We start from the raw sequence: 57,671 nt of genomic DNA on the forward strand, positions 1-57,671 counted from the left end.
TTGATGACTGCACACTGGCAATAGCCAGCGATGTACCGTTAACGCTTCTCAGGCCTTGTCTGGATCTGAACCAGCCACCACAGGTAGCAATATTTATCCGGGATTGGCTGCGCCAAAAGAAAGGTATCGGAACAATTGAGGCGGAGTAGCAGAGATGATTACCCGGAAGATTAACGCGGCCGCCCGGGTTGCGGACATAAAAAAACCCCCGGCGCTAACCGGGGGTTCTCTGTTTGATGCCTGGCAGTTCCCTACTCTCGCATGGGGAGACCCCACACTACCATCGGCGCTACGGCGTTTCACTTCTGAGTTCGGCATGGGGTCAGGTGGGACCACCGCGCTCTCGCCGCCAGGCAAATTCTTTCGACGTCTATTCAACGTCCTGATTCTTCATGCCGCCGTGTATCGCTACACCACGCCATCCAATCCTCGAACAAGCCAAATTCTACTTTTAGTCTCTCACCAAAACACCTTCGGTGTTGTAAGGTTAAGCCTCTCGGGTCATTAGTACTGGTTAGCTCAACGTATCGCTACGCTTACACACCCAGCCTATCAACGTCTTCGTCTTAAACGTCCCTTCAGGGGCCTCAAGGGCCCAGGGAAGACTCATCTCGGGGCAAGTTTCCCGCTTAGATGCTTTCAGCGGTTATCTCTTCCGCACGTAGCTACCGGGCAGTGCCATTGGCATGACAACCCGAACACCAGCGGTGCGTTCACTCCGGTCCTCTCGTACTAGGAGCAACCCCCCTCAATCTTCCAACGCCCACGGCAGATAGGGACCGAACTGTCTCACGACGTTCTAAACCCAGCTCGCGTACCACTTTAAATGGCGAACAGCCATACCCTTGGGACCTACTTCAGCCCCAGGATGTGATGAGCCGACATCGAGGTGCCAAACACCGCCGTCGATATGAACTCTTGGGCGGTATCAGCCTGTTATCCCCGGAGTACCTTTTATCCGTTGAGCGATGGCCCTTCCATTCAGAACCACCGGATCACTAAGACCTGCTTTCGCACCTGCTCGAGCCGTCACTCTCGCAGTCAAGCTAGCTTATGCCTTTGCACTAACCTCCTGATGTCCGACCAGGATTAGCTAACCTTCGTGCTCCTCCGTTACTCTTTGGGAGGAGACCGCCCCAGTCAAACTACCCACCAGACACTGTCCCCAGCCCGGATTACGGGCCCAGGTTAGAACATCAAACATTAAAGGGTGGTATTTCAAGGTTGGCTCCATGCAGACTGGCGTCCACACTTCAAAGCCTCCCACCTATCCTACACATCAAGGCTCAAGGTTCAGTGTCAAGCTATAGTAAAGGTTCACGGGGTCTTTCCGTCTTGCCGCGGGTACACTGCATCTTCACAGCGAGTTCAATTTCACTGAGTCTCGGGTGGAGACAGCCTGGCCATCATTACGCCATTCGTGCAGGTCGGAACTTACCCGACAAGGAATTTCGCTACCTTAGGACCGTTATAGTTACGGCCGCCGTTTACCGGGGCTTCGATCAAGAGCTTCTCCTTACGGATAACCCCATCAATTAACCTTCCGGCACCGGGCAGGCGTCACACCGTATACGTCCACTTTCGTGTTTGCACAGTGCTGTGTTTTTATTAAACAGTTGCAGCCAGCTGGTATCTGCGACTCTCGTCAGCTCCATCCGCAAGGGACTTCACCCACAAGAGCGTGCCTTCTCCCGAAGTTACGGCACCATTTTGCCTAGTTCCTTCACCCGAGTTCTCTCAAGCGCCTGAGTATTCTCTACCTGACCACCTGTGTCGGTTTGGGGTACGATTTAATGTTACCTGATGCTTAGAGGCTTTTCCTGGAAGCAGGGCATCTGTCACTTCAGCACCGTAGTGCCTCGTCATCACGCCTCAGTGTTAACAGCAGACCGGATTTGCCTGGTCCACCCACCTTCACGCTTAAACCGGGACAACCGTCGCCCGGATGACATAGCCTTCTCCGTCCCCCCTTCGCAGTAACACCAAGTACAGGAATATTAACCTGTTTCCCATCGACTACGCTTTTCAGCCTCGCCTTAGGGGTCGACTCACCCTGCCCCGATTAACGTTGGACAGGAACCCTTGGTCTTCCGGCGTGCGGGTTTTTCACCCGCATTATCGTTACTTATGTCAGCATTCGCACTTCTGATACCTCCAGCAGCCCTCACAGGCCACCTTCACAGGCTTACAGAACGCTCCCCTACCCAACAACACATTGTGTCGCTGCCGCAGCTTCGGTGCATGGTTTTAGCCCCGTTACATCTTCCGCGCAGGCCGACTCGACCAGTGAGCTATTACGCTTTCTTTAAATGATGGCTGCTTCTAAGCCAACATCCTGGCTGTCTGGGCCTTCCCACATCGTTTCCCACTTAACCATGACTTTGGGACCTTAGCTGGCGGTCTGGGTTGTTTCCCTCTTCACGACGGACGTTAGCACCCGCCGTGTGTCTCCCGTGATAACATTCTTCGGTATTCGCAGTTTGCATCGGGTTGGTAAGCCGGGATGGCCCCCTAGCCGAAACAGTGCTCTACCCCCGAAGATGAGTTCACGAGGCGCTACCTAAATAGCTTTCGGGGAGAACCAGCTATCTCCCGGTTTGATTGGCCTTTCACCCCCAGCCACAAGTCATCCGCTAATTTTTCAACATTAGTCGGTTCGGTCCTCCAGTTAGTGTTACCCAACCTTCAACCTGCCCATGGCTAGATCACCGGGTTTCGGGTCTATACCCTGCAACTAGACGCCCAGTTAAGACTCGGTTTCCCTGCGGCTCCCCTATTCGGTTAACCTTGCTACAGAATATAAGTCGCTGACCCATTATACAAAAGGTACGCAGTCACACCTAAAAGGTGCTCCCACTGCTTGTACGTACACGGTTTCAGGTTCTATTTCACTCCCCTCGCCGGGGTTCTTTTCGCCTTTCCCTCACGGTACTGGTTCACTATCGGTCAGTCAGGAGTATTTAGCCTTGGAGGATGGTCCCCCCATGTTCAGACAGGATACCACGTGTCCCGCCCTACTCGTCGAACTCACGACCTGTGCATCTTCGTGTACGGGACTGTCACCCTGTACCGTGCGCCTTTCCAGACGCTTCCACTGACACACAAGCCGATTCAGGTTCTGGGCTCCTCCCCGTTCGCTCGCCGCTACTGGGGGAATCTCGGTTGATTTCTTTTCCTCGGGGTACTGAGATGTTTCAGTTCCCCCGGTTCGCCTCACACACCTATGGATTCAGTGTGTGATAGTGTGACGAATCACACTGGGTTTCCCCATTCGGGTATCGTCGGGTATAACGGTTCATATCACCTTGCCGACGCTTTTCGCAGATTAGCACGCCCTTCATCGCCTCTGACTGCCTAGGCATCCACCGTGTACGCTTAGTCGCTTAACCTCACAACCCGAAAGTGTCTCGGGATATGAGTATTTTGAGAGACTCCAACAACACATGAATTCTCACTCACATGCTGTCGTTTCAAATTATTCAGCTTGTTCCGGATTGTTAAAGAGCAGATAACATAAACCTGACTATCTCTAATCAGTTTTAGGTTAGCGTTGACCGTGCCTTTCACACACTGTCAGTCATTGGCGTCCCCTAGGGGATTCGAACCCCTGTTACCGCCGTGAAAGGGCGGTGTCCTGGGCCTCTAGACGAAGGGGACATCACTTGTCAGCTTCGCAAGACGCTTTTGACTCTTTCTTATCATCAGACAATCTGTGTGGACACCACGCAGGCACTTCTACTCGGTAAGGAGGTGATCCAACCGCAGGTTCCCCTACGGTTACCTTGTTACGACTTCACCCCAGTCATGAATCACAAAGTGGTAAGCGCCCTCCCGAAGGTTAAGCTACCTACTTCTTTTGCAACCCACTCCCATGGTGTGACGGGCGGTGTGTACAAGGCCCGGGAACGTATTCACCGTAGCATTCTGATCTACGATTACTAGCGATTCCGACTTCATGGAGTCGAGTTGCAGACTCCAATCCGGACTACGACGTACTTTATGAGGTCCGCTTGCTCTCGCGAGGTCGCTTCTCTTTGTATACGCCATTGTAGCACGTGTGTAGCCCTACTCGTAAGGGCCATGATGACTTGACGTCATCCCCACCTTCCTCCGGTTTATCACCGGCAGTCTCCCTTGAGTTCCCACCATTACGTGCTGGCAACAAAGGATAAGGGTTGCGCTCGTTGCGGGACTTAACCCAACATTTCACAACACGAGCTGACGACAGCCATGCAGCACCTGTCTCAGAGCTCCCGAAGGCACACCCGCATCTCTGCAGGCTTCTCTGGATGTCAAGAGTAGGTAAGGTTCTTCGCGTTGCATCGAATTAAACCACATGCTCCACCGCTTGTGCGGGCCCCCGTCAATTCATTTGAGTTTTAACCTTGCGGCCGTACTCCCCAGGCGGTCGATTTAACGCGTTAGCTCCGGAAGCCACGGTTCAAGACCACAACCTCCAAATCGACATCGTTTACAGCGTGGACTACCAGGGTATCTAATCCTGTTTGCTCCCCACGCTTTCGCACCTGAGCGTCAGTCTTCGTCCAGGGGGCCGCCTTCGCCACCGGTATTCCTCCAGATCTCTACGCATTTCACCGCTACACCTGGAATTCTACCCCCCTCTACGAGACTCTAGCCTGTCAGTTTTGAATGCAGTTCCCAGGTTAAGCCCGGGGATTTCACATCCAACTTAACAGACCGCCTGCGTGCGCTTTACGCCCAGTCATTCCGATTAACGCTTGCACCCTCCGTATTACCGCGGCTGCTGGCACGGAGTTAGCCGGTGCTTCTTCTGCGGGTAACGTCAATGAACAGGGTTATTAACCCTGCTCCCTTCCTCCCCGCTGAAAGTGCTTTACAACCCGAAGGCCTTCTTCACACACGCGGCATGGCTGCATCAGGCTTGCGCCCATTGTGCAATATTCCCCACTGCTGCCTCCCGTAGGAGTCTGGACCGTGTCTCAGTTCCAGTGTGGCTGGTCATCCTCTCAGACCAGCTAGGGATCGTCGCCTAGGTGAGCCTTTACCTCACCTACTAGCTAATCCCATCTGGGCACATCCGATGGCAAGAGGCCCGAAGGTCCCCCTCTTTGGTCTTGCGACGTTATGCGGTATTAGCTACCGTTTCCAGTAGTTATCCCCCTCCATCAGGCAGTTTCCCAGACATTACTCACCCGTCCGCCGCTCGTCACCCAGGGAGCAAGCTCCCTTGTGCTACCGCCCGACTTGCATGTGTTAGGCCTGCCGCCAGCGTTCAATCTGAGCCATGATCAAACTCTTCAATTTAAAGTTTGATGTGTTTTCCGAAGAAAACGGTGCTCAAAGAATTTACTGTTTATTCGTAATGAATTAACTGTTGTCACTCTTCAAGACTTTCACTAATTTTTTAGTGAAGCGTCCTGCGAGTGCCCACACAGATTGTCTGATTGATTGTTAAAGAGCAGTGCGACCGGCCTGAGCCTGCTATCGCGAGGTGGCGTATACTACGCTTTCCTCATGAAGTGTCAACGATTATTTTCGTTTCCGCTTCCTGACACCGCGCTGCGTTGCCGCTGTTGCCGTGTCAGTGGAGGCGCATTATAGGGAGTTATTCCGGCCTGACAAGCGATAAATACAAAATAATTATCAATTGGATGGTTTTCAGGCAAACCGAGTGGGAATTGGCCAATATGCCGCTTTTTTGCGGCATAAATGCTGGAAAGAAGGAGTAAAGGTCAGTTACGCGTGGATTTTGCCGACAGAACTACGAACGATTAACTCGGGTGTCAGTACCAGAACATTATGTTCTGCATCCGGGTGCTCTAACCGGTGGAGCAGCGTATCAATGGCCAGTTCACCAAGCTCGCCTTTAGGCTGATGTATCGTCGTCAAAGGCGGCGACAGATAACGAGCCAGTTCAATGTCGTCGTAGCCCACCACGGCCATATCGTCAGGAATGGATAGCCCCGCCTCATATAAAGCGCGATAAACGCCTACCGCCATCGCATCATTACTGGTAAAGACAGCATCCGGGCGCTCCGGTAGCGCCAGTAACTGCTGCATGGCGCGAAAACCAGCTTCAAACTCGAAGTCTCCGATCACCTCGAAACCTGCAGGAATCGACAACCCCGACTGATGCATAGCTTTGCGGTAACCTTCCAAACGATTGTGTGCGGTGGTTTTATCTTGCGGACCTGCAATACAGGCGATTTTGCGATAACCCTGAGAAATCAGGTAGTGAGTCGCCATTTCGCCGCCTTGCAGTGAATTATCTTTGATGATGTCGCTGCTGCCTTCAAACGGTGACCAGTCCATCATCACCACAGGAATGGAAGGATAGCGGCGAATAATATCCGGTGAAGGCAGATGACTCTCCGTACACATCAGTAACAGCCCATCCACCCGCTTTTGCAGCAACGTCTCCAGACTGCGGCTCAGACGGTGGTGATCGCCTTCGGTGTTGCAAAGAATAAGGCTGTAGCCACGTTCGTAACAACAACGTTCCACACCACGCACCACTTCAGCATAAAACGGGTTACTACTTGCCGTCAGCAACATACCAATGGTACGGGTTTGGTTGATCTTGAGACTACGCGCCAGCGCGGACGGCGCGTAGTTCAGTTGCTCCACCGCTTTCATTACCCGGTCGCGAATGGCATCGCTGACATAGCGGTTATCGTTGATGACATGAGAAACCGTTGATGTGGATACCCCAGCCAGACGGGCCACGTCTTTCATTGTCGCCAAGGATTACTCCTGTGCATTCAGGAAGGCATCAATCTCTTCACGCCAGGGAACAGAAGGCTGAGCGCCATGGCGAGTCACCGCGATAGCTGCCGCCGCATGAGCAAACTTAACCGCCGCTTCCATAGGGCGTGACTCCAGCAAAGCCGTCACCAACGCGCCATTGAAGGTATCACCCGCCGCAATGGTATCAACCGCTTTGACCCGGAAACCGGGAATACGCTGACCTTGCCCTTGTTCGCTTAACCAGACTCCGCGGCTGCCAAGGGTAATCAGTACTGTTGAGATACCTTTATCATGCAGGACCTGTGCGGCACGTTGTGCATCTTCTTCGGTTTCTACGCTCACCCCAGTCAGGATCTGCGCTTCCGTCTCATTCGGCGTGATCATATCCACCAATGACAATAATTCGTCAGGCAGAGAACAGGCTGGAGCCGGGTTGAGGATAACTTTAGTCCCACTGTCATGCGCCAGGCGAGCAGCCGCTATCACTGTTTCCAGCGGCGATTCCAGTTGCATCAACAGCGCGGAGGCATCAGTAATTTTCTGCTGATAGCGATGCAGGTAATCAGGCGTTACGGCCGCATTGGCCCCCGCATGAATGCCGATCATGTTTTCAGCTTCACCGTTAACGAAAATCAATGCTACCCCGGTAGTCTGGCCGGGAATGGCTTCAACGGCGGAAACATCAATTCGGTCATTGATGAGTTGCTGGCGAATACGTTCGCCGATATCGTCAGCGCCGACACAAGCGATAAATTCGATATCTGCGCCACTACGCCCGGCAGCCACCGCCTGGTTCGCGCCTTTACCGCCAAATGCCACACCATATTGTTTACCGATCACCGTTTCGCCCGGGCGGGGAAACTGAGCCAGATTCAAAATATGATCCGCATTGATACTTCCCAAGACTACCAGCTTGCCTGATTTCATTAACATGAACCCCGATGTTGATTACGCGCCACCCACCAGGGGTGGCGCCGTACTGCACGTGCGGTATTACGTTTTGATGATGTTATTGCTTAGTAACCAGTTTCAGGTCGACAGGGATGATCGCCTGTACTTTTTCGCCTTTCAGCACCTTGTCAGCCGTTTCCACGCCGATGACACCGATCTGATCAGGACGCTGAGCCACGGTAGCCGCCATCTTGCCGCTTTCTACCGCTTTCAAGCCATCAGCAGTACCATCGAAACCAACGACCATCACATTGTCACGACCCGCTGTCTGCAGGGCACGCAGAGCACCCAACGCCATTTCGTCATTCTGGGCGAATACCGCCTGGACATCCGGGTGAGCGGTCAGCAGGTTTTGCATCACATTCAGACCTTTGGTACGGTCGAAATCCGCAGGCTGGCTTGCCAGCATGTTGAATTTGTTCTTCTCGGCAGACTTCATGAAGCCAGCGCCGCGTTCACGAGCGGCAGACGTACCCGCCAGACCTTCCAGTTGAATAACTTTGGCACCTTCACCCAGTTTTTTAGCGATGAAATCGCCGGCAACTTTACCGCCGAAGGCGTTGTCGGAAGCAACGTGGCTAACGACTTCACCACTGGCAGCGACACGGTCCAGCGTGATAACCGGAATTTTGGCCTGATTAGCCAGTTTCACCGCGTTACCTACTGCGTTGGAATCCGTCGGGTTGATCAGCAACAGCTTGGTGCCGCGAACGGTCAAATCCTGCACGTTGGAAAGTTCTTTGGCCGGGTTGTTCTGGGAATCAAGCACCACCAGGTTGTAGCCCAGTTTGTCCGCTTCTTTCTGAGCGCCATCTTTCAACGACACAAAGAACGGGTTATTCAGCGTGGAAACAACAAGAGCAATGGTATCCTTTGCCAGCGCATTGGCACTGACCGTTGCACTCAGCGCGACAGCGGAAACCAGAGTAGCAATCTTCTTCAAGTTCATATTTCAATTCCTGTGTGAATGAAAAGTTATTTACTGCCTTTGTTATCTACCAAAACCGCCAGCAGAATAACCACCGCCTTGACGATCATCTGGTAGTAAGAAGAAACCCCTAACAGGTTAAGTCCATTATTCAGGAACCCCAGAATCAAGGCACCGATTAACGTTCCCACCACGCGGCCTTTACCACCCGACAAACTGGTACCACCCAGCACTACCGCTGCAATGGCATCCAGTTCATACCCCGTCCCTGCTGTTGGCTGTGCTGAAGACAGACGGGCCACTTCAATAATGCCTGCCAATGCCGACAACAAACCGCACAACGAATACACAACGATTTTGACTCTATCAACGCTGATCCCGGAAAGACGGGTTGCCGCTTCATTACCGCCCAACGCATAGATATAGCGACCAATGCGGGTATGGTGCAGCATGTACCAGGTTGCCAGGAATACCACTGCCATAATCCAAATAGGCGTAGGTACTCCCAGAGGACGTCCGATGCCGAACCACCCCAACGCATCTGCCGCATCGGAAAAACCGGTATTGACAGGACTGCCGTTGGTGTAGACCATCGTGACGCCACGTAGCAGCAACATCATCACTAGCGTAGCAATAAAGGCCTGAACCCGCCCCTTGGCAATGATAATCCCCGTCCCCGCACCAATGACCGCCCCCAGCGCCAGCGCCGCGAATACCGCCACCAACGCATTGATCTCAAGTCCGACGATAGACGCGGCAACCGCCCCTGTCAGCGCCAGCAACGACCCTACCGACAAATCGATGCCGGAGGTGAGAATAACCAGCGTCATTCCCACCGCCATAATGGCGTTTACCGAGGTTTGCTGCAGGATGTTGAACAAGTTGTTCAGGGTAAAAAAGTTGGGACTCATTGAAGACACCACAGCGATAAGAATCAGCAGGGCGATCAATGATTTTTGCTCCATCAGCCACTCTTTGCTGAGCCAGCGCTTTGCTGTGATAGTTTGAGAACTCATATCTGATTTACTCCTGCTTTACGCCGTATTGCTTACCAACGGCCGCAGCCATCAGCGCTTCCTGTGTAGCCTGTTCAATCGGGAACTCACCGCTCAGGCGCCCTTCGTGCATGACGATAATGCGATCGCTCATCCCGAGCACTTCGGGCATTTCCGACGATACCAGAATGATGCTTAACCCTTCTTGCTTGAACTGGTTGATTAACTGATAGATTTCTTTTTTTGCCCCGACATCGACGCCACGGGTCGGCTCATCCAGAATCAGCACTTTGGGACGGGTCATCAACCCGCGGGCGATCGCCACTTTCTGCTGATTGCCGCCGGACAATAACCCGATTGGCTGGGACATGGACGGAGTGCGAATGTTGAACATGCGGATGAAATCGCCCACCGCCTGCTGCTCATCGCCATGCCGTAGCGAACCTGCTGCGTTGCTGAAATAACGCAGTGCCGTCAGGGACATGTTTTCTTTTACCGACATGCCGAGCACCAGCCCGTCTCGCTTACGGTCTTCGGAAATATACACAATTCCGCTGGCAAGACCGTCCTGTGGGCTGCGCGCCACGATGTTCTTACCGTCTAAGGAAACGTTGCCGTGGGTGCGCGGTAATGCGCCATACAGCACTTTCATCAGTTCGGTGCGACCGGCCCCCATTAGCCCGGCCACCCCGAGAATCTCGCCTTTACGCAGGGTGAAGCTCACGTTATTCACCCCTGGCCCGGACAATTCGCTGACCTGCAAACGCACGTCGCCGGGTGCCTGATTCAAACGGGGGTACTGATCTTCCAGCTTACGTCCCACCATCATTTCAATCAGCGAATCTTCCTGTAACTCACTCACCGCTCGCTCGCCAATAAACTGGCCATCACGGAACACGGTCACATCGTCGCAGATTTCGAAAATCTCTTTGAGTCGGTGGGAGATATAAACAATGCCGCAGCCCTGGGCCTGCAATTCTTTGATCACACTAAACAGCGATGCGGTTTCGGTATCCGTCAGCGCATCGGTGGGTTCATCCATAATGATGACCCGAGACTCAAAGCTCAGCACTTTGGCGATTTCAACCATCTGTTGATCGCCAATCGACAATTCCCCCACCAGGCGTCGACTGTCATAGCGCAGATTCAAACGCTTGAGCAGCTTATCTGCCTCGTCATACATGCGCTTCCAGTCAATACGCCCCAGACGGTTGGTAAATTCGCGGCCGAGGAAAATATTTTCCGCAATGGTTAACTGGGGAATCAGGTTCAGTTCCTGATGGATAATGCCGATCCCTGCTTCCTGAGAGGCTTTTGGGCCACTGAAATCCACATCCTTACCCAAAAACTGGATACTCCCGGCATCCCGACGATAAATGCCCGTCAGCACTTTCATCATGGTGGATTTGCCGGCACCGTTTTCTCCCACCAGCGCCATGACTTTGCCCGGATAGACATTCAATGCCGCGCCGGACAGCGCCTTAACGCCGGGGAACGTTTTGGTGATGCCTTGCAATTGCAGTAAAGGTTGCATCGCTACCTCAGAAGGTGACGCCAGCACAAAGGATCACATTCGCGTAAGGAGAGCATTCCCCCGTACGAATAATGGCCCGGCTCTGACCACTTTGTTTTTTGAAATCTTCGTGGCTGACGTAATGCAGTGAAATAGTATTTCCCTGGTGTTGTTCAAGTTGTGCTAACTGTTTTAATAACGCTTCATGGAGCGTGGTGTTTTTCTCAATGATTTCCTGAGCCAAAATCGCCGCTTCTACCTGCATTTCCGCCGTCACCACGTCCAGTACCTGCAAGAAGCCAGGAACGTTATGGGTCAAAGCCAGGTCGATGCGGGCCGTCGTCGCTGGAATCGGTAAACCGGCGTCAGCAATGACAATCTGATCGGTATGTCCCAGTTGGGAAATCACCGACGAAATATCGGAATGAAGTAACACACCTTTTTTCATGTTGTTTATCCTGAGAGCGAAACGTTTCGCTTATAGGGCAAGTGTAGAAAAAGAACCGGAGAAGGCAACGATTATCTTATGAAAATGTGATCGTTATCGAAACGTTTCGTTGGCGTAATAAAAGGAAGATTTTAAGTTATTAAAACCAATAAAAAAGACGCGACAGGACAAAACCGGAGGGTTTTAGGGGAGATTGAATGTTATATCCGCGCAAGGATAACCGTAGGGGGGAAGAAGACGGCCGCCAATACCACAGCGGGTGAGATCCTGTTAGACCTCACCCGCTTATTTATCTACTCGCCCGGAATCAGATTTCTACCTGAATACCCAATTCAATCAACCGGTTCGGTGGAATTTCGAATTGATCCGCCGCGCGCAGCGCATTGCGGCTCAGCATCATGAACAACTTACCGCGAACAAGCAGATACCAGGGACGCGCGCCCATCATCAGCGATTCATTCGACAAGAAGAACGTAGTTTCCATCATCTGGCAGGTCAATCCATCCTGCCAGCAGCGATGGAATACCTCTTCCACATTCGGCGTTTCACGCCAGCCATAGCTGGCGACCACACGCCAGAAGGTGGGGGAAAGTTGCTCCACCGAAACACGCCGGGCGTTGTGCACATAAGGCGCGTCTTCCGTTCTCATGGTCAGCAGCACCACGCGCTCATGCAGTACCTTGTTGTGTTTCAGATTGTGCAGCAAAGCAAACGGAATGACATGGGTAGCACGCGACAGATAGACAGCCGTTCCTGTTACACGCACCGGCGGATTCTTCTCCAGCGACGCGATCATCGCATCCAGCGAATTGCCATGCTCATGGATACGGCGTAACAGCCGGAAACGCTCGCTTTTCCAGGTCGTCATGATGATGAACATCACCATCCCCAGCGCCAGCGGCAACCAGCCACCAGAAATAATCTTCACCACGTTGGCCAGGAACATCGGCAAGTCGATAGCCAGCAGAGCCACCAGCAACAACCAGACCAGATAGCGATACCAGTGCCAGTTTTTCAGCGCCACCGTACAAGACAGGATGCTGGTCAGTACCATCGTGCCGGTCACCGCAATACCGTAAGCGGCAGCCAGATTGCTGGAATGCTCAAAGCTGATAATAACGATTACCACCGCCACATACAGCAACCAATTGATAAACGGGATATAAATCTGTCCAGACTCCATATCTGACGTATGCACGATGCGCATCGGCGGCAGATACCCCAGACGAACCGCCTGGCGGGTCAGCGAGAACACCCCGGAAATGACTGCCTGAGAAGCGATGATGGTAGCGAGCGTAGCCAGCACCAATAGCGGAATCAGCGCCCAATCCGGCGCCAGCAGGAAGAACGGGTTTTTGATAGCCTCTGGATTTTTCAGCAACAGTGCGCCCTGGCCAAAGTAGTTGAGCACCAGCGACGGTAAAACTGCTGAAAACCAGGCGATACGAATCGGCAGTTTGCCAAAGTGGCCCATATCGGCATACAGCGCCTCAACCCCAGTGATCGCCAGTACTACCGCCCCCAGCGCAAAGAAGGACACCGATTTATACTGAATGAAAAAGTTAATCGCCCATTGGGGATTGAGCGCCTGCAATACCTCTGGATTGGCGATAATGCTGCGAGCCCCCAACACACCGAGCGACAAAAACCACAGCATCATGATCGGCGCAAACAGACTACCGACCCGCCCCGTACCGTGCTTTTGAATCATAAACAAGAGCGTCAATACCACTATCGAAATAGGGACGATGTAGGTATCCAGCGACGGCGCAACAATATCCAGCCCTTCAATCGCCGACATCACCGAAATCGCCGGGGTAATCACCACCTCACCATAGAAGAAGCTGCCGCCGATCAATCCCATTATCACCACTATCGCGGTCATCTTATCGGACGTATTGCGTCCGGCCAGCGACATCAGCGTCAGAATCCCCCCTTCACCGGCGTTATCCGCACGCATGACATAGCTGAGATACTTAAGGGATACGACCAGCACCAGCAGCCAGAATATCAGTGAGAGAAAGCCAAAGACGGAATCGGGTTCAACCCCGAAACCAAACTGCCCGGAAAGACACTCCCTGAGCGTATAGAGCGGGCTGGTGCCGATGTCGCCATACACTACACCGATGGCAGCCAGCGTGACCGCTGGAAGTGAACGTTTATGTTCTGAATTCATAAACCTTGTCTTCTGTTATCAATTCATTAACAAATCGGGCCTTATTCTGGTTGGAGTAGCCCGAAAACGCACAGTATGCACAAATCACGTTAAAAGCCCATTTTTTAATACTACCTTGGTTCTGTTAAGGGCTGGCACCTTTGTTGATTAACACCAGCAATGGTGACAATAATTAATGTATGGCTAATGAAGAAAACGTAGTCTTTCTAACGTTATTACACGCTCTTGACGGCAATTTACCGCAATGACGGATCTATTATGATGCAACCCACAGCGCTGGCCGACCGTATTTCTCGCCTGAGCCATGCTCTCGAACACGGTCTTTACGAACGGCAACACGCCATCCGACTTTGCCTGCTGGCAGCGCTCAGCGGCGAGAGCGTCTTCCTGTTGGGGCCGCCAGGGATTGCCAAGAGCCTGATTGCCCGCCGCCTGAAATACGCATTCAGGAACGCACGTGCCTTTGAATACCTGATGACGCGTTTCTCAACGCCGGAAGAGGTCTTCGGTCCACTCTCCATCCAGGCACTGAAAGACGAAGGGCGCTATCAGCGTCTGACGACCGGCTACCTGCCAGAAGCTGAAATTGTCTTTCTGGATGAAATCTGGAAAGCCGGCCCGGCCATCCTGAACACCCTGCTGACTGCCATTAACGAGCGGCGCTTTCGCAACGGTAACAGCGAAGAGCCCATCCCAATGCGACTACTGGTCACCGCCTCCAACGAACTGCCTGAAGCCGACAGCAGCCTGGAAGCCTTGTATGACCGTATGCTGATCCGCCTCTGGCTTGACCGGGTGCAGGATAAACACAATTTCCGCGCGATGCTCACCGCGTCACCTGCCGAGCAGGATAACCTTATCAGCCCGGCACTGAGCGTCAGCGACGAAGAGTATCAACAGTGGCAGTCTCATATCGATCATATACCGTTACCGGAAAATTGCTTCGAACTGATTTATCAACTGCGCCAGCGTCTGGATACGCAGGAAGGTTCGCCGTATGTTTCCGATCGTCGCTGGAAGAAAGCTATCCGGCTGCTGCAGGCCTGCGCCTTCTTTAGCGGACGAGAAACGATCACCCCAGTCGATCTGATCCTCCTCAAAGACTGCCTATGGCACGATCTGGATACCCATAATCTGGTGGAACAGCAATTACAGCAGTTAATGGGCGAACAGGCCTATCAACAACGGACGTTGCTGTTCCGGTTGCAACAATTGAATGTGAAACGCCAGCAATACCAGCAGCAGCAAAGCGAGCAGCAGGCTTTCAAGGTTGAACGCCAGGTCAATTTTTTTGGCCGGAAACCCCATCACTCGTTACCTGAAAGCCTGACCGCCGCCGAAATAACGCTGATGCTACAAAAACCACTGCTGCTAAACGACTATACCGTCACCCATGTGGTTATCGACCGGGAAGCGCTGGCGAGCTGGCTGCAAAAGGGAGGCGAAATCCGTGGGAAGCTCAACGGCGTCGGGTTTAGCCAGCATCTTGATATGGAAGTGGATGAACGCCAGTATCTGATCATTCGCGATATCAGTTTACAAAGCACGGTGTTATCGCTGCCCGGCATGATAAAAGGCGACCTGCCGGAAGAGATAGTTAAAGAATATGACGCGCTGAAAATCCAGTTACGTGAACAACGTCGATTGTTTGAGCGTCACCAGCCTTGTTTGTTTGTCCCGAAAGAGTGGCTTGCCAAAATTGAAGAAAGCCTTCAGCAGGTCGATGAACAAATAGAGCAGTCACAACGGGAGTAACGATCATGCTGACGCTGGAATCCCTGGAGATGCTGTTATCCATCGATGAAAACGATCTGCTGGATGACGTGATTGTAGCCCTGATGGCAACGCCTCAGTTGGTGATGTTCTTCGACAAGTATCCGCGTCTGAAAAATGCCATCATGCGTGACTTACCCGAGTGGAAAGAAAACCTCCGGCAACGGCTGCGCAGTACCCAGGCACCTCCCGAACTGGAAAAGGAATTCACCTGTTATCAGCAGACCCAGTTAGTCAGCGAGCAGGCCTTTCAGTCTACTCTGCCAGACATCATGTCCACCTTGCATCATGTGGACTCTCCTTTCCTTAATCAGGCAGAAAAGCTGATCAGTTCCGCTCCCCCCTCCTCAGAACGCCGCATCAGCGCCAGTCAGCACAGCCTGTTTATGCAGCGCTGGCGCCTTAGCCTGACGCTGCAAACGATGAATCTGCACCATCAGATCATGGAACAGGAGCGGGATCAGTTACTGGATGAGATCCAAAAGCGCCTGACGATAAGCGGGGCACTGGAACCCATTCTGGCTGAAAACGACACGGCCGCAGGCAGGCTGTGGGATCTCAGCGCCAGTAAACGCATGAAACAACCCTTCAATGCGTTACTGGAGACCGGGGCATTTTTGCAACAACAGCCGGAGCTGCAGCGCCTGGCGGAGCGCCTGGGTCGTAGCCGGGAGACAAAATCGGTTCTCAGCCATCAGGCACCGAAAGAATCCTTTCAGGTGATGGTGCGTGAACCGGCGTTTGCTCCGGAACAAGTCAGCGGCATCCACCAGAGCGATGACATTCTTCGGTTACTGCCCACCGAGCTTTCTACCCTCGGGATCCATGAACTGGAGTTCGAATTTTACCGCCGTCTGGCCGAACACCGGTTACTGACATACCGGCTGCAAGGGGAAAGCTGGCGGGAAAAGACGCTTGAACGGCCGGTCGTCCATCAGCACAACGAGCAACAACCGCGAGGGCCGTTTATCGTTTGTGTGGATACCTCCGGTTCGATGGGCGGGTTTAACGAACGTTGCGCTAAAGCCTTCTGTCTGGCGCTGATGCGAATTGCTCTGGCAGAAAACCGCCGCTGCTACATTATGTTGTTTTCAACCGGTATCGTCAGCTATGACCTGACCTCGGAAAACGGACTGGAAGAAGCCATACGTTTTCTCAGCCAGACCTTCCGCGGCGGCACCGATCTGGCAAGCTGCTTGTCGTCGCTGCTGGAAAAAATGGACACCGCCTCCTGGCAGGATGCTGATGCCGTCATCATTTCAGACTTTATTGCCCAGCGTCTGCCAGACGATCTGGTCAACGAAGTCAAACGCCGCCAGCATCGGTTGCAGCACCGTTTTCACGCAGTCGCCATGTCAGCACACGGCAAACCTGGCATTCTGCGCATCTTCGATCATATCTGGCGCTTTGATACCGGGCTGAAAAGCCGTCTGTTGCGCCGTTTTCAGCACGAAAAAGTCTGATACCTCATCCTGATATCCTTCTTATAGCGTACCCTCCCTGAACGGGCAGCCGTTTTGGTCGTTGATTCATTCGGCAATAATCAGTAAAACGCTTCAGATAGCCCATTACGGAGCAGCACTATGGCAGCAGACACATACTCGATGGACGAACTCGATCGCGGCATCCTCAACGCCCTGATGGATAACGCCCGCACGCCCTATGCCGAACTGGCGAAACAGTTCTCGGTTAGCCCCGGCACTATCCATGTTCGTGTGGAAAAGATGAAACAGGCTGGCATCATTCTGGGAACACGACTGGACGTGAACCCTAAGCAGCTGGGCTACGACGTCTGCTGTTTTATCGGCATCATCCTGAAAAGCGCCAAGGACTATCCGTCCGCGCTGGAGAAACTCAACAACCTGGAAGAAGTCGTAGAGGCCTATTACACCACCGGGCATTACAGCATCTTCATTAAGGTCATGTGCCGCTCTATCGACGCCTTGCAACACGTACTTATCAACAAGATTCAGACAATTGATGAAATTCAATCCACCGAAACGCTGATCTCGTTGCAGAACCCCATTATGCGTACCATCGTGCCCTGAGGCTTTTTTACTATCCCCCTATTATCCACAGGTAGATCCCACCAAGATCACAGCGTACAATGTGCCGTCATTCAATCAGGCGGGATCACGCATGTCAGACATTACCCTTATTAGCGGCAGCACACTGGGTAGCGCAGAGTACGTTACCGAGCACCTGGAATCATTGCTGCAACAGGATAATTTCACTACCACGCTGCTGCATGGCCCGGAACTGGATGAGGTTACGCCTGAAAATGTGTGGCTGGTGGTCACCTCCACCCACGGTGCCGGCGATCTACCCGACAACCTGCAGCCTTTTTATGAAGACCTACAGGAAAAACGTCCTGATTTATCCGCTGTTCGTTATGGGGCCATCGGCATCGGCAGCAGCGAGTACGACACCTTCTGTGGTGCGATCGTTAAACTGGATCAGCTATTACAGGATCTGGGAGCGCATCGGATCGGCGATATGTTGAAGATCGACATTACCCAGCATGACATTCCGGAAGATCCGGCTGAGGTCTGGTTGGGATCATGGATAAAATTACTCAAATAAAATTATTTTTTTCACGAACCTCTGTGGATAAATGGCTTGATATGCCGGGTAAAACCCGTAGTTATCCAGATAACAACTACAGATGCTTTTTTGAGCTGTGTATAATTACCCTTTCAGATCCCAGCTAATACAGACTGGGATCACCGATCATTCACAGCTAATGATCGGCAATAACCTATTGATCTTCTTTTTGGATCCCGGCTTATCCACAGCACATGCCGATCCTAATAAGAGATCTAATAAAGAGATCTTTAAATAAAAAAGATCTTTCTTTAACTACCCGACGATCCAACAGACTTGGTCGGCGGCACAAACTTAAGTAGAATCCCCCACCCCAGGGCAAGTAACGATCATTCGCAACCACGCGAGGTGTAGCACCATGTTTTATCCAGATCCTTTTGACGTCATCGTGATCGGTGGCGGTCATGCGGGCACTGAAGCCGCGATGGCTTCTGCCCGAATGGGACGTCAAACCCTTTTACTGACACACAACATTGATACGCTAGGGCAGATGTCCTGTAACCCGGCGATCGGCGGTATTGGGAAAGGCCATCTGGTAAAAGAGATCGATGCGATGGGCGGCCTGATGGCTCGTGCGATCGATCGTGGTGGTATTCAGTTTAGGATACTAAACTCCAGTAAAGGCCCGGCTGTCCGCGCCACACGTGCTCAGGCTGACCGGGTACTGTACCGTCAGGCCGTGCGTACCGCGCTGGAGAACCAGCCGAATCTGACCCTGTTCCAACAGGCTGTCGAAGATCTGATTGTCGAAAACGATCAGGTCGTTGGTGCGGTAACCCAAATGGGGCTGAAATTCCGCGCTAAAGCAGTGGTGTTAACGGTGGGGACTTTCCTGGACGGCAAGATTCATATCGGGTTGGATAACTACAGCGGCGGTCGAGCTGGCGATCCGCCTTCGATCGCTCTGTCCCACCGTTTACGTGAACTTCCCCTGCGTGTCGGCCGTCTGAAAACCGGTACACCGCCGCGTATTGACGCCCGTACTATCGATTTCAGCGTACTGACGCCACAACATGGTGATGATCCCATGCCGGTATTTTCCTTCCTGGGGAACGCCAGCGAGCATCCGGCACAGATGCCGTGTTATATCACCCATACCAATGAGCGTACTCATGACGTGATCCGTAACAATCTGGATCGCAGCCCGATGTATGCAGGGGTCATTGAAGGGATCGGGCCACGTTATTGCCCCTCGATTGAAGACAAAGTGATGCGGTTTGCCGATCGCAATGCACACCAGATTTTCCTGGAACCGGAAGGGCTAACCAGTAACGAGATTTACCCGAACGGTATCTCGACCAGCTTACCGTTTGACGTGCAGTGGCAAATCGTTCGTTCGATGGACGGTATGCAAAATGCACGTATCGTCCGCCCCGGTTATGCCATCGAGTATGACTATTTCGACCCGCGTGACTTGAAACCTACGCTGGAAAGTAAGTTTATCCACAACCTGTTTTTTGCCGGGCAGATCAACGGTACTACCGGCTATGAAGAGGCGGCGGCTCAGGGCATGCTGGCAGGGCTAAACGCGGCTCGTCTGGCGTTTGATCAGGACGGCTGGACGCCACGCCGCGATCAGGCCTACATCGGCGTACTGGTAGATGATCTCTGTACGTTGGGAACGAAAGAGCCTTACCGCATGTTTACCTCTCGTGCTGAATACCGCCTGATGCTGCGTGAAGACAATGCCGATTTGCGTTTGACCGCGATTGGTCGCGAATTAGGGATGGTCGATGATGAACGTTGGGCCCGTTTTAATGAGAAACTGGAAAATATCGAGAAAGAACGCCAGCGTCTGCGCGATATTCTGGTTCACCCGAACACTGAAGGCGTAGAGCAGATCAACCGCCTGTTGAAATCGCCTTTATCGCGCGAAGCCAATGGGGAAGATCTGCTACGACGCCCTGAAATGGATTATGCGCAACTGACAGCGCTGCCGATGTTTGCCCCCGCGTTACCTGATGTTCAGGCGACTGAGCAGGTGGAAATCCAGGTCAAATACGAAGGTTATATTGCTCGCCAGCAAGATGAGATCGAAAAGCAACTGCGCAACGAGAACACATTGCTGCCCGCGGATCTGGACTATCGGCAGGTCAGTGGCTTGTCGAACGAAGTGATCGCTAAACTCAACGATCACAAACCGGGGTCGATTGGTCAGGCATCGCGTATTTCCGGCATCACTCCTGCCGCTATCTCAATTCTGCTGGTCTGGCTGAAAAAACAAGGTATGCTGCGCCGCAGCGCCTGACAAAGACCGCTCGCTTACGTTGACGCATGGCCGCTTATCGCGGCCATGTTGCCTGAACCGACAACAGGATTTATTCGTGCTAGAGAGACTCAACAGCCTGATGCAGCGTGCTGGAATGGCGCTGACCGATCAGCAAAAAAACCAGCTGCTTCAGTATGTAGCGTTACTCCACAAATGGAACAAAGCCTATAACCTGACATCGGTTCGTGAGCCGGAACAGATGTTGGTTCGGCATATCATGGACAGTCTGGTGGTGGAGCCCCACCTGTGCGGAAATCGTTTTATCGATGTGGGTACTGGCCCGGGGTTGCCTGGTGTGCCGCTGGCTATTGCTCGTCCCGATGCGCATTTTGTCCTGCTGGATAGCCTGGGAAAACGGGTGCGTTTTTTACGTCAGGTGCAACATGAGCTGGGCCTAAGTAATATTGAACCGGTGCAGAGTCGGGTTGAGGATTTTCCTGCCGAACCGCCGTTTGATGGTGTGATTAGTCGTGCCTTTGCGTCGTTGCAAGACATGGTCAACTGGTGTCATCACCTGCCATCCCGCCCACAGGGCCGATTTTATGCCCTCAAAGGCACGGTACCGCATGACGAAATGGGATTACTGCCACAAGGTGTCACGGTCGAGAAGGTCGTTCCCCTGTCGGTTCCTGAGCTTGACGGGGAGCGGCACCTGGTGGTGCTTAAGCCCAATTAATTTTGTCATTTATCAAAGAAATCATGAATAGTTGTAAACTTTTCATACTGATAGCTCAAAGTGAAATAATGACCTTTATCACTTTTTCGTTCACCGTAATTTTACAACTCGGTGGTATAACCTCTCCGGTTGAGGGGATGAAAGAGGTGTATCAGCAAACTATTTGTATGATTCGGTAAGGGGATTGATGGCCCCATTGTGTTAAAAACATGGGAAAAAAATATCCAGCTTGTCAATAGATGGTTTTGTGGCAGTATTCGGGTGATTTTGTGAGTGCTTGGTTTTTAACGTATTGAAATTAAGAGATATATCTGGCTTTTTTTACTGAGAGCAAAAAAAAATCAATTCAGATGTAAAAGCCTTAGTTTAATTTTATGTGAGAAATATCACATATTGCTGACGTCAGATGTATGGGGTCTCTCTCATCAACTTTGGGGATAGTTAGTGAAAATAAGGCTTCGGAAATAAATTTAAATAATCGTTCACCTTTTTGCTACTTATCGATTGAATTCGCATGGATGACCCGTATAATTTGCTCGTTTTTCGCTGCTTGACTCGGTACTGCAAAGGCAGTTTTATACGGTCATTCAGCATACCTCTGAAAAGGTACGGAGAATCATCATGTCTGTATCCCTTTACAGTGGGAAACTCGCCCGGTTATCGCTGTTATTGCAGCTGGCGGTGATTTTTGTTGCCGGTGCAGCGTTTTGCGCGAGTGGCTTCAGAGCGGGCGCTTCCGCACTGGCTGGAGGGTTGGCAGCCTGGCTGCCGAGCATGGTGTTTATACTGTTTGCCGTACGGCATCAGGCAGACAAGCCACCGGAAGGTCGGGTAGCCTGGTCGTTTGCCGTTGGGGAAGCGCTGAAAATGCTCTTCACCATCGTGCTATTGGTGGTGGCGTTAGGCGTGTTTCATGCGGCTTTTTTTCCGCTAGGCCTGACGTACTTAGTGGTGCTGATCACGCAGATCGTGGCACCGGCTGTAATTAACCGTTACCGTAGTTAACAACAAAAGGGTAAGAGACATCATGTCTGCATCTACTCCGCAAGAGTATATCGGTCACCACCTGACCCATTTGCAGGTGGGCTCGGGATTCTGGTCGATTAACGTCGACTCGATGTTTTTCTCCGTGGTCCTCGGCGTACTCTTTCTGGCTATCTTCCATAAGGTTGCCAGGACCGCGACCAGTGGCGTACCGGGTAAACTTCAAACGGCGGTCGAACTGGTTGTGGGATTTGTCGATGGCAGCGTTCGCGACATGTTCCACGGGAAGAGCAAACTTATCGCACCATTGGCGTTGACCGTTTTCGTCTGGGTCTTCCTGATGAACCTGATGGATCTGCTGCCTATCGATTTGTTACCGCAAATCTGGGCGCATATCTATAGCGCTCTCGGTCATGACCCTGCCCATGCTTATCTGCGTGTGGTACCTTCTGCTGACGTAAACGTTACGCTGTCCATGGCGCTGGGCGTATTCATTCTGATTCTGTTCTACAGCATCAAGATGAAAGGTGTGGGCGGTTTCGTTAAAGAACTGACCATGCAGCCGTTCAATCACCCTGTGTTTATTCCCGTCAACCTGATTCTTGAAGGGGTGAGCCTGCTGTCCAAACCGGTATCTCTTGGTTTGCGACTGTTTGGAAACATGTATGCGGGTGAGTTGATTTTCATCCTTATTGCAGGCTTGTTGCCGTGGTGGTCACAGTGGATTCTGAATGTGCCTTGGGCCATTTTCCACATTCTGATTATCACGCTGCAGGCTTTTATCTTTATGGTTCTGACGGTTGTTTATCTTTCGATGGCATCTGAAGAGCATTAATTTTTCACAACACTACAAACGTTTTAACTGAAACAAACTGGAGACTGTCATGGAAAACCTGAGTATGGATCTGCTGTACATGGCTGCCGCTGTGATGATGGGCCTGGCGGCAATCGGTGCTGCAATCGGTATCGGCATTCTGGGTGGTAAGTTCTTGGAAGGTGCTGCCCGTCAGCCTGACCTGATCCCTCTGCTGCGTACACAGTTCTTTATCGTTATGGGTCTGGTGGATGCTATCCCGATGATCGCGGTAGGTCTGGGTCTGTACGTGATGTTTGCGGTGGCCTAAGCAGGCGTAAGCTTGTCAGGTTAAAGACATCGACTCATTTAACTCATGAAAGAGGCATTGTGCTGTGAATCTTAACGCAACAATCCTCGGCCAGGCCATTGCGTTCGTCCTGTTTGTCTGGTTCTGCATGAAGTATGTATGGCCGCCGATTATGGCAGCCATCGAAAAGCGTCAGAAAGAAATTGCTGACGGTCTTGCTTCTGCTGAACGTGCCAAAAAAGATCTGAACTTAGCGCAGGCCAATGCGACCGACCAACTGAAGAAAGCCAAAGCGGAAGCTCAGGTGATCATCGAGCAGGCAAACAAACAGCGTGCTTTGATTCTGGACGAAGCTAAAGTGGAAGCGGAAGCGGAACGCAACAAAATCGTGGCGCAGGCGCAGGCTGAAATCGAAGCCGAACGCAAACGTGCCCGTGAAGAGTTGCGTAAGCAGGTTGCCATTCTGGCTATTGCCGGTGCCGAGAAAATTATTGAACGTTCCGTGGATGAAGCTGCCAACAGCGACATCGTTGATAAACTGGTCGCTGAACTGTAAGGAGGGAGGGGCTGATGTCTGAATTTGTCACGGTAGCTCGCCCCTACGCCAAAGCAGCTTTTGACTTTGCCGTTGAACACCAGGCACTTGATCGCTGGCAGCAGATGCTGGCGTTCGCTGCCGAAGTTGCGCGTAATGAACATATTGCCGGCATGCTGGCTGGAGCTATCGCTCCCCAGACCATGGCTCAGACATTCATTACCGTGTGTGGTGAACAACTGGATGAAGCGGGCCAGAACCTGATCCGGGTGATGGCTGAAAACGGACGTTTGCCAGTGCTGCCTGAGGTACTGGAACAGTTTGTTCAATTGCGTGCGGAGCTGGAATCGACCGTGGATGTCGAGGTTATTTCCGCCGCCACGTTGAGCGAGCAGCAGTTATCAGGGATAACCGCTGCAATGGAACAACGTCTGTCACGTAAAGTGAAGCTGAATTGCAAAATTGATAAGTCTGTTATGGCCGGCGTGGTAATTCGCGCGGGCGATATGGTGATAGACGGCAGTATTCGTGGTCGTCTGGAACGTCTGGCAGACGTCTTGCAGTCTTAAGGGGACTGGAGCATGCAACTGAATTCCACCGAAATCAGTGAACTGATCAAGCAGCGGATTGCTCAGTTCAACGTTGTGAGTGAAGCTCACAACGAAGGTACCATTGTTTCCGTCAGCGACGGGATCATTCGCGTACACGGTCTGGCCGATGTAATGCAGGGTGAAATGATTTCCCTGCCGGGCAACCGTTACGCGATCGCACTAAACCTGGAGCGTGACTCCGTTGGTGCGGTAGTCATGGGTCCGTACGCGGATCTGGCTGAAGGCATGAAAGTTAAATGCACCGGCCGTATTCTGGAAGTGCCGGTTGGCCGTGGCCTGTTGGGCCGTGTGGTCAACACTCTGGGTGCGCCAATCGACGGTAAAGGCCCGCTGGAGCATGATGGTTTCTCTGCTGTAGAGACTATTGCACCGGGTGTTATCGATCGCCAGTCCGTTGATCAGCCGGTTCAGACCGGTTACAAGTCCGTGGACGCCATGATTCCAATCGGTCGTGGTCAGCGTGAGCTTGTCATCGGTGACCGTCAGACCGGTAAAACCGCGCTGGCGATTGACGCCATCATCAACCAGCGTGATTCCGGCATCAAATGTATTTATGTCGCTATCGGCCAGAAAGCGTCCACCATTGCTAACGTGGTGCGTAAACTGGAAGAGCACGGCGCATTGGCCAACACTATCGTTGTGGTGGCAACAGCGTCTGAGTCCGCTGCGTTGCAGTACCTGGCACCGTATGCCGGTTGCGCTATGGGCGAATACTTCCGTGACCGCGGTGAAGATGCGCTGATCATTTACGATGACCTGTCTAAACAGGCTGTCGCTTATCGTCAGATTTCCCTGCTGCTTCGTCGTCCGCCAGGTCGTGAAGCTTATCCGGGTGACGTATTCTACCTGCACTCCCGTCTGCTGGAGCGTGCTGCGCGTGTTAACGCCGAGTACGTGGAAGCCTTCACTAAAGGTGAAGTGAAAGGACAGACCGGTTCTTTGACTGCTCTGCCGATCATCGAAACGCAGGCTGGCGACGTGTCCGCGTTCGTTCCGACCAACGTTATCTCAATTACCGATGGTCAGATCTTCCTGGAATCCAACCTGTTCAACTCCGGTATTCGTCCGGCGGTTAACCCAGGGATTTCCGTATCCCGTGTGGGTGGTGCTGCACAGACCAAGATCATGAAGAAACTGTCCGGTGGTATTCGTACCGCGCTGGCACAGTACCGCGAACTGGCTGCGTTCTCCCAGTTTGCTTCTGATCTGGACGATGCAACCCGTAAACAGTTGAGCCACGGTCAGAAAGTGACCGAACTGCTGAAACAGAAACAGTATGCGCCGATGTCCGTTGCGCAGCAGTCTCTGGTGCTGTTCGCGGCAGAACGCGGTTATCTGGAAGACGTTGAACTGGCGAAAGTCGGCAGCTTTGAAGCCGCACTGCTGGCTTACGCCAGCCGTGAGCACGGCGAGCTTCTGCAGCAGATCGACCAGACTGGTGCTTATAACGATGAGATCGAGGGGAAATTCAAAGGCATCCTCGATACCTTTAAGGCAACCCAGTCCTGGTAACGCCCCGTGGCCTGCCTTAACGGCAGGCCGCTAGGCATTGAGGAGAAGCTAAGATGGCCGGCGCAAAAGAGATACGTAGTAAGATCGGAAGCGTCCAGAACACGCAGAAGATCACCAAAGCGATGGAAATGGTCGCCGCTTCCAAAATGCGTAAATCGCAGGATCGTATGGCGGCCAGCCGTCCTTATGCGGAAACCATACGCAAAGTGATAGGTCACCTTGCGTTAGGGAATCTGGAATATAAACACCCGTACCTGGAAGAGCGTGACGTTAAGCGCGTCGGGTATCTGGTGGTGTCTACCGACCGTGGCCTGTGTGGCGGCCTGAACATTAACCTGTTCAAGAAGCTGCTGGGTGATATGAAAGCCTGGAACGAAAAAGGCGCCGAGATTGATCTGGCGATGATTGGTTCCAAAGGTGTTTCTTTCTTCGGTTCTGTAGGTGCAAACATTGTTGCTCAGGTTACCGGCATGGGGGATAACCCTTCGCTGTCCGAACTGATCGGGCCGGTGAAAGTCATGCTGCAGGCCTACGACGAAGGTCGTCTGGATAAACTGTACGTGGTGAGCAACAAGTTCATCAATACCATGTCTCAGGTTCCACAAGTTGTTCAGCTGCTGCCATTGCCCCCGGCAGAAGAAGGCGAGCTGACGAAGAAATCCTGGGATTACCTGTATGAACCCGATCCTAAGTCGCTACTGGATACCCTGTTGCGCCGCTATGTGGAGTCTCAGGTTTATCAGGGCGTCGTAGAAAACCTGGCCAGTGAACAGGCCGCGCGAATGGTAGCGATGAAAGCCGCAACAGATAACGGCGGCAACCTGATCAAAGAGCTGCAGTTGGTTTACAACAAGGCTCGTCAGGCAAGCATCACTCAGGAACTCACCGAAATCGTATCGGGAGCCTCCGCGGTTTAAATCAGGTTTTACGAATTACGTATTGTCGAATTACGTAGAGGATTCAAGATGGCTACTGGAAAGATTATCCAGGTAATCGGCGCCGTGGTGGACGTCGAGTTCCCTCAGGATGCCGTACCGAATGTGTACGAAGCGCTTGAGGTAGAGAACGGGGCTGAGAAATTGGTGCTGGAAGTGCAGCAGCAGTTAGGTGGCGGCCTGGTTCGTTGTATTGCAATGGGTTCTTCTGACGGCCTGCGCCGCGGTTTGAAAGTCACCAGCCTGGCGCACCCGATCGAAGTCCCGGTTGGTAAAGCGACGCTGGGTCGTATCATGAACGTACTGGGTGAGCCGGTCGACATGAAAGGACCGATTGGCGAAGAAGAGCGCTGGGCGATTCACCGCGCAGCCCCAACGTACGAAGATCTGTCCAACTCTCAGGAGCTGCTGGAAACCGGTATCAAGGTTATCGACCTGATTTGTCCGTTTGCTAAAGGCGGTAAAGTCGGTCTGTTCGGTGGTGCGGGTGTAGGTAAAACCGTAAACATGATGGAGCTGATTCGTAATATCGCGATCGAGCACTCCGGTTACTCCGTGTTTGCGGGCGTGGGTGAACGTACCCGTGAAGGTAACGACTTCTACCACGAAATGACCGACTCCAACGTTATCGACAAAGTATCGCTGGTGTATGGCCAGATGAACGAGCCGCCAGGTAGCCGTCTGCGTGTGGCGCTGACCGGTCTGACCATGGCGGAAAAATTCCGTGACGAAGGTCGTGACGTTCTGCTGTTCGTGGATAACATCTACCGTTATACCCTGGCGGGGACGGAAGTATCCGCACTGCTGGGCCGTATGCCTTCTGCGGTAGGCTACCAGCCAACACTGGCAGAAGAAATGGGTGTGCTGCAGGAGCGTATTACCTCCACTAAAACAGGTTCAATCACTTCTATCCAGGCCGTTTACGTGCCAGCGGATGACTTGACTGACCCGTCACCGGCAACCACCTTTGCGCACCTGGACTCTACCGTAACACTGAGCCGTCAGATCGCCTCTCTGGGTATCTACCCCGCTGTTGACCCGCTGGATTCCACCAGCCGTCAGCTGGATCCGCTGATCGTGGGCCAGGAGCACTACGATGTCGCGCGTGGTGTGCAGTCTATTCTGCAGCGTTATCAGGAACTGAAGGATATCATCGCGATTCTGGGTATGGACGAGCTGTCTGAAGAAGACAAGCTGGTGGTATCCCGTGCACGTAAGATCCAACGCTTCCTGTCTCAGCCGTTCTTCGTAGCTGAAGTATTTACCGGTTCTCCGGGTAAATATGTGTCGTTGAAAGACACCATCCGTGGCTTCAAAGGTATTATGGACGGCGAATACGACCACCTACCGGAACAGGCGTTCTACATGGTTGGTTCCATTGATGAAGTAGTGGAAAAAGCCAAGAAACTGTAACGCCTTGATAGGAGGGTGATATGGCTGCTATGACTTACCATCTGGATGTCGTTAGTGCGGAACAGGCAATGTTTTCCGGTCTGGTGCAGAAAATCCAGGTGACCGGTAGCGAAGGCGAACTGGGAATCTATCCTGGCCACGCCCCCCTGCTCACGGCCATTAAGCCTGGTATGGTGCGCATTGTTAAACAGCACGGCGAAGAAGAGTATATCTACCTGTCCGGCGGTATCCTTGAGGTACAACCGAACATGGTGACCGTGCTGTCCGATACCGCCATTCGTGGGCAGGATCTTGATGAAGCGCGAGCGCTGGAAGCGAAGCGTAGAGCGGAAGAGCATATTCGCAATTCACACGGTGATGTGGATTATGCTCAGGCCTCTGCTGATTTGGCAAAAGCCATCGCCAAACTGCGCGTCATTGAGCTGACCAAAAAAGCGATGTAACAGATGCAGATGTAACTATCATGCAGATGTAAAAAAGCCAGCTGATTCAAGCTGGCTTTTTTTATGGCTGGGAACAGAGAGACGGGTGTTGAAAGGCCCCCGTCTCTCTGCCTTCACTGGTTGCTTCGGTTATTTCTTTTTCAGGAAATCACCCAACTGCAGATTACCTTTTTCATCACGGCTGAATACCGCGGGGATCGCGACGGATTTATAATTGGCCGTCGTGATCTCTTTTCCTTCGCTGTTGAGCGAATGGTTATTTTTGATGAAATAATTGCTGGCATCCACCCTGCCGACGACAGCGTCATCATATTTGCCAGGGTGAGAGCGCAGTGAAATATTGTTTTTGAAAATACCTTGTTTTTCAGGTCCATAGTAAGGGCTTGGCCGGAAGATAAAGTTAAAGCGCACGTTATCCAGCGCGATATTGTTGGTGACTTGCAGTGCGCCGGGGTTGAAGTTGTCGCTAAAACCGTCCATGTGGTTACCGATAGCAATGCTATTTTTCACCTGATGCGCGACAGGTTGGCCTTCACCACCCAGTTTAAAGCCATTGCTGGTGTTGTTGAGCGAGATGGAGTTTTCGATCAACACGGCGCCATTCGGGCCATCCTCAATTTTGTTGAACAGGTCGAAGCCGTCATCAACGTTGTCATGGGAGAAGGCACCGCGAATAACGTTACCCTCGCCAACCCGCATTTTTATTGCGAAACCATCAGCGTCTTTTTTACTCGGGTCCTGATTACTGTGGGATTCTGAATTCAGGATCAGGTTATAACTGGCCCATAACGGACGACCTACGTTATCGCTGGATGAAACCTGAATACCTGTATTATCGCAGTGGTGTGCCAGTACCCGTTCAATCTGGTTGTGGCTACCTTCAATGCGGAAACTCTTCTCGGTAATTTCGATCCCTTTGACTTTCCAGTAGCTGGCGTTGAGCTGCAGGCCGTGGAAAACCGCTTTTTTGCCTGCTGGCATCAGCGTTTTAATGCCTCTGGCGTTACCGCTGGCACTGACCGGGATAACGGTCGCGCTGTAATCGCCATCCATCAGCCATACTGTGCCACCAGCAGGTAACGCAGTAATGGCTGTTTTAATATCCAATGGTGCGTTCTTGCTACCATTGTTGCCCGCTTTACCTTCCGGTGAGACATACAGGTTTTTGGCGTCGGCCAGCGTAATTTTTTCTACGCTGAACGAGGTGTCTTTCGCGGTTTTGTCTTCACCTTCGTCAGGAATATAAACCAGTTTGAAATCAGATTTTGGCTGCGTCAGCCTGGTCGTCAGAGAGAAGTAATCCCCGGCGCGAACATGCTGTGGTTTACCCAACGATTTGCCGTTTTGAAATACTTCTATCGTTCCGTTGTAATTCACTCGCGCCTGTACCGGATAGTTATCACCGGTAGCAAGCGAGGAAGAGGCAACCTGCAACAACGGTGCCGTAGCTTCAGCTTTGAATGGTGCGGAAGGTATCGTGTTGGCAGGACTGGTGGTCAGACTGGCGTTACTGATGGTTATTTTCGCATTACGGGAGGCGAAGAATCCCACATAGTAGTGGTTCTTATCTTGTTGGGTAACGAGATCCGCCCCTTTTATGGTTTTACTGACCCACTGGTCGCTGCCCTTGGGCGCATAAGAGGTGATGAAGCCATCGTTGGTGCGTTCCAGTTTCAGACGAAATGTCGGGGTCTGCTCCAGGTTAATTTTTTCCTGATAACTGGTGCGGGTAATTTCTGCGTTGGTATTACCCCAGGGTTGTGTCACGCCATCGCGGCTAATGAGCTGCATTTTCACATCAGTTTTCGATTTTTTGTCCTGCGTCATGATGGCGTTCATCACCATGTTTGATGCCGCCGGAAACTCTTCATACCCTTCTTTCAACGGCTCCTGACGAGGAATGCCAAGGATATCGCGAACTAACAGACCGGCCCCTTCTTGGGCATTGGGTTTGGCGTCATTTTCCGGGCCGAACTGGTCGACGGTGACATCAGATTGCAATGTGAAATTCACATTGGCAGGCAGTTGAGTGTAGAAGAAGGTCAAGCCGTCATGGGTGTTAGCGATTTTTCCTCCCCGACTTTCGATAGTAACCGGAGAAGCCAGACTGGCTTTATCATTAACGGTCAGTTTTTTACCGTTGATGATAACGTCGTTAACGCCTACTTTTCCCGGCAATACGTTGGTGGCGAAGTTTACATCGGTAGACTGACCAAACGCGATGCTGTGCCACACCGGTGCGGCATCCTGAGTGGTGGCAAAGGCGGTGTGGGAACCCAGAAGCAAAAGCGAATTAAGGGCGACAGAGAGTAACCCCGAAGTAGCGTATTTCATATTTTCCCCATCATTATTTGTTTTGAGCGATGCATTATCTCAAAAAATGAAACGCTGTTTCTTTTGTTGCCTCACAAACCGAACGATGAAATTCACTTAATGAAACAATTGGTTTCATTTTGTCGTATATACCCCGATTCTATGAAGCGGTCGCCCGTTGTTATTCCATGTACAGACTCTGGTTATTGCAGGGAGCGTTGAGGATGGGTACGTTTCGCATTACCTAAATCCTATCGGGTTGGGTAAACTCACGTTAATACGTTTTTTCAGCCCGGAGTAGGTGTGGTGACGTATTTTTCGCTGAAAAATATGTAGTAATCCGGTGTAATAACGGGTTTACTTTCGTTCGTCCGTACTCAATTGGACACCATTCAGTTTTTAGTCAGGATGCCTATGTCAAACAGTGCAATGAGTGTGGTTATCCTTGCCGCCGGCAAGGGAACCCGCATGTATTCCGATCTTCCCAAAGTGCTTCACCCTCTGGCGGGTAAACCGATTGTTCAGCATGTGATCGATGCGGCGAAAGGTGTCGGTGCCCGGTGTATTCATCTGGTGTACGGACATGGTGCGGACCTGATTCGCGAAACGCTGACGGAAACGTCGCTGAATTGGGTATTGCAAGCCGAGCAGTTGGGAACCGGCCATGCGGTGCAACAAGCGGCCGATGGGTTTGACGATAACGAAGACATTCTGATTCTGTACGGCGATGTGCCGCTGATCTCTCCTGCCACGTTGCAGCGCCTGGCTGCTGCCAAACCGCAAGGCGGGATTGGCTTGCTGACCGTTAATCTGGCTGACCCTACCGGTTATGGCCGTATTGTTCGCGAGAACGGCGACGTGGTGGGGATCGTGGAACACAAAGATGCCACCGAGCAGCAGCGTGCCATTACGGAAATCAACACCGGTATTTTGGTGGCGGGTGGCCGCGATTTGAAGCGTTGGTTAAGCCAGCTCAATAATCACAATGTACAGGGTGAATATTATCTTACCGATATCATCGCTATGGCGTCACAAGAAGGCCAGCGGGTGGTGGCGGTACAGCCGTCGCGTCTGAGTGAGGTGGAAGGCATCAATAACCGTCTGCAACTGGCAACGCTGGAGCGCACTTACCAGCGCGAACAAGCGGAGCAGCTGTTGCTGGCGGGCGTCATGCTACTGGATCCGGCTCGTTTTGATTTGCGTGGCGAACTGGTGCACGGGCGTGATGTGACTATCGACACCAACGTCATTCTGGAAGGCCGGGTGACGCTGGGTAATCGGGTGAAAATTGGCGCGGGCTGTGTAATCAAAAACAGTGAGATCGGCGATGATTGCGAGCTCAGCCCGTACACCGTGGTGGAAAATGCGGTGTTGCAAGCGCGTTGCACCGTTGGGCCGTTCGCCCGCCTGCGACCCGGTGCGGTGCTGGAAGAAGAAGCGCACGTCGGCAATTTCGTCGAGTTGAAAAAAGCGCGTCTTGGTAAAGGTTCAAAAGCCGGTCACCTGACGTATCTCGGCGATGCGGACATTGGCTCTGGTGTGAATATTGGCGCGGGTGTGATTACCTGTAACTACGATGGCGCAAACAAGCACCAGACGGTGATTGGTGATGACGTGTTTGTCGGCTCGGATAGCCAGTTGATAGCGCCTGTTAAGGTGGCTAATGGCGCGACTATTGGGGCTGGGACTACCGTCACCCGTGAGGTGGGGGAAAATGAGCTGGTTATTAGCCGTGTTAAGCAAACCCATATCAGCGGCTGGAAACGCCCGGTGAAGAAAAAATAAGCGTCTTACTCCCTCGGATTCGGTTTTCTGCGCAGGCGCATGAAGGCGTACCGATCCGAGGGAGAACATGTCTTGGTATAAGACGGTTTTGCCCTGTGTTCCTAGTGGGAATCCAGGTCAAAACATAATAATCCCCACACTCTACAAGGCTCGGGGAACCCGGAAAAAACCGGAACAATCAGGTCTAAAGACATCGCGGTGACACAATATGTCACGTTTACAGGAATACAACCGATGTGTGGAATTGTAGGCGCTGTTGCGCAACGAGATATTGCTGAAATCCTGCTCGAGGGGCTACGCCGCCTCGAGTACCGTGGTTACGACTCTGCCGGTCTGGCAGTGGTGAATAGTGAAGGGACGGTGTCCCGCCTGCGCCGTCTGGGTAAAGTGCAGGTGCTGGCTCAGGCGGCGGAAGAACATCCGCTGTTGGGCGGAACCGGTATCGCCCACACCCGTTGGGCGACCCACGGTGAACCGTCTGAGCAGAACGCTCACCCACATGTGTCTGGCGACATTATTGTGGTGCACAACGGTATTATTGAAAACCATGAGCCGCTGCGTGAGTTACTGGTATCCCGTGGTTATCATTTTGTTTCCGAAACGGATACGGAAGTGGTGGCACATCTGGTGCATTGGGAACAGCAGCAGAACGGCGGTTCGTTGCTGGACATCGTGCAGCGCGTGATCCCACAACTGCGAGGTGCGTATGGCATGGTACTGATGGATAGCCGTGACCCCAGCGTACTGGTTGCCGCACGCTCCGGTAGCCCGCTGGTGATTGGCCGTGGTGTTGGTGAAAACTTTATTGCCTCCGACCAACTGGCATTGCTGCCGGTAACCCGTCGTTTCCTCTTCCTGGAAGAGGGTGACATCGCCGAAGTCACGCGTCGTACCGTGCGCATCGTCAATCGTCAGGGACAGGACGTTCAGCGCGAAGAAATTGAATCAAAGGTACAGTACGATGCTGGCGACAAAGGCGCGTACCGTCACTACATGCAAAAAGAGATCTACGAGCAGCCGATGGCGATTAAAAATACCCTGGAAGGGCGTTTTAGTCACGGTGAGATCAACCTGTCCGAATTAGGTCCGCAAGCGGATGCGCTGCTAGCACAGGTTCAGCATATTCAGATTATCGCCTGCGGTACGTCTTATAACTCCGGTATGGTGTCGCGCTACTGGTTTGAGTCGCTGGCGGGGATTCCGTGTGATGTGGAAATCGCGTCAGAATTCCGCTATCGCAAACCGGCGGTACGTGCCAACAGTCTGATGATTACTCTGTCCCAGTCCGGTGAAACCGCCGATACGCTGGCAGCGTTGCGTTTGTCGAAAGAGCTGGGGTATCTGGGGTCGCTGGCGATTTGTAACGTCGCGGGCTCGTCGCTGGTGCGTGAATCGGATCTGGCGCTGATGACCCGTGCCGGTACCGAAATTGGCGTGGCATCCACCAAGGCATTCACGACACAATTGACGGTGTTGCTGATGCTGGTGGCGCGCATCGGTCGCCTGCGTGGTATGGAAGCCCGTATCGAGCAGGATATTGTGCATGCGTTGCAGGCATTACCGGCGCGTATCGAACAGATGCTGTCGCAAGACAAGCTGATAGAATCGCTGGCGGAAGGTTTCTCCGATAAGCATCATGCGTTGTTCCTGGGCCGTGGTGACCAGTACCCGATTGCGATGGAAGGGGCGCTCAAACTCAAGGAGATTTCCTACATCCATGCGGAAGCTTATGCCGCAGGTGAGCTGAAACACGGGCCGCTGGCATTGATTGACGCCGATATGCCAGTCGTCGTGGTCGCACCCAACAACGACCTGTTGGAAAAATTGAAATCCAATATCGAAGAAGTGCGTGCACGTGGCGGCGAACTCTACGTGTTTGCTGACGAACAGGCTGGGTTCACTTCCGATAGCGATATGATGAAGATCATCCAGTTGCCGCATGTAGAAGAAGTGATTGCGCCGATCTTCTACACCGTGCCGTTGCAACTGCTGTCTTACCATGTTGCCTTAATTAAAGGCACCGACGTAGACCAGCCGCGCAACCTGGCGAAATCGGTGACGGTGGAGTGACGATAGCGTCAGTTTTGCCCCGTATCTGAGCTTTTTTTCACTCTGACTTGATGAGGGAAGCCGTCATTTTCAGGATGTGAAACCAACAAAAAGGTGGTCTGGTAACAGGCCACCTTTTCTCATTTTTGGAAGCTTATTTTTGAGACATTAATCAGTTAGTTTTCTGATAAATTTTGTCAATTTGTGCCTGTTTTGTGTAAGATAGCTTCAATGATGCGCATCTTTTAGGTTGTATCGGAAGCTGATCCTTGAGCTTTTCAGGCAGCGTAATTGTTGATTTTATTGACAGGGACTCTATGAAAAAGCAGCATTTTTTAGCAAGTATAGTTTGTGTTCTGGCATTAGCGGGCTGTGCGCGTACTGCACAGGTGATGAATACCACGACGCCAATTGCCGGGAATTACACGTCTGATCAGGTAAGAGTGGCTATTTTACAGGCTGGCTTGCAGCGCAAATGGGTAATGACACCAGTTGCTCCTGGCGTCATTAACGGTCGCATTGATGACCGCGGTCATTCGGCGGATATTCGTATTAATTACACGCCGACCAGCTATACGATCAATTATGTTAACAGCTATAACCTGAAAGCTGACGACGGGAAAATTCATAAAACGTATAACCGTTGGGTAAATAATCTGGACCACGAAATTCAATTAAAACTGGCTTCCCAGCAAATCAAATAATTATAAGAGCCGAATGCCTTTGATTATTCGGCTCTGATTTTTTCTACATTAGAATTTATTTTTCTCAGGGAATTCATCGTGTTTCACGGATATGATCAGGATAATGCCAGTGCGCTGGAGGCAATAACAGAAGCGCAACGCATCGCATTTGCCCCTATTTTGTTTCAGGCTGCGGTTAATCTTCGGGATCACGGTATTTTAGGATTTCTGGATGAGTGCGGCAATAAAGGTGCGGAGCTTGATGATATTGTTGCCGTGACGGATTTAGACCGTTACGCGGTAGAAATTCTGCTAGATGCCGGTCTGAGCGGGCGGATGCTGGTTAAGAAAGACTCTCGCTATTTTATTGCCAAAACTGGTCATTATCTTATCCACGACAGAATGACACGCATCAACATGGATTTTACGCAGGACGTCTGCTATCAGGCCATGTTTCATCTTGATGAATCTCTCAGGCAGAAAAAACCGGTTGGTTTACAGGTTTTTGGCCACTGGTCGACAATTTATCCAGCGCTGAGTCAATTACCTCAAAAAGTGAAAGAAAGCTGGTTTGCCTTCGACCATTTTTATTCCGATGCCGCATTTACTGCGGTATTACCCCATGTATTTCAGCACAAGCCCGCACAGCTTTATGACGTCGGTGGAAATACGGGGAAATGGGCGATGTGTTGCTACGATTACGATCAGGATGTACGCATTACCATCCTGGATTTACCTGAGCAAATTGCCTTATCCACCCGTTCTGTTGAACTGGCAGGAAAAGCGGACAGAATTTCCGGCCTTGCCGTTGATATGCTTTCTGATGACCCGTTACCCACAGAGGCGGATATCTGGTGGATGAGCCAGTTTCTGGATTGCTTCAGTGAGGAGCAGATCGTTCAGATTCTGACGCGAATCGTACGGGCGATGAAGGCAGATGCTCGAATTTGTATCCTGGAAATATTTTGGGATCGCCAGCCGTGGGAAGCGGGAGCATTCAGTCTGAATATGGCGTCGCTGTATTTTACCTGTCTGGCTAATGGCTATAGTCGGTTTTATGCGGCGAGCCGTTTTTTGCCGTTATTACAGGAAGCGGGGCTTGATATCGAACAGCAGGTTGATGGATTGGGTATTGGTCATACCTTGCTGGTTTGTAAGAAAAAATAAAGCGTTTTGTGGTCATTCGCAGGGTGCAGGGAATAGTCCGCGTGTTTTAACACAATGATTCGGAATACACGGGTATGAGATTGGCTTTTACACTCCTCGACTGGCAAGCCAGCGCACCAGGGTTTGGCGAGCTGTCGGCATGGCGACAATGGGCAACGCGGCCTGCGCTGATTGACGCCACTCAGCCGCTGGCGAAATGCGATCAGTTACCGATGATGACGGCGCGCCGGCTTAACAGCGGCAGTCGGATGGCGGTCAACAACGGGCTGGCATTGTTGCGGCGTCAGAGTGACATTGAGGCGATCGTCTTTACCAGTCGTCACGGTGAACTGGAACGTAACCTGCGTATTTTGCTGGCGTTATCCCGGCAGGAAAGCCTGTCCCCTACGGATTTTGCCATGTCGGTTCATAATGCGGCCGTGGGTAGCCTGACCATTGCGGCCCAGATGCCGCTGGTATCAACATCGGTTTCTGCGGGGATGGACTCTTTCCAGCAAGGGCTGGTGGAAGTGGCGGCCTTGCAGTCGGCAGGGTATTCCCGTGTGTTGCTGGTGGATTTTGATGGTGTTATCCCCGAATTTTACCACGCTCAGGTTTCCAGTCGGATGCCGCGCTATCCCTATGCCGTTGCGGTGTTGCTGGCACCCGGCGCTGATCTGACGTGTGACGCCCAGCCGAGATCTGACGTCGCTTCGGAGTCTGAATTACCACAAAGTTTGCAATTCCTGCACGGTTTGTTGTCGGACATGCCTGAATTTTCAGTTGATGGCGAACGCCACCATTGGCAATGGACGGTAGCGCATCATGTCTGAGTCTTCGTTGTCCATGAATCGCTCATCGCGCCTGAACTGGTGCTGGCGGCTGGTGATGACCGGGTGTTGCTTTGGGTTATTTAGCCTGGGCGGTTTGCTGCTGTCGACGGTCTGGTTCAATGTGCTGCTGCTGATTCAGCGTGATGAAGCCAAACGCCGGACATGGGCGCGTCACAGTATTGCTTTTAGTTTCCGCTGCTTCCTGCGTAGTGCGCGTGCGCTCGGTGTGCTGGATTATCACATTGACGATATTGAAACACTGCGCCGTGATCGCGGCTGTCTGGTGGTGGCCAACCACCCGACGTTGATCGATTACGTCCTGCTGGCTTCTGTGATGCCGGATGTTGATTGCCTGGTGAAAGCGGAATTACGCCAGAACATTTTTTTCCGCGGTGTTATCCGGGCGGCGGATTATCTGGTTAACAGCCAGTCCGAGACATTATTGCCCCATTGTCAGCAGCGGATTAACCGGGGAGATGTGATCATGATTTTCCCCGAGGGAACCCGTACCCGTTATCAGCAACCCGTCGTATTGCAACGTGGTGCTGCCAATATCGCTGTTCGTTGCGGCTGCGATTTACGGATTGTGCACATTCTCTGTAGCCAACAGACATTGGGAAAACAGAGCCGCTGGTATCACATCCCGCCGGAAAAACCCTGTTTCACCATTCGGGTGCGCGAGCGCATCAGTAGTCAGATTTTTATTACCGGGGAAGACGAGCTGCCGCTGGCGGCACGCCGTCTGAATCGTTTTTTGCAGCAGTCTCTAACGCTTTAATAAGCAAAATAAATCAGAAAACAGGTATGAGTTATGGAAGATCTTTTCCTTGAAATCAAACAGATGATTATCGATGCCCTGAACCTTGAAGAAGTCAGTGTCGATGAAATTGAAACCGAAGCGCCTTTGTTTGGTGAAGGGCTGGGTCTGGATTCGATCGACGCACTTGAGCTCGGTCTGGCAGTGAAAAACCGCTATGGCGTAGTGCTTTCTGCCGAAAGCGAAGAAATGCGACAGCACTTCTTTTCCGTCGCGACGCTGGCGTCATTCATTATGTCTCAGCGTCAGGCTGGCGCCTGATTGAAAAAATGGTGGGTTTATCATGGATAAAAATGAAATTTATAACGAAATCAAAACACTGCTGGTAAAGCTGTTTGAGCTCGACGAAGACGACATCACGCTGGAATCACGGCTGTATGAAGACCTGGAATTAGACAGCATTGATGCCGTGGATATGGTGGTACACCTGCAAAAACGGATTGGCCGTAAGATTTCACCAGAAACCTTTAAATCGGTTCGTACCGTGCAGGATGTTGTCAATGCTATCGAACAATTGATGGGTCATGAAGACAAGTGAGACCAGAGGACGCCTGTTATATCGCGTAACCGGCGTATTGGTCAGTGTGATGACGCTGGGCTGGCCATTTTTGGTGTGGTTCAGTATTACGCATCCCGATCATCGTTGGTTATTACCGCTGCTGGCGCTGGTTTTTCTGGCTCGCTTGTTGATGTTAAAGAGCAGCCAGGGGTTATACCGCCAAACCGGGCTGTTACTGGCAGCGGCAGGCGCTGCGTTGTGTCTTGCCAGCCTGTGGTTGCGCGACCGGCAATGGTTGATGTGGTATCCGGTGGCGGTGAACGTTGTCATGCTGACGCTGTTTTTCAGCTCGTTATTTAGCCGCATGCCGTTTATTGAGCGTATTGCCCGTTTACGGGAGCCGGAGCTGCCTGCCCGAGCCATTGCTTATACCCGGCGTGTGACACAAGTCTGGTGCCTGTTTTTTGTTTGCAACGGCACGATAGCGTTACTGACCTGTCTGTCGGGAAACATGGTGTGGTGGACCGCCTGGAACGGCATTATCAGCTACTTATTAATGGGGTTATTAATGGGTGGCGAATGGCTGGTACGTCAGCGGTTGAGGAAGTCTGTTTGAACGCGATGGTCGACAAACAGGACGATGAAAGAAAATAGTGTGACGGAATGAATAATGTGACAACCCGGTCACTGAGTGACTGGTTAATCAGCGACGACATGTCTATCACGTCTATCGCGCGCATTGTTGCGACAAACGGTAAGCGGAACTTTACGCTGACAATGATGCGTCAGCAGGTGGTATCGCTGTGTCGGCAACTGATGTCATGCGATGAATCACGCTGGGCGTTATGTTTTGAAGATAGCTACCTGTTCACGGTGGCGCTACTGGCCGCGCTGCATGCGGGGAAAACGCCGGTCATTTACGGCCATTGCCGGGAGTCCGTATTGCGTGAACAGTGTGATGAGTTTGACGGGTTATTGACAGACTGTCGTATGTCGCTGTCCTGCCATTGCTTTTATCTTTCAACCGATGATGTATTGCATAATGATGCCTGTCACCGTAATGACTGCCACCATGACATTATGCTGCCGCCCATTTCTGACGACGCCTGCCTGATATTGTTTACTTCCGGCTCCACCGGTAAACCCCGTCAGATACATAAACCAATACGCTGTATGGATGAAGAAGCGCGCTGGCTGGCCCGGTTATGGGGTGAGCGTTTGCGTGACTGCCATATCATGGCGTCGGTGACCCATCAGCATATGTACGGGCTGACATTCCGTATCTGGTTACCGATGTCGCTGGGGCTGAGTTTTGATAGCCGTCAGGTACTGTATAGCGAGCAACTGTCGGCACACTCATCTGAGCGGCGTTACGCTTTTATCAGCAGTCCGGCGTTTTTGCGCCGCATTGACCATTCCCTTCAGGTGCCTCACTGCGAATTGATTGTGTCGGCCGGTGGCGTTCTGCCGTGGCCGTGTGCGCAATCCGCACAGCAGTGGCTGGGAAACGCGGTGGATGAAATTTACGGCAGTACGGAAACGGGGGTCGTGGGCTGGCGTTCCCGGCAAGACGAACAGAGCGTCTGGCAGCCGTTTTCTGACGTGTCGTTTAAGAAGGACAGCGACGGTAGCTGGCGGATTCATTCTGCATTGATCCCACAACCGGAAGGCGTGGTGTTGGATGATAAGCTCGCGTTTGACGAGCAAGGCTGTTTCCAACTGTGCGGACGCCACGATCGTATCGTGAAGATTGAAGACAAACGTATTTCGCTCAGTGAGATTGAACGCCGACTGTTATCGCTACCAGAAATTGACGATGCGGTGGCCTTGCAGGTGACCCGGCAAGACCGAAGCGGTATTGGGGTGGTGTTGGTGCTGAAATCGCCGGCGACCTCAAGTGTATTGCCAGCGTTAAAACGCCAGTGGCGTCATGAGTTGCACAAATGGCTGGAGCCGGTAGCGATGCCGCGTTTCTGGCGTATTGTCGACGCTATCCCAGTTAACAGTCAGAGCAAACGCGCCTGGCCACAGATTCAGGAGCTGTTCCATGCTGCCGGTTGAGCTTTCACGCGTCTGCTCTGCATCACAGGCGGAATTGCTGCTGTATATTGACGCGAACCTGTTCTGGTTCGATGGTCATTTCCCACAGCAACCCTTGTTGCCGGGGGTAGCGCAGCTTGACTGGGCGCTGCATTACGGCCGGGAGATACTGGCACCTGGCTGGCGGTTTCTCTCGGTGGAAAACATCAAGTTCCAACATCCGGTTCTGCCGGGGAAAACCCTGCGTCTGACGCTGAACTGGCTGGAAGAAAAACAGCAACTGACCTTCAGCTACCACATTATAGCGACAGGGCAGGCGGCGACTGAAACCGGCCAGGCCGCCAGCAGCGGGAAAATTCGATTATGTCGATGACCCAGGCCTTTTCACCCTGCGTGGTGATCCCCTGCTATAACCATGGCGCGACGATGCGCAGCGTTCTGACGCGGCTGGCACCGTTCGGGTTACCGGTACTGATTGTCGATGATGGCAGTGATGACGCAACACAGCAGGTACTGTCCCGCCTGACGGATGAATTCGCCCATGTCAGGCTGTTTCGCTTAGCACAGAACAGCGGTAAAGGCGCGGCCGTCATGCACGGATTGGCAATGGCAGCGCACGCCGGTTACAGCCATGCATTGCAGGTTGACGCGGATGGTCAGCATCACATCGAAGATACGCCGCGTATGCTGGCCCAAGCGCGTGCCTGGCCAGATTGCCTGATCTCCGGGCGGCCGCTGTACGATGCGTCGGTACCACGTTCACGGCTGTACGGCCGCTATGTCACCCATGTCTGGGTCTGGATCGAAACGCTCTCGTTGTCGCTAAAAGACAGTATGTGCGGGTTCCGGGTTTACCCTATCGCGCCGACACTGGCGTTATCTACAAAGCAGGCGATCGGTCGTCGTATGGATTTCGATACCGAAGTTATGGTGCGTCTGTACTGGAACGGCACCTTCAGTCGCTTTGTCCCGACACGGGTGGTTTACCCCGAAAACGGGATTTCCCATTTCGATGCATTGCGCGACAACCTGCGTATTTCCTGGATGCATACCCGTTTGTTTTTCGGCATGTTGCCCCGCATTCCCTCATTACTCAAACGTCGTCGTGAACCGCACTGGGCCGCTATCAATGAACGCAAAGGCATGCTCGGAATGCGTTTTATGTTGCAGGTTTACCGAGGGTTTGGCCGCCGGGCATTTACCCTGCTGCTGTGGCCAGTGATCGCATTTTACTGGTTGACTGGCGGCCCGCAGCGCAAAGCCTCGCAGGATTGGCTACGGGCGGTGCGTTTGTATGCCCGGCAGCAACAGGTCAGTTTGCCGCGTCCGTTAACCAGCTATCACCATTTTCTGCGTTTTGGTCATGCCATGATCGATAAAATCGCCAGCTGGCGCGGCGATTTGCAGTGGGGGCGGGATATCGATTTCGCTCCCGGCGCGCGGGAGACTATCAATCAGGGACGTGCGCGCGGACAGTTGATTCTGGCTTCTCATCTCGGTGATATCGAGGTGTGCCGTGGCCTGGCCCGTCAGGTCAGCGGTCTGGTTATCAATGCGTTGGTGTTTACCGACAATGCCCAGCGTTTTCGGCAGATTCAGGAAGCGGTCACGCCTGAAGCCGGTGTTAACCTGATTCCGGTCAGCGATATCGGTCCGGATACCGCGATGTTGTTGCAACAGAAGCTGGATGCCGGTGAGTGGGTGGCGATAGTCGGTGACCGCACGGCGGTAAATCGGCAGCGCGGTGGCGGACGTCGGGTGATCTGGAGTTCCTTTTTGGGGCGGCCTGCGCCGTTTCCACAAGGGCCGTTCGTACTGGCGGCAGCGTTGCGTTGCCCGGTACTGCTGATGTTCGCCATCCGTGAGCATGACCAATTACGTGTTTATTGCGAACCGTTCGCCGACCCTATTTTGTTGCCGCGAGCCCAGCGTCAGAGCGCTTTGCAGCAGGTGGTGGATCGCTACGCCGAACGGCTGGAACACCACGCGCTAAAAGCGCCGCTGGACTGGTTTAATTTTTTTGATTTCTGGCAGTTGTCGGATGACACGCCGACTGATGGGGAAAACACATGAGTGCGTTAACGGATCTCAATCTTAGCCATGAGGTCGAGCTGGTCGTCTCTTTTCATGACTGTGACCCGATGGGCGTGGTCTGGCACGGTAATTACTTTCGCTTTTTCGAAGTGGCGCGGGAAGCGTTACTGGGTAAATTCAATTACGGCTATCGGGAAATGAAAGCGTCCGGTTTCGTCTGGCCGGTGGTGGATACACGGGTGAAATACCGTTCGGTGCTGACCTACGAGCAGCGAATTCGCGTACGGGCGACGATTGAAGAAGTGGAGAATCGCCTACGTATCGCCTACCAGATTTTCGATGTGGAAAGCGGGCAGCGTACTACCACTGGCTACACCATTCAGGTGGCGGTGGAAGAGGGCAGCAAAACCCTGAGTTTTGTTTCGCCGAAAATTTTGTTGGATCGTCTGGGAGTGACGATATGAAAACGAACGTCGTGAAGACTTTCAGCGTAAAAATAATAAAACCCGTCGTATTGCTGGCAATGATGATGCTCCTGAGCCTGACGGCGCGGGCCGTGACACTCGATGAGTTGCAGCAACGCTTCAGTAGCCAGCCGGTAGTGCGTGCCGACTTTACCCAGCTACGGCAAATCAGCGGCATGGCGCAGCCGCTTAAATCGAGCGGCGCGATGCTGATTGCTCGCCAGAAAGGGCTGTGGTGGCATCAGGCCACGCCTTTTGCGATGACGCTGGTGTTAGATGACCAACGCATGGTGCAGGTGATGAATGGCCAGCCGCCTCAAATTATCACCGCAGAAAGTCAGCCACAGATGTTTCAGTTCAACCACCTGTTACGGGCGCTGTTTCAGGCTGACCGTCAGGTGCTGGAGCAAAACTTCAAGATCGATTTTAGCGATCTTGGTCAACAGCGCTGGCGTCTGGTTTTGACCCCGAAAGTGTCCCCGCTCGATAAGCTGTTTAATGCTATTACCCTGAACGGACAAGCCTTTCTCGATGAGATAGTGATCAACGATCGTCAAGGGGATATGACCCGCATTGTGCTGAGCAATCAGCGTATTACCCCTCAGGCGTTAAGTGATGACGAGCAAAAACGATTCGTTTTCTGAGTGGCATCGCCGTGCGGCGATAGCCTGGGGCGTCATTATCATCGCGTTGTTGCTGGCGCTGACGTTGCTATGGCCGCAGGCAAGAATTAACAGCAGCGTACTGGCTCTGCTGCCGGGGCAGTCGATGGGTAAGGCACCGCCTGCGCTTCAGCAAGGGTTTATGCAACGTCTTGATCAGCAAATGGTGTGGCTGGTGACGGCGGGTGATCAGGCGAATCCGGCGGTGGCCGAACGTTGGTTACAGCAATTACGTTCGTTGCCTGAATTCAAACAGGTCAATGGACCGGTCGACGCGCAGCAGCAACAGGCGTGGGGACGTTTTGCGTTTGAGCATCGCAACGGGTTGATCGATAACGCTACCCGCCAGCGTTTGCAGCGGGGCGGTGATGCTCAGGCTGACTGGGTGCTATCGCAGCTGTATTCCGCTTTTGCCGGTGTCAGCAGCCTGGAGCTGACGCACGACCCCTTGTTGCTGGTGAGAGGATCGCAACTGGCGTTGCAACAGCAGGCCAGCCAGATGGTGTTGGCACAGGGGTGGCTGACGGTCAAAGATAAGGACGGGCGTACCTGGTATTTCCTGCATGGCGAACTGGCGGGCGGCAGTGCGTTTGATATGACGGCCGGGCACCAACTGGTGGAAAAACTGGACCGGTTGCAGGGCGAGCTGCGCGCGGCGTTTCCACAGTCACAGGTGTTGACCCGCAGTACATTGTTATTCAGCGATTACGCCAGCCAGCAGGCCCGACACGATGTCTCCACACTGGGTAGTGCCACTGTCGCAGGGGTGTTGCTGCTGGTATTTTTCGCGTTCCGCTCAGTCAGGCCGTTAGTGTTATGTGCGTTGTCGGTATCGATAGGCGCGCTGGCCGGCACCGTCTGCACGTTGCTGCTGTTTGGCGAAATCCATGTGATGACGCTGGTAATGAGCCTTAGCATCGTGGGTATTTCTGCCGATTACACATTGTACTACCTGACCGAGCGTATGGTGCATGGTGGTGCGGTATCGCCGCTCGATAGTCTGAGAAAGGTCTTGCCAGCATTGCTGCTGGCATTGGGTACCACGGTCGTGGCCTATCTGATTATTGTACTGGCGCCGTTTCCCGGCTTGCGGCAGTTATCGGTGTTTGCTGCCGCAGGATTGACCGCATCATGCCTGACGGTGATGGTCTGGTATCCCTTTTTGGTGCGTGGCTTGCCGGTGCGTCCGATACCGGCAATGGTGCTGATGGGGCGATGGCTGGCGGCCTGGCGTCGTAATGCATGGGTGCGTCGGGGGATTCCGGCCTTGGTGCTGGTCGTCGGTGTCATTGGGGTGTGGCGTATTGATGTGAATGACGACATCACACAGCTGCAATCGCTGCCGCCGTCGCTGGTACAACAAGAGCGCCAAATCAGCGCGCTGACCGGGCAACAGGCCGACCAGACCTGGTTTATGGTGTATGGCGACTCGCCGGAACAGACGCTACAGCGGCTGGCACAACTGGCACCTGCTCTGGATGCAGCGCAGCAACACCATGATTTCGCGTCTTATCGTCTGCTGCCGCTCAATGCACTGCAGCGCCAGCAACAGGATACGCAGTTGATCGCCGCTGCGGCACCGGTGGTGATGGCTCGCCTGCATGAGGCTGGCGTCAGTCTGGGTGAACCGGATATCCGCCCGATGACGGTAACGCCGCAAGACTGGCTTAACAGTCCGCTCAGCGAAGGCTGGCGGTTGTTGTGGCTGACGTTGCCAAATGGCGTTAGCGGCGTATTGGTGCCGGTGAACGGCGTAAAAGACAGTAGCAGACTGGAAGCCTTGTCGCAGGAGATGCCGGGGGTGGTGTGGATCGATCGTAAAGGCACTTTTGATCAGTTATTTGGCCTGTATCGTATGATCCTTGGTGCATTGCTGGCGGTTGCCGTTGGTGTGATCGCGTTGAGCTATGTGCTGCGGCTGGGAATTCGTCGTGGTTTGCTGAGTGTGGTGCCGTCGGTGTTGTCGTTGTTGGGGAGTGTGGCGGTGCTATCGCTCAGCGGGCACCCCTTCAATCTGTTTTCGCTGCTGGCGTTGGTGCTGGTATTGGGTATCGGCATCAATTACACGCTGTTCTTTGGTAATCCGCGCGCTACACCGATGACATCGTTGCTGGCAGTCACGCTGGCGATGTGCACCACCTTATTGACGCTGGGTATGCTGGTGTTCAGCAGTACTCAGGCCATCAGTAGTTTTGGCATTGTGTTGTGTGCCGGTATTTTTATTGCTTTTTTACTGGCGCCGCTGGCGTTGCCGGATTCAAAAGGGAAACGAAAATGAGAGTATCTGCCAGGCTGATCCTGATGGCGGTGGTGATGGTGTTACTGAGCGCCTGTGCCGGTAAGCCGTCCGATCCCCGACCTCAGGCATGGCTTAAACCCGGCGTTAAAGTCACGCTTCCCGCACCGGGCATTTCGCCGACGGTGGAACAACAGCAACTGTTGACGGGCAGTTATAAAGGAAAACAACAGTCTTTACTGGTGCTGTTGCATGCTGATCAACGTCAGTTGTCACTGGCGGGCCTGTCGTCACTGGGGATTCGTTTGTTCCGTATCACCTATGACGCCACTGGCGTGCATACCGAACAGTCGCTGGTGCTACCCGAATTACCGCCCGCCAGTCAGGTGCTGGCAGATATCATGCTCAGTCACTGGCCATTGTCGGCCTGGCAGCAACAGTTGCCGACTGGCTGGACGTTAAAAGATGACGGCGATACGCGCCAGCTGCGTGATAACCACGGCGATTTGGTCGTCGAGATTCGTTATCAGCAGCGTAATAACCAGCGGGAGCCCGTCAGTGTGAAACACCTCGCCTTCGGCTACCACATCGTTATTCAATATTTGGATGGTTAGTATGATTTATATCCATTCTGTGGGTTTGCTCAATGCACTGGGTGATGATGCCGATGATATCGTCGGCAATCTGATGGCGGGACGTGCACCGGGAATGCGGCCTGACGATCGCTGGTTGTTGCAGGGCAAAACTTGCTGGACGGGGAATGTGCTGGCGACGCTCCCGACGGTACCGCCGTCTCTTGCCGTACATAACAGCCGCAACAATCAGCTACTGCTGGCCGCGCTGGAGCAGATTCGCCCACAGGTCGATGAGGCTATTGCGCGATTTGGCGCCGATCGCGTGGCGATTATCATGGGTACCAGTACCTCTGGGCTGGATGAGGCCGATCGTTTTGTCAGCGATGGGTTGCCCACCTACCACTATGCGCAGCAGGAACTGGGCGACCCTTCACGTTTTCTGGCGGCTTATCTGGGAACCACCGGTCCGGCGTATACCCTTTCTACCGCCTGCTCATCGAGTGTGCGGGCGATTATCAGTGGAAAACGGCTGATTGAGGCTGGTCTGGCGGATGTGGCGATAGTGGGCGGCGCGGATACGCTTAGCCGCATGCCGGTTAATGGTTTTGACAGTCTGGAGTCGCTGTCGGCCCGTCGTTGCACCCCTTTTAGCCGCCAGCGTGACGGCATCTCGATTGGTGAAGGGGCGGCGTTGATGGTCATCGGTCGGGAACCGGCGGCGGTTGCAGTGTTGGGGATCGGTGAATCGTCCGATGCCCATCACATGTCTGCGCCACACCCGGAAGGTGCCGGGGCGAAACGTGCCATTATCATGGCATTGGAGCAGGCGGGATTGGCGCCGCACGAACTGGGGTACATCAACCTGCATGGAACGGCGACGCGGCTTAATGATCAAATCGAGTCTGCAGTTATCCACCAGATTTTCGGCGAAACGGTGCCGTGCAGTTCAACCAAGCATCTGACCGGGCATATGTTGGGTGCCGCAGGGATTGGTGAAGCCGCGTTATGCTGGCTATTACTGACGCGTGATTTGCCGTTGCCACCACAGGATTTTTCAGACTGTGAGCCGGATGACACACTGCCAGCCTGTGGTTTGCTCACGGCACCGGCACCATTGATGCGGCCGGTGATCCTGTCTAACTCTTTTGCGTTCGGGGGCAATAACGCCTGCCTGATTCTGGGGAAAACCGAGGAGTGACTCTCGAATGAGTGACCATCAGAGTGGCTATCATAGCGCCGACTATTATTCGCCCCACCACTATTTACCTCATCACGCCCCTATGGTCATGGTGGATGAAGTGGTACGGGTTGATCAGAACAGTGCCTGTTGCCGGGTTCGGGTTAGCCGCGACGGCGCACTGGGGCCGTTTCTGAATGCCGAAGGGAATTTGCCTGCCTGGTTTGGCATTGAAATTATCGCCCAGACGGTGGGGGTGTGGGCGGGCTGGCATCATCGCCAGCATCAGGATGAAAAACCCCGGCCGGGTATGTTGCTGGGGGGGCGCGGTTACCGCAGCCAGCAGGATGCTTTTCCAGCGGGCGCTCTGCTGGAAGTCAACGTCACGCTGCTAATGCGAGATGATAAGATCGGCAGTTTTGATGGCGACATTCTCATTGCAGGTGACGTCTTCGCATCAGGCAGGGTAAACACCTATCAGCCGGATGAGACTGAATTACAACGATTATTAGAGCAGGGAAACGATTGATGACGCGTTCGGTATTAGTCACGGGGGCCAGCAAGGGGATTGGCCGCGCTATTGCGTTGCGACTGGCGCAGGATGGTTTTCTGGTCGTCGTGCATTATCACAGCGACCGAAACGGCGCCGAAGAGACAGTGGAACAACTGACCCGGTTGGGGGGGCAAGGCCGCTGCATGCAGTTCGATATCGCCGATCGGGAACAGTGTCGTGTGGCGATCGAATCCGATATTGAGCAACACGGTGCCTACTATGGCGTGGTCAGTAATGCCGGCATTACCCGCGATGGCGCGTTTCCGGCGTTGGATGGACCGGCGTGGGACAGCGTGATTCATACCAATCTGGACAGTTTTTACAACGTTATCCACCCCTGCGTTATGCCAATGATTGGTCTGCGTCAGGGGGGACGAATTATTACGCTGTCTTCGGTTTCCGGCATGATGGGTAACCGTGGCCAGGTGAATTACAGTGCCGCCAAAGCCGGGATCATCGGCGCGACGAAAGCGTTGGCGATAGAGCTGGCGAAACGGAAGATCACCGTGAACTGCATCGCGCCAGGGTTAATTGAAACCGGCATGACGCAACTGGAACCCCTTGTGATTGATGAAGCACTGAAAATCATCCCGATGAAGCGAATGGGGCAGGTTGAAGAGGTGGCCGGGCTGGCGAGCTATTTGATGTCTGATATTGCTGGGTATGTGACCCGTCAGGTGATTTCAATCAATGGAGGCATGCTGTGATGCGTCGTGTGGTTGTGACAGGGATGGGCGGGGTCACCGCGTTTGGCGACAACTGGGAGCAGGTCGCCAGTGGATTGCTTGCCGGTCGCAATGCCGTGCGCAAGATGCCGGAGTGGCAGGTTTATGACGGTCTTAACACCTTGCTGGGTGCGCCGGTGGAAGACTTTCGACTGCCGGAGCACTATACCCGCAAGCGAATCCGCTCAATGGGGCGGGTTTCGCTGATGGCGACTCGGGCGACGGAACTGGCGCTGGAGCAGGCGGGCCTGCTGGGTAATCCGGTACTCACCAATGGTGAAACCGGCATTGCCTACGGTTCATCTACCGGTAGCACCGGCCCGGTCAGCGAATTCGCCACCATGTTGACGGAAAAGCATACCAACAATATTACCGGCACCACCTATGTGCAGATGATGCCGCATACAACGGCCGTTAATGCCGGGCTGTTTTTTGGTTTGCGTGGCCGCGTTATTCCCACCTCCAGCGCCTGTACATCGGGCAGTCAGGCGATAGGTTATGCCTGGGAAGCAATCCGACATGGTTATCAGACCGTGATGGTGGCAGGAGGGGCCGAGGAGCTGTGTCCATCAGAGGCGGCGGTTTTCGATACGTTGTTTGCCACCAGTCAGCGTAATGATGCGCCGGAAACGACGCCTGCGCCTTTTGACACCGCTCGCGATGGTTTGGTCATCGGTGAAGGTGCTGGAACGCTGATTCTGGAAGAACTGGAACATGCACAGGCACGTGGTGCCACCATCTACGCCGAACTGGTTGGTTTTTACACTAACTGTGATGCGGCCCATATTACTCAACCGCAACGAGAAACGATGCAGGTCTGTATTGAAGGGGCGTTGCGGGTGGCGGGATTAACACCTGCCGATATCGGGTATATCAACGCCCATGGCACCGCGACCGATCGCGGTGATGTCGCGGAAAGCCAGGCAACAGCGGCGATTTTTGGCGATACGACGCCGATTTCCTCGCTAAAGAGCTATTTCGGACACACGCTGGGTGCGTGTGGCTCGCTGGAAGCCTGGATGTCGATTGAGATGATGCGCGCGGGATGGTTCGCTCCGACCTTGAATCTACGCCAACCCGCTGAGGACTGCGGCGTGCTGGATTACATTATCGGTGAGCCCCGGCAACTTGACGTGGAATACATCCAATCCAATAACTTTGCCTTTGGCGGTATCAATACGTCGTTGATTTTCCGGCGCTGGCCGTCATAACCCGCTATTACAAGAAAATCACGAAGAATAAGGCTCCCATCGGGAGCCTTATTGACATCATGCCTCGGTAAGGTATGCGTTTTATTTCCACACCACCCGATTGCGGCCTGCGTTTTTCGCTTCGTACAGGGCGTCATCGGCCCGCTTCATATCGCTTTCGAAGTTATCTTTCAGGTTTTGAACATGGCGGTGCTTAATAAAGGTGGCGCCGATACTGATGGTAAAATGGAAAGAATAACCGTCGACGGTGAACAGGGTATTTTCTACCTCGGTACGGATACCGTTGATAATGGTATCCACATTATCGGGGTTGGCGTGGTGCATAATCAGGCCGAATTCTTCACCGCCCAGCCGGGCAACAAAGTCATCGGTACGCAGTTTACTGGTAATGATCTCCGCCAGGCGACAAATAGCCACGTCACCGACGTGGTGACCGTACTGATCGTTGACCTTTTTGAAGAAGTCGATATCGATAATCGCCAGCGCGGTGTTTTTCTCGTGGTTACGGTAGCACTTTTCCGCTTCCAGAATATAAGCGCGTCGGTTGTGGATACCGGTCAGCGGGTCTGTATTCGCCATTTCCAGCAGTTTGGCTTCCAGCTCTTCTCTGGCGCGTTGGGTCTCAAGCGCGTAGAACAGTGACCCCAGTGTATCCACGAACGGGCTGAGAAAGCGTAATTGCTGTTCATTGTAGCCATCAAAGCGGTTACCCAATCCGATCATGCCGACCACTTCATTACGAAAATAAATGGGTAAACCCATAAATTGACGCAGGATGGGGTGGCCTTTTGGCACGCCGCGTGAGGCAGAGTGCGCGCGCGGTGTATTGGTAATCACCGGTTTACCGGTGGTTACCACATGCCCGAACAGGTTATCCAGGCTGGTGAATTGCAGTTTGTTTTGCAGGAACGTGTTATAAGAATTTTTGCTGTCGCCGTTCCAGCTGACATTGGAAATCGCGACGATGTGCAGCACTTTCTTATTCTCATGCTCTCTGACCTGGCCGATGAAACCAAACTCTGACGCTGAAATAGAGAGTAGGTCGTCAAAGATGGACATGCAGGCTTCCTGAATATCGGTTTTTTCCAGAAAGATCTTTTGCGCGCGGTTAATCAATTCCAGCAGGCGTTTATCCGCCTCTTCTTGCAATTCTTTGTTTTTCTTTTCCGTGATATCGCGATGGGTACCGGCAACCCGAATCGGTTTGCCTTTTTCATTGTATTCCACCACCTTGCCGTAGGTTTCAATCCATACCCAATCGCCCTTACTATGGCGCATCCGGTATTGTTCATTGATTAGCGTAGCCTGGCCGGTGGCGCAGGCTTCTGCCGCAAGGACCATTTTTTCCCGGTCCAGCGGATGCATTAATTGCTGCCAGTGGTCTAGTGAGGAGTCGAACTGGTCTTGTGTAATCCCCATCATTTCACACCATTGTTTATTAACGCGGATGGTGTGCCGTCCTAAATCCCAGTCCCAGGTGCCCAGGCTGGATGACTCCAGCACCAGTCGCATCTGGTTATTGGTATCCACCAGCAATTTTTGCAGGTATTTCTGGTGGGAATTATCGATCAGCAATGCCTGTACATGACTCAGTCTGCCGCTTTGATGGTAACTGGCGGTGGAAAGCTGGCGAATCCACAGGGTTTTTCCCCTGGGCGATACAAAGCGGTATTCACATTCCAGATTCGCCACCCCTTTTTTGTGGTTATCCAGTGCAAACAACAGATTCTCGTAATCATCAGGGTGGACATAGCTTTCCATCATTGCGCAGTGATGGCGGATTTCTTCCTGGCTGACACCCAGCACATGCTGCGCGTTGGGCGAGATATAGGAAATGTGCAGCATATTGTCCTGCTGCCAGTTGATGAGCACCACGGATGAGTTATTCAGCAGCCGGATTTCCTGCTCCCGATGCAGCCGTTCATTTTGCAGCTTAAACAGAGATTCGGTGGTGCTGGCAACGAAGGCCGCGGTCTCGCGCGTCGCCTCGTCAAGGATGCGCGGCTGATAGTCAATGGCGGCCAGCGAGCCGACCACAACCTCATCGAGCACCAGAGGAACGCCAAAGTAGCTGCGGATATGCGGGGCTCCGGTAACCAATGGGTGTTTGCAAAACAGGCTATTGGTCAGGGTATCTGGCACAAACAAGGTGGCGGCGCTGGAAATCACCGTGTTGCAAAACGCCAGATCCCGGTCGGTGCATTCAATATTGATACCTTCGCTGAAAATCAGCCACTGCTTATCCAGATCGATAATCGAAATAAAGGCCGCGGGAAAATTCAGTATTCGTGCAAATAAAATGACCTGGTTTTGAAACGATTGCTGTAAGTGTAAGTCGAGCAAATGGTACTCATTGATTTTTGCGACGCGCTGCTCGTCGGCGTTATATTTTTTCATTGTCACTGTTCCTGTAAATATAAATAAAATCAGTGCATTGTTTCCTGGTGCCAGAACAGAAAAACGCGACTATTAGGTTCGGTGATAAAAGAATGAAAACATCCTGTAGGGGAGCGGGATCCTGACGTGAGAGCGTGTTTTTTCAGTTACATATCTGAGTATAGAACAGGTTTTTTTATCGCCAGTGGGATCGGTACCGGGAAGAAACAAAAATCAGGCGATGACATAAATCGGTGACACTGGCGACGTAAACTGAGAACGGATGACACAACTATTATGTGTATCACACGCGGCGTTCCGTTCTTGTTTATGACACCGCTTCATTTTCTTCTGTTTTCGGGGAATGTTGGAAAAAGAGCGAGGGCGGGTATCGTGATAAACGCGCTGATGTGTAATTTTTCTTTAATTATCAATGTGTATTAATGTTGCGCCGACCTGCTTTTATTGAGATCTACCCCCGTATGATTCGCTGAATCCGACTCGTCTGTCACATAACTGTCATATTGCGTACATTTTACTGTCACTGAATTGACCTATTTTCTCCACCAGCAAACTACACTCTGATTAAACAATAGCTCCGGGTCTACACGTTTAGGCATCCCACAGGAGGGATTATGAAACTCATGCGTACCACTATTGCCAGTATTGTTGCAGCAAGTTTTTCTCTGACGGCGATTTCTGCGTTTGCCGCAGCAAATATTACCGGTGCTGGTGGCACTTTCCCTGCCCCGGTTTACACGAAGTGGGCTGACTCTTACGAGAAAGAAACCGGTAACAAAGTTAACTATCAGGGTATCGGTTCTTCCGGTGGCGTAAAACAGATTCTGGCTAAAACCGTTGATTTCGGTGCGTCAGACGCCCCGCTGGAAGATGCCAAACTGACTCAGGAAGGTTTGATTCAGTTCCCGACCGTTATCGGCGGTGTGGTTCTGGCGGTGAATCTGCCGGGCGTGAAATCCGGTGAACTGACGCTGGACGGTAAAACGCTGGGCGACATCTACCTGGGCAAGATCAAAAAATGGAATGACGACGCTATCGCCAAACTGAACCCGGGCGTGAAACTGCCGGATCAGGATATCGCTGTGGTACGTCGTGCCGACGGTTCTGGTACGTCCTATGTGTTCACCAGCTACCTGGCGAAAGTGAACAGCGAGTGGAAAGAGAAGGTTGGTGCGGGCAATACCGTTAACTGGCCGACCGGTCTGGGTGGTAAAGGCAACGACGGTATCGCTGCGTTTGTTCAGCGTCTGCCGGGGTCTATCGGCTACGTTGAGTACGCTTACGCCAAACAGAATAACCTGACCTACACCAAACTGATTTCTGCTGATGGCAAAGCGGTCACCCCGACGGAAGTGTCTTTCAGCAACGCGGCTAAAGGCGCTGACTGGAGCAAATCTTTTGCTCAGGACCTGACCAACCAGAAAGGCGACAATGCGTGGCCGATTACCACCACCACGTTCATCCTGATGTACAAGAAGCAGGAGAAACCTGAGCAGGGCAAAGAAGTGTTGAAGTTCTTTGACTGGGCTTACAACAAAGGTGGCGCACAGGCGAAAGCACTGGACTATGCGACCCTGCCGAATGAAGTGGTTGCGCAAATTCGCGCTGCTTGGAAAAGCCAGGTGAAAGACGGCAGTGATAAAGCGCTGTATTAATTTGCGCCCGGCAAGATAGGTTGTGTGAGTACCGAGAGGTGGATAAACCGGAAACGGGGTATCCACCTCTGACATTGGTTGGGGGCTCCCCCAATTATCGCAAAGACGTAGTTATCTGAAAGAAGAGAGACGTATGGCTGAGCAAAAGCCAACTATTACACCTCCGGGAAAACAGGGCGACATACTGTTCGGGGCGCTGGTCAGACTGGCGGCCCTGTTGACGTTGCTGCTGCTGGGCGGAATTATCGTTTCCCTGATTTTTGCCTCATGGCCAAGCATCAAAACGTTTGGTTTCTCCTTTCTGTGGACCAAAGAGTGGGATGCGCCCGCCGGACAATTTGGCGCGCTGGTACCGATTTACGGCACCGTCGTGACCTCGCTGATCGCGCTGATTATCGCCATCCCCATTAGTTTCGGTATCGCGTTGTTCCTGACTGAGCTTGCGCCGGGCTGGTTGAAACGTCCGCTGGGTGTGGCGATCGAACTGTTGGCTGCGATCCCCAGTATCGTTTACGGCATGTGGGGGTTGTTCGTGTTCGCCCCGCTGTTCGCTAAATATTTTCAACAGCCGGTGGGCAGCGTGTTCTCGAGTATCCCGCTGGTTGGCACCCTGTTTTCCGGGCCGGCGTTCGGTATCGGTATTCTGGCCGCCGGGGTGATTCTGGCTATCATGATAATCCCCTACATTGCGGCGGTGATGCGCGATGTGTTCGAACAAACGCCGGTGATGATGAAAGAGTCGGCGTATGGCATCGGTTGTACCACCTGGGAAGTTATCTGGCACATCGTGCTGCCGTTCACCAAAAACGGCGTGATTGGCGGCGTGATGCTGGGGCTGGGCCGCGCGTTGGGTGAAACCATGGCGGTGACCTTCATCATCGGCAACACGTACCAGTTTGATAGTTTCTCGCTTTATATGCCGGGCAACAGTATCACCTCTGCGCTGGCTAACGAATTTGCCGAAGCGGATACCGGGCTGCATACCGCCGCGTTGATGGAGCTGGGCCTGATCCTGTTTGTGATTACGTTTATCGTGCTGGCCTGTTCGAAGCTGATGATCATGCGTCTGGCTAAAAACGAAGGAGCACGCTGATGGCAAGCATTGGTATTGAAAATCGTTCTGACACGATGGAAACCCGCCGCAAGATGCAGGCCTGGCGCCGCCAGAAAAACCGCGTCGCGCTGTTTCTGTCGATGCTGACCATGGCGTTTGGCTTGTTCTGGCTGGTGTGGATCCTGATGTCCACCGTGACTAAAGGCATTGACGGTATGTCGCTGTCGCTGTTTACCGAAATGACGCCGCCGCCGAATACGGCAGGTGGTGGTCTGGCTAACGCGATTGTCGGCAGTGGGCTGTTGATTCTGTGGTCAACATTGTTTGGCACGCCGTTGGGGATTATGGCGGGCGTCTACCTGGCGGAGTACGGTCGCAAGTCGCTGATCGCGGAAGTAATTCGCTTTATTAACGACATCCTGCTGTCGGCACCGTCGATTGTGGTGGGGTTGTTCGTCTACACGCTGGTGGTGGCCAAAATGGAACACTTCTCCGGCTGGGCGGGGGTGATTGCGTTGGCGCTGTTGCAGGTGCCTATCGTGATCCGTACCACTGAAAACATGCTGAAACTGGTGCCGGATAGTCTGCGTGAAGCGGCTTACGCACTGGGGACGCCGAAATGGAAGATGATTTCGGCCATTACCCTGAAAGCGTCGGTATCTGGCATCATCACCGGGGTGTTGCTGGCGGTAGCGCGTATCGCCGGGGAAACCGCACCATTGCTGTTTACCTCGCTGTCGAACCAGTTCTGGAGCACCGATCTGATGCAGCCGATCGCCAACCTGCCGGTCACCATCTTTAAATTTGCGATGAGTCCGTTTAAAGAGTGGCAAGGGCTGGCGTGGGCCGGGGTATTGCTGATTACCCTGTGTGTGCTGGTGCTGAACATTCTGGCGCGTGTGCTGTTCGCCAAAAAATCACATTAACAGCGCGCTAAAAAACAGATTAATAACGCAACATTAAATGTATATCCGGGCGTCGCACAGGCGGCGTTCGCCAGAAGAGAGAAGTCTTGATGAGTATGGTCACAGAGACATCCGCCAGCAAAATCCAGGTGCGCAATCTGAACTTCTATTACGGAAAATTTCATGCGCTGAAAAACATCACGCTGGATATTGCCAAAAATCAGGTGACGGCTTTTATCGGGCCGTCGGGGTGCGGTAAATCTACCTTGCTGCGTACCCTGAATAAAATGTATCAGCTCTATCCTGAGCAGCGTGCCGAAGGCGATATTCTGCTGGATGGCAACAATATTCTGACCGATAGCCAGGATATCGCGTTGCTGCGCGCCAAGGTGGGGATGGTGTTCCAGAAGCCGACGCCGTTTCCGATGTCTATTTACGACAATATTGCCTTTGGGGTGAAGCTGTTTGAAAAGCTGTCGCGTGCAGAGATGGACGAGCGTGTTCAGTGGGCGCTGACCAAAGCGGCACTGTGGCAGGAAACCAAGGATAAGTTGCACCAGAGCGGTTACAGCTTGTCCGGCGGTCAGCAACAGCGTTTGTGTATCGCTCGCGGCATCGCCATTCGTCCAGACGTTCTGCTGCTGGATGAACCCTGTTCGGCGCTGGATCCGATCTCTACCGGCCGCATCGAAGAGCTGATTTCTGAATTAAAGAAAGACTATACCGTGGTGATCGTGACGCATAACATGCAACAGGCAGCGCGTTGTTCCGACCATACGGCGTTTATGTATCTGGGCGAGCTGATTGAGTTCAGTGATACCGATACTCTGTTTACCGCGCCACGGCAGAAACAGACCGAAGATTACATCACCGGTCGTTACGGTTGATTACGGGAGTATCATGGAAAATCTCAATCTAAACAAACATATTTCCGGTCAGTTTAATGCCGAGCTGGAAAGCATTCGTACCCAGGTTATGACGATGGGCGGGTTGGTGGAACAGCAACTGACCGACGCCATCACCGCGATGCATAACCGCGACGCGGAACTGGCACAGCGCGTGATCGAAGGTGACTCTAAAGTCAACATGATGGAAGTGGCTATCGACGAAGCGTGCGTGCGTATCATCGCCAAGCGGCAGCCGACGGCCAGTGACTTGCGTCTGGTCATGGCGATCATCAAGACGATTTCCGAGCTGGAGCGCATCGGCGACGTGGCGGATAAAATCTGCCGCACCGCGCTGGAGAAGTTCTCTCATCAG

The 57,671-nt window shown here is 52.8% G+C and carries 50 protein-coding genes, 1 tRNA gene and 3 rRNA genes (2 of these 54 cut by a window edge); 41 read left to right on the plus strand and 13 right to left on the minus strand.

Annotated elements, in window-relative coordinates:
• On the plus strand, positions 1 to 149 hold the 3' portion of the coding sequence (gene mobB / locus DD586_RS20625) for a molybdopterin-guanine dinucleotide biosynthesis protein MobB (protein WP_012886732.1). The gene continues 388 nt to the left of window position 1, outside the view; 149 of the gene's 537 nt are visible here — the last part of the coding sequence; its start codon lies beyond the left edge, outside the window; the stop codon is at positions 147 to 149.
• 89 nt (positions 150 to 238) lie between these two features.
• Here the strand turns inward: mobB and rrf are convergent.
• The 11 genes from rrf to kup form a co-directional block, all read right to left on the minus strand.
• Positions 239 to 354 (minus strand): 5S ribosomal RNA (gene rrf, locus DD586_RS20630).
• Between the two features lie 129 nt (positions 355 to 483).
• Positions 484 to 3,389, minus strand: a 23S ribosomal RNA gene (locus DD586_RS20635).
• A 192-nt stretch (positions 3,390 to 3,581) separates the two neighbouring features.
• Positions 3,582 to 3,657: transfer RNA gene (locus tag DD586_RS20640), tRNA-Glu, on the minus strand.
• Positions 3,658 to 3,743: 86 nt separating this feature from the next.
• Positions 3,744 to 5,286, minus strand: a 16S ribosomal RNA gene (locus DD586_RS20645).
• Together the 16S, 23S and 5S rRNA genes with 1 tRNA gene alongside form the textbook arrangement of a ribosomal RNA operon.
• 432 nt (positions 5,287 to 5,718) lie before the next feature.
• Positions 5,719 to 6,726, minus strand: a complete 1,008-nt coding sequence (rbsR, locus tag DD586_RS20650) for a ribose operon transcriptional repressor RbsR (RefSeq protein WP_208855554.1) — start codon at positions 6,724 to 6,726, stop codon at positions 5,719 to 5,721.
• Positions 6,727 to 6,729: 3 nt separating this feature from the next.
• Positions 6,730 to 7,656, minus strand: a complete 927-nt coding sequence (gene rbsK / locus DD586_RS20655; protein ID WP_012886734.1) for a ribokinase — start codon at positions 7,654 to 7,656, stop codon at positions 6,730 to 6,732.
• Positions 7,657 to 7,738: 82 nt separating this feature from the next.
• Positions 7,739 to 8,629, minus strand: coding sequence for a ribose ABC transporter substrate-binding protein RbsB (rbsB, locus tag DD586_RS20660; RefSeq protein ID WP_012886735.1), 891 nt, complete (start codon positions 8,627 to 8,629; stop codon positions 7,739 to 7,741).
• A 26-nt stretch (positions 8,630 to 8,655) separates the two neighbouring features.
• Entirely contained in the window at positions 8,656 to 9,624 is a 969-nt protein-coding gene (gene rbsC / locus DD586_RS20665; RefSeq protein WP_012886736.1) for a ribose ABC transporter permease, read from the minus strand.
• 7 nt (positions 9,625 to 9,631) lie between these two features.
• Positions 9,632 to 11,137, minus strand: coding sequence for a ribose ABC transporter ATP-binding protein RbsA (gene rbsA, locus DD586_RS20670; protein ID WP_012886737.1), 1,506 nt, complete (start codon positions 11,135 to 11,137; stop codon positions 9,632 to 9,634).
• Positions 11,138 to 11,144: 7 nt separating this feature from the next.
• The gene (gene rbsD, locus DD586_RS20675) at positions 11,145 to 11,564 is read right to left on the minus strand and encodes a D-ribose pyranase (protein WP_012886738.1); all 420 of its coding nucleotides are present in this window, start codon (positions 11,562 to 11,564) and stop codon (positions 11,145 to 11,147) included.
• Between the two features lie 307 nt (positions 11,565 to 11,871).
• Positions 11,872 to 13,740 carry a low affinity potassium transporter Kup gene (gene kup / locus DD586_RS20680; RefSeq protein ID WP_012886739.1) on the minus strand — a complete coding sequence of 623 codons (1,869 nt, stop codon included), beginning with the start codon at positions 13,738 to 13,740 and terminating at the stop codon, positions 11,872 to 11,874.
• 258 nt (positions 13,741 to 13,998) lie between these two features.
• On the opposite strand from kup, the gene ravA reads away from it, so the two are divergent.
• The 15 genes from ravA to DD586_RS20755 all read left to right on the plus strand — a co-directional run bounded on the left by ravA (position 13,999) and on the right by DD586_RS20755 (position 28,598).
• A complete protein-coding gene (gene ravA / locus DD586_RS20685; RefSeq protein ID WP_012886740.1) occupies positions 13,999 to 15,495 on the plus strand; it encodes an ATPase RavA in 1,497 nt (498 codons plus the stop codon).
• A 5-nt stretch (positions 15,496 to 15,500) separates the two neighbouring features.
• Entirely contained in the window at positions 15,501 to 16,976 is a 1,476-nt protein-coding gene (viaA, locus tag DD586_RS20690; RefSeq protein WP_012886741.1) for an ATPase RavA stimulator ViaA, read from the plus strand.
• A gap of 120 nt (positions 16,977 to 17,096) precedes the next feature.
• Positions 17,097 to 17,561, plus strand: coding sequence for a transcriptional regulator AsnC (gene asnC / locus DD586_RS20695; RefSeq protein ID WP_012886742.1), 465 nt, complete (start codon positions 17,097 to 17,099; stop codon positions 17,559 to 17,561).
• A gap of 91 nt (positions 17,562 to 17,652) precedes the next feature.
• Complete coding sequence (gene mioC / locus DD586_RS20700; RefSeq protein WP_012886743.1) at positions 17,653 to 18,096, plus strand: FMN-binding protein MioC; 444 nt, start codon at positions 17,653 to 17,655, stop codon at positions 18,094 to 18,096.
• Positions 18,097 to 18,475: 379 nt separating this feature from the next.
• Complete coding sequence (mnmG, locus tag DD586_RS20705) at positions 18,476 to 20,365, plus strand: tRNA uridine-5-carboxymethylaminomethyl(34) synthesis enzyme MnmG (protein WP_012886744.1); 1,890 nt, start codon at positions 18,476 to 18,478, stop codon at positions 20,363 to 20,365.
• A gap of 76 nt (positions 20,366 to 20,441) precedes the next feature.
• Positions 20,442 to 21,062 carry a 16S rRNA (guanine(527)-N(7))-methyltransferase RsmG gene (rsmG, locus tag DD586_RS20710; protein ID WP_012886745.1) on the plus strand — a complete coding sequence of 207 codons (621 nt, stop codon included), beginning with the start codon at positions 20,442 to 20,444 and terminating at the stop codon, positions 21,060 to 21,062.
• Between the two features lie 621 nt (positions 21,063 to 21,683).
• Entirely contained in the window at positions 21,684 to 22,067 is a 384-nt protein-coding gene (gene atpI / locus DD586_RS20715) for a F0F1 ATP synthase subunit I (RefSeq protein WP_012886746.1), read from the plus strand.
• A 22-nt stretch (positions 22,068 to 22,089) separates the two neighbouring features.
• Entirely contained in the window at positions 22,090 to 22,881 is a 792-nt protein-coding gene (atpB, locus tag DD586_RS20720) for a F0F1 ATP synthase subunit A (RefSeq protein WP_012886747.1), read from the plus strand.
• A gap of 49 nt (positions 22,882 to 22,930) precedes the next feature.
• Positions 22,931 to 23,170 (plus strand): F0F1 ATP synthase subunit C, encoded by a 240-nt coding sequence (gene atpE, locus DD586_RS20725; RefSeq protein ID WP_004093904.1) that lies wholly within the window; start codon positions 22,931 to 22,933, stop codon positions 23,168 to 23,170.
• Between the two features lie 64 nt (positions 23,171 to 23,234).
• A complete protein-coding gene (atpF, locus tag DD586_RS20730; protein ID WP_012886748.1) occupies positions 23,235 to 23,705 on the plus strand; it encodes a F0F1 ATP synthase subunit B in 471 nt (156 codons plus the stop codon).
• Positions 23,706 to 23,719: 14 nt separating this feature from the next.
• Complete coding sequence (gene atpH / locus DD586_RS20735; RefSeq protein WP_012886749.1) at positions 23,720 to 24,253, plus strand: F0F1 ATP synthase subunit delta; 534 nt, start codon at positions 23,720 to 23,722, stop codon at positions 24,251 to 24,253.
• A gap of 12 nt (positions 24,254 to 24,265) precedes the next feature.
• Positions 24,266 to 25,807 (plus strand): F0F1 ATP synthase subunit alpha, encoded by a 1,542-nt coding sequence (atpA, locus tag DD586_RS20740; protein WP_012886750.1) that lies wholly within the window; start codon positions 24,266 to 24,268, stop codon positions 25,805 to 25,807.
• A gap of 53 nt (positions 25,808 to 25,860) precedes the next feature.
• Complete coding sequence (gene atpG, locus DD586_RS20745) at positions 25,861 to 26,724, plus strand: F0F1 ATP synthase subunit gamma (RefSeq protein WP_012886751.1); 864 nt, start codon at positions 25,861 to 25,863, stop codon at positions 26,722 to 26,724.
• Between the two features lie 48 nt (positions 26,725 to 26,772).
• Positions 26,773 to 28,155, plus strand: a complete 1,383-nt coding sequence (gene atpD / locus DD586_RS20750) for a F0F1 ATP synthase subunit beta (protein ID WP_012886752.1) — start codon at positions 26,773 to 26,775, stop codon at positions 28,153 to 28,155.
• 29 nt (positions 28,156 to 28,184) lie between these two features.
• Positions 28,185 to 28,598 carry a F0F1 ATP synthase subunit epsilon gene (locus DD586_RS20755; protein ID WP_026357867.1) on the plus strand — a complete coding sequence of 138 codons (414 nt, stop codon included), beginning with the start codon at positions 28,185 to 28,187 and terminating at the stop codon, positions 28,596 to 28,598.
• Positions 28,599 to 28,727: 129 nt separating this feature from the next.
• On the opposite strand, the gene pelX is transcribed toward DD586_RS20755, so the two are convergent.
• Positions 28,728 to 30,932: a pectate disaccharide-lyase PelX gene (pelX, locus tag DD586_RS20760; RefSeq protein ID WP_012886754.1), complete on the minus strand. Its 2,205-nt coding sequence runs from the start codon at positions 30,930 to 30,932 to the stop codon at positions 28,728 to 28,730.
• Between the two features lie 393 nt (positions 30,933 to 31,325).
• Between pelX and glmU the strand changes: the two genes are divergently transcribed.
• The 20 genes from glmU to DD586_RS20860 all read left to right on the plus strand — a co-directional run bounded on the left by glmU (position 31,326) and on the right by DD586_RS20860 (position 50,400).
• Positions 31,326 to 32,696, plus strand: coding sequence for a bifunctional UDP-N-acetylglucosamine diphosphorylase/glucosamine-1-phosphate N-acetyltransferase GlmU (glmU, locus tag DD586_RS20765; RefSeq protein ID WP_012886755.1), 1,371 nt, complete (start codon positions 31,326 to 31,328; stop codon positions 32,694 to 32,696).
• A 234-nt stretch (positions 32,697 to 32,930) separates the two neighbouring features.
• Positions 32,931 to 34,766 carry a glutamine--fructose-6-phosphate transaminase (isomerizing) gene (gene glmS / locus DD586_RS20770; RefSeq protein WP_012886756.1) on the plus strand — a complete coding sequence of 612 codons (1,836 nt, stop codon included), beginning with the start codon at positions 32,931 to 32,933 and terminating at the stop codon, positions 34,764 to 34,766.
• A gap of 296 nt (positions 34,767 to 35,062) precedes the next feature.
• Positions 35,063 to 35,449 (plus strand): hypothetical protein, encoded by a 387-nt coding sequence (locus DD586_RS20775; protein WP_012886757.1) that lies wholly within the window; start codon positions 35,063 to 35,065, stop codon positions 35,447 to 35,449.
• A gap of 78 nt (positions 35,450 to 35,527) precedes the next feature.
• Positions 35,528 to 36,595 (plus strand): methyltransferase, encoded by a 1,068-nt coding sequence (locus DD586_RS20780; RefSeq protein WP_012886758.1) that lies wholly within the window; start codon positions 35,528 to 35,530, stop codon positions 36,593 to 36,595.
• 74 nt (positions 36,596 to 36,669) lie between these two features.
• Positions 36,670 to 37,407: a beta-ketoacyl synthase chain length factor gene (locus tag DD586_RS20785; RefSeq protein ID WP_012886759.1), complete on the plus strand. Its 738-nt coding sequence runs from the start codon at positions 36,670 to 36,672 to the stop codon at positions 37,405 to 37,407.
• Complete coding sequence (locus DD586_RS20790; RefSeq protein WP_012886760.1) at positions 37,400 to 38,185, plus strand: lysophospholipid acyltransferase family protein; 786 nt, start codon at positions 37,400 to 37,402, stop codon at positions 38,183 to 38,185. The genes DD586_RS20785 and DD586_RS20790 overlap by 8 nt, the downstream gene beginning before the upstream one ends.
• A 33-nt stretch (positions 38,186 to 38,218) precedes the next feature.
• Complete coding sequence (locus tag DD586_RS20795; protein WP_012886761.1) at positions 38,219 to 38,485, plus strand: phosphopantetheine-binding protein; 267 nt, start codon at positions 38,219 to 38,221, stop codon at positions 38,483 to 38,485.
• Positions 38,486 to 38,507: 22 nt separating this feature from the next.
• A complete protein-coding gene (locus tag DD586_RS20800; RefSeq protein WP_012886762.1) occupies positions 38,508 to 38,762 on the plus strand; it encodes an acyl carrier protein in 255 nt (84 codons plus the stop codon).
• Complete coding sequence (locus tag DD586_RS20805) at positions 38,749 to 39,339, plus strand: COG4648 family protein (RefSeq protein WP_012886763.1); 591 nt, start codon at positions 38,749 to 38,751, stop codon at positions 39,337 to 39,339. Before DD586_RS20800 ends, DD586_RS20805 begins: the two co-directional genes overlap by 14 nt.
• 47 nt (positions 39,340 to 39,386) lie before the next feature.
• Positions 39,387 to 40,784: an AMP-binding protein gene (locus DD586_RS20810; RefSeq protein WP_041164697.1), complete on the plus strand. Its 1,398-nt coding sequence runs from the start codon at positions 39,387 to 39,389 to the stop codon at positions 40,782 to 40,784.
• Positions 40,771 to 41,136 (plus strand): 3-hydroxyacyl-ACP dehydratase FabZ family protein, encoded by a 366-nt coding sequence (locus DD586_RS20815; protein WP_012886765.1) that lies wholly within the window; start codon positions 40,771 to 40,773, stop codon positions 41,134 to 41,136. The genes DD586_RS20810 and DD586_RS20815 overlap by 14 nt, the downstream gene beginning before the upstream one ends.
• Positions 41,127 to 42,836, plus strand: a complete 1,710-nt coding sequence (locus DD586_RS20820; protein WP_012886766.1) for a glycosyltransferase family 2 protein — start codon at positions 41,127 to 41,129, stop codon at positions 42,834 to 42,836. Before DD586_RS20815 ends, DD586_RS20820 begins: the two co-directional genes overlap by 10 nt.
• Positions 42,833 to 43,261, plus strand: coding sequence for an acyl-CoA thioesterase (locus DD586_RS20825; protein ID WP_012886767.1), 429 nt, complete (start codon positions 42,833 to 42,835; stop codon positions 43,259 to 43,261). The genes DD586_RS20820 and DD586_RS20825 overlap by 4 nt, the downstream gene beginning before the upstream one ends.
• Positions 43,262 to 43,320: 59 nt before the next feature.
• Entirely contained in the window at positions 43,321 to 43,905 is a 585-nt protein-coding gene (locus tag DD586_RS20830) for a LolA family protein (RefSeq protein WP_373565222.1), read from the plus strand.
• The gene (locus DD586_RS20835; RefSeq protein ID WP_012886769.1) at positions 43,877 to 46,201 is read left to right on the plus strand and encodes an MMPL family transporter; all 2,325 of its coding nucleotides are present in this window, start codon (positions 43,877 to 43,879) and stop codon (positions 46,199 to 46,201) included. The genes DD586_RS20830 and DD586_RS20835 overlap by 29 nt, the downstream gene beginning before the upstream one ends.
• Positions 46,198 to 46,773 (plus strand): DUF3261 domain-containing protein, encoded by a 576-nt coding sequence (locus DD586_RS20840; RefSeq protein WP_012886770.1) that lies wholly within the window; start codon positions 46,198 to 46,200, stop codon positions 46,771 to 46,773. Before DD586_RS20835 ends, DD586_RS20840 begins: the two co-directional genes overlap by 4 nt.
• A 1-nt stretch (position 46,774) precedes the next feature.
• Positions 46,775 to 47,932 carry a beta-ketoacyl-[acyl-carrier-protein] synthase family protein gene (locus DD586_RS20845; protein ID WP_012886771.1) on the plus strand — a complete coding sequence of 386 codons (1,158 nt, stop codon included), beginning with the start codon at positions 46,775 to 46,777 and terminating at the stop codon, positions 47,930 to 47,932.
• Positions 47,933 to 47,939: 7 nt separating this feature from the next.
• Positions 47,940 to 48,440 carry an ApeP family dehydratase gene (locus DD586_RS20850; RefSeq protein WP_012886772.1) on the plus strand — a complete coding sequence of 167 codons (501 nt, stop codon included), beginning with the start codon at positions 47,940 to 47,942 and terminating at the stop codon, positions 48,438 to 48,440.
• A complete protein-coding gene (locus tag DD586_RS20855) occupies positions 48,440 to 49,171 on the plus strand; it encodes a 3-ketoacyl-ACP reductase FabG2 (protein ID WP_012886773.1) in 732 nt (243 codons plus the stop codon). Before DD586_RS20850 ends, DD586_RS20855 begins: the two co-directional genes overlap by 1 nt.
• On the plus strand, positions 49,171 to 50,400 hold the full coding sequence (locus DD586_RS20860) for a beta-ketoacyl-ACP synthase (protein WP_012886774.1): 1,230 nt from the start codon (positions 49,171 to 49,173) through the stop codon (positions 50,398 to 50,400). Before DD586_RS20855 ends, DD586_RS20860 begins: the two co-directional genes overlap by 1 nt.
• A gap of 81 nt (positions 50,401 to 50,481) precedes the next feature.
• On the opposite strand, the gene DD586_RS20865 is transcribed toward DD586_RS20860, so the two are convergent.
• Positions 50,482 to 52,797, minus strand: coding sequence for a sensor domain-containing diguanylate cyclase (locus DD586_RS20865; protein ID WP_012886775.1), 2,316 nt, complete (start codon positions 52,795 to 52,797; stop codon positions 50,482 to 50,484).
• 614 nt (positions 52,798 to 53,411) lie between these two features.
• On the opposite strand from DD586_RS20865, the gene pstS reads away from it, so the two are divergent.
• From pstS to phoU, 5 genes are all read left to right on the plus strand, one after another.
• Positions 53,412 to 54,452, plus strand: a complete 1,041-nt coding sequence (gene pstS, locus DD586_RS20870; RefSeq protein ID WP_012886776.1) for a phosphate ABC transporter substrate-binding protein PstS — start codon at positions 53,412 to 53,414, stop codon at positions 54,450 to 54,452.
• Positions 54,453 to 54,585: 133 nt separating this feature from the next.
• A complete protein-coding gene (gene pstC / locus DD586_RS20875; RefSeq protein ID WP_012886777.1) occupies positions 54,586 to 55,545 on the plus strand; it encodes a phosphate ABC transporter permease PstC in 960 nt (319 codons plus the stop codon).
• On the plus strand, positions 55,545 to 56,432 hold the full coding sequence (gene pstA, locus DD586_RS20880) for a phosphate ABC transporter permease PstA (protein ID WP_012886778.1): 888 nt from the start codon (positions 55,545 to 55,547) through the stop codon (positions 56,430 to 56,432). The genes pstC and pstA overlap by 1 nt, the downstream gene beginning before the upstream one ends.
• A gap of 89 nt (positions 56,433 to 56,521) precedes the next feature.
• Positions 56,522 to 57,298, plus strand: a complete 777-nt coding sequence (gene pstB, locus DD586_RS20885) for a phosphate ABC transporter ATP-binding protein PstB (RefSeq protein ID WP_012886779.1) — start codon at positions 56,522 to 56,524, stop codon at positions 57,296 to 57,298.
• A gap of 13 nt (positions 57,299 to 57,311) precedes the next feature.
• On the plus strand, positions 57,312 to 57,671 hold the 5' end (the start) of the coding sequence (phoU, locus tag DD586_RS20890; protein WP_012886780.1) for a phosphate signaling complex protein PhoU. 387 nt of this gene lie beyond the right edge of the window; the window shows 360 of its 747 coding nt (coding positions 1-360); it begins with the start codon at positions 57,312 to 57,314; its stop codon lies off the right edge, out of view.

Source organism: Dickeya parazeae Ech586, assembly GCF_000025065.1.
GTDB lineage: Bacteria > Pseudomonadota > Gammaproteobacteria > Enterobacterales > Enterobacteriaceae > Dickeya > Dickeya zeae.

Excerpts from the sequence above, each read along its gene's own strand:
- atpA (WP_012886750.1), top strand. The coding sequence starts at position 24,266 with ATGCAACTGAATTCCACCGAAATCAGTGAACTGATCAAGCAGCGGATT.
- DD586_RS20820 (WP_012886766.1), top strand. The coding sequence starts at position 41,127 with ATGTCGATGACCCAGGCCTTTTCACCCTGCGTGGTGATCCCCTGCTAT.
- DD586_RS20810 (WP_041164697.1), top strand. The coding sequence starts at position 39,387 with ATGAATAATGTGACAACCCGGTCACTGAGTGACTGGTTAATCAGCGAC.
- atpB (WP_012886747.1), top strand. The coding sequence starts at position 22,090 with ATGTCTGCATCTACTCCGCAAGAGTATATCGGTCACCACCTGACCCAT.
- pstB (WP_012886779.1), top strand. The coding sequence starts at position 56,522 with ATGAGTATGGTCACAGAGACATCCGCCAGCAAAATCCAGGTGCGCAAT.
- DD586_RS20855 (WP_012886773.1), top strand. The coding sequence starts at position 48,440 with ATGACGCGTTCGGTATTAGTCACGGGGGCCAGCAAGGGGATTGGCCGC.
- rbsK (WP_012886734.1), bottom strand. The coding sequence starts at position 7,656 with ATGAAATCAGGCAAGCTGGTAGTCTTGGGAAGTATCAATGCGGATCAT.
- DD586_RS20840 (WP_012886770.1), top strand. The coding sequence starts at position 46,198 with ATGAGAGTATCTGCCAGGCTGATCCTGATGGCGGTGGTGATGGTGTTA.
- asnC (WP_012886742.1), top strand. The coding sequence starts at position 17,097 with ATGGCAGCAGACACATACTCGATGGACGAACTCGATCGCGGCATCCTC.
- DD586_RS20795 (WP_012886761.1), top strand. The coding sequence starts at position 38,219 with ATGGAAGATCTTTTCCTTGAAATCAAACAGATGATTATCGATGCCCTG.
- rbsA (WP_012886737.1), bottom strand. The coding sequence starts at position 11,137 with ATGCAACCTTTACTGCAATTGCAAGGCATCACCAAAACGTTCCCCGGC.
- kup (WP_012886739.1), bottom strand. The coding sequence starts at position 13,740 with ATGAATTCAGAACATAAACGTTCACTTCCAGCGGTCACGCTGGCTGCC.
- DD586_RS20825 (WP_012886767.1), top strand. The coding sequence starts at position 42,833 with ATGAGTGCGTTAACGGATCTCAATCTTAGCCATGAGGTCGAGCTGGTC.
- atpG (WP_012886751.1), top strand. The coding sequence starts at position 25,861 with ATGGCCGGCGCAAAAGAGATACGTAGTAAGATCGGAAGCGTCCAGAAC.
- ravA (WP_012886740.1), top strand. The coding sequence starts at position 13,999 with ATGATGCAACCCACAGCGCTGGCCGACCGTATTTCTCGCCTGAGCCAT.
- DD586_RS20850 (WP_012886772.1), top strand. The coding sequence starts at position 47,940 with ATGAGTGACCATCAGAGTGGCTATCATAGCGCCGACTATTATTCGCCC.
- mioC (WP_012886743.1), top strand. The coding sequence starts at position 17,653 with ATGTCAGACATTACCCTTATTAGCGGCAGCACACTGGGTAGCGCAGAG.
- rbsC (WP_012886736.1), bottom strand. The coding sequence starts at position 9,624 with ATGAGTTCTCAAACTATCACAGCAAAGCGCTGGCTCAGCAAAGAGTGG.
- atpH (WP_012886749.1), top strand. The coding sequence starts at position 23,720 with ATGTCTGAATTTGTCACGGTAGCTCGCCCCTACGCCAAAGCAGCTTTT.
- DD586_RS20785 (WP_012886759.1), top strand. The coding sequence starts at position 36,670 with ATGAGATTGGCTTTTACACTCCTCGACTGGCAAGCCAGCGCACCAGGG.
- mnmG (WP_012886744.1), top strand. The coding sequence starts at position 18,476 with ATGTTTTATCCAGATCCTTTTGACGTCATCGTGATCGGTGGCGGTCAT.
- DD586_RS20805 (WP_012886763.1), top strand. The coding sequence starts at position 38,749 with ATGAAGACAAGTGAGACCAGAGGACGCCTGTTATATCGCGTAACCGGC.
- DD586_RS20845 (WP_012886771.1), top strand. The coding sequence starts at position 46,775 with ATGATTTATATCCATTCTGTGGGTTTGCTCAATGCACTGGGTGATGAT.
- DD586_RS20835 (WP_012886769.1), top strand. The coding sequence starts at position 43,877 with ATGACGAGCAAAAACGATTCGTTTTCTGAGTGGCATCGCCGTGCGGCG.
- viaA (WP_012886741.1), top strand. The coding sequence starts at position 15,501 with ATGCTGACGCTGGAATCCCTGGAGATGCTGTTATCCATCGATGAAAAC.
- rbsD (WP_012886738.1), bottom strand. The coding sequence starts at position 11,564 with ATGAAAAAAGGTGTGTTACTTCATTCCGATATTTCGTCGGTGATTTCC.
- pstC (WP_012886777.1), top strand. The coding sequence starts at position 54,586 with ATGGCTGAGCAAAAGCCAACTATTACACCTCCGGGAAAACAGGGCGAC.
- rbsB (WP_012886735.1), bottom strand. The coding sequence starts at position 8,629 with ATGAACTTGAAGAAGATTGCTACTCTGGTTTCCGCTGTCGCGCTGAGT.
- pelX (WP_012886754.1), bottom strand. The coding sequence starts at position 30,932 with ATGAAATACGCTACTTCGGGGTTACTCTCTGTCGCCCTTAATTCGCTT.
- DD586_RS20800 (WP_012886762.1), top strand. The coding sequence starts at position 38,508 with ATGGATAAAAATGAAATTTATAACGAAATCAAAACACTGCTGGTAAAG.
- DD586_RS20860 (WP_012886774.1), top strand. The coding sequence starts at position 49,171 with ATGCGTCGTGTGGTTGTGACAGGGATGGGCGGGGTCACCGCGTTTGGC.
- atpE (WP_004093904.1), top strand. The coding sequence starts at position 22,931 with ATGGAAAACCTGAGTATGGATCTGCTGTACATGGCTGCCGCTGTGATG.
- DD586_RS20830 (WP_373565222.1), top strand. The coding sequence starts at position 43,321 with ATGATGATGCTCCTGAGCCTGACGGCGCGGGCCGTGACACTCGATGAG.
- glmS (WP_012886756.1), top strand. The coding sequence starts at position 32,931 with ATGTGTGGAATTGTAGGCGCTGTTGCGCAACGAGATATTGCTGAAATC.
- DD586_RS20865 (WP_012886775.1), bottom strand. The coding sequence starts at position 52,797 with ATGAAAAAATATAACGCCGACGAGCAGCGCGTCGCAAAAATCAATGAG.
- DD586_RS20815 (WP_012886765.1), top strand. The coding sequence starts at position 40,771 with ATGCTGCCGGTTGAGCTTTCACGCGTCTGCTCTGCATCACAGGCGGAA.
- pstA (WP_012886778.1), top strand. The coding sequence starts at position 55,545 with ATGGCAAGCATTGGTATTGAAAATCGTTCTGACACGATGGAAACCCGC.
- glmU (WP_012886755.1), top strand. The coding sequence starts at position 31,326 with ATGTCAAACAGTGCAATGAGTGTGGTTATCCTTGCCGCCGGCAAGGGA.
- atpI (WP_012886746.1), top strand. The coding sequence starts at position 21,684 with ATGTCTGTATCCCTTTACAGTGGGAAACTCGCCCGGTTATCGCTGTTA.
- atpD (WP_012886752.1), top strand. The coding sequence starts at position 26,773 with ATGGCTACTGGAAAGATTATCCAGGTAATCGGCGCCGTGGTGGACGTC.
- pstS (WP_012886776.1), top strand. The coding sequence starts at position 53,412 with ATGAAACTCATGCGTACCACTATTGCCAGTATTGTTGCAGCAAGTTTT.
- DD586_RS20790 (WP_012886760.1), top strand. The coding sequence starts at position 37,400 with ATGTCTGAGTCTTCGTTGTCCATGAATCGCTCATCGCGCCTGAACTGG.
- DD586_RS20755 (WP_026357867.1), top strand. The coding sequence starts at position 28,185 with ATGACTTACCATCTGGATGTCGTTAGTGCGGAACAGGCAATGTTTTCC.
- DD586_RS20775 (WP_012886757.1), top strand. The coding sequence starts at position 35,063 with ATGAAAAAGCAGCATTTTTTAGCAAGTATAGTTTGTGTTCTGGCATTA.